28 protein-coding genes (1 of these 28 running past the window's edge) are annotated in these 57,671 nt (G+C 75.0%); 10 read left to right on the forward strand and 18 right to left on the reverse strand.

Annotated elements, in window-relative coordinates; genetic code table 11:
• Positions 1-69: 69 nt before the first annotated feature.
• Positions 70-723 (reverse strand): FMN-binding negative transcriptional regulator, encoded by a 654-nt coding sequence (locus tag AB0F71_RS20890; RefSeq protein WP_360236429.1) that lies wholly within the window; start codon positions 721-723, stop codon positions 70-72.
• A gap of 101 nt (positions 724-824) precedes the next feature.
• Positions 825-2,102 carry a SidA/IucD/PvdA family monooxygenase gene (locus tag AB0F71_RS20895; protein WP_360236432.1) on the reverse strand — a complete coding sequence of 426 codons (1,278 nt, stop codon included), beginning with the start codon at positions 2,100-2,102 and terminating at the stop codon, positions 825-827.
• Positions 2,103-2,518: 416 nt separating this feature from the next.
• On the opposite strand from AB0F71_RS20895, the gene AB0F71_RS20900 reads away from it, so the two are divergent.
• From AB0F71_RS20900 to AB0F71_RS20910, 3 genes are read left to right on the forward strand one after another with little or no spacing between them, the layout of a single operon-like run.
• Positions 2,519-4,450, forward strand: a complete 1,932-nt coding sequence (locus tag AB0F71_RS20900; RefSeq protein ID WP_360236435.1) for a non-ribosomal peptide synthetase — start codon at positions 2,519-2,521, stop codon at positions 4,448-4,450.
• Entirely contained in the window at positions 4,447-5,730 is a 1,284-nt protein-coding gene (locus AB0F71_RS20905; protein ID WP_360236438.1) for a cytochrome P450, read from the forward strand. The genes AB0F71_RS20900 and AB0F71_RS20905 overlap by 4 nt, the downstream gene beginning before the upstream one ends.
• 49 nt (positions 5,731-5,779) lie before the next feature.
• Positions 5,780-6,820 (forward strand): GntG family PLP-dependent aldolase, encoded by a 1,041-nt coding sequence (locus AB0F71_RS20910; RefSeq protein WP_360236655.1) that lies wholly within the window; start codon positions 5,780-5,782, stop codon positions 6,818-6,820.
• 68 nt (positions 6,821-6,888) lie between these two features.
• Here AB0F71_RS20910 and AB0F71_RS20915 read toward each other — a convergent pair whose 3' ends face one another.
• A complete protein-coding gene (locus AB0F71_RS20915; RefSeq protein WP_350503176.1) occupies positions 6,889-7,389 on the reverse strand; it encodes an FBP domain-containing protein in 501 nt (166 codons plus the stop codon).
• 81 nt (positions 7,390-7,470) lie between these two features.
• On the opposite strand from AB0F71_RS20915, the gene ddaH reads away from it, so the two are divergent.
• Positions 7,471-8,313 (forward strand): dimethylargininase, encoded by an 843-nt coding sequence (ddaH, locus tag AB0F71_RS20920; RefSeq protein WP_360236658.1) that lies wholly within the window; start codon positions 7,471-7,473, stop codon positions 8,311-8,313.
• An 84-nt stretch (positions 8,314-8,397) separates the two neighbouring features.
• Here ddaH and AB0F71_RS20925 read toward each other — a convergent pair whose 3' ends face one another.
• The 5 genes from AB0F71_RS20925 to AB0F71_RS20945 are packed head-to-tail and all read right to left on the reverse strand — an operon-like array spanning position 8,398 to position 20,131.
• Positions 8,398-9,093 carry a formyltransferase family protein gene (locus tag AB0F71_RS20925; RefSeq protein WP_360236442.1) on the reverse strand — a complete coding sequence of 232 codons (696 nt, stop codon included), beginning with the start codon at positions 9,091-9,093 and terminating at the stop codon, positions 8,398-8,400.
• A gap of 48 nt (positions 9,094-9,141) precedes the next feature.
• Positions 9,142-10,428, reverse strand: coding sequence for a cytochrome P450 (locus AB0F71_RS20930; RefSeq protein WP_360236661.1), 1,287 nt, complete (start codon positions 10,426-10,428; stop codon positions 9,142-9,144).
• Between the two features lie 2 nt (positions 10,429-10,430).
• Positions 10,431-12,227, reverse strand: coding sequence for a type I polyketide synthase (locus tag AB0F71_RS20935; protein WP_360236445.1), 1,797 nt, complete (start codon positions 12,225-12,227; stop codon positions 10,431-10,433).
• 36 nt (positions 12,228-12,263) lie between these two features.
• Positions 12,264-14,105 carry a non-ribosomal peptide synthetase gene (locus tag AB0F71_RS20940; protein ID WP_360236448.1) on the reverse strand — a complete coding sequence of 614 codons (1,842 nt, stop codon included), beginning with the start codon at positions 14,103-14,105 and terminating at the stop codon, positions 12,264-12,266.
• On the reverse strand, positions 14,102-20,131 hold the full coding sequence (locus AB0F71_RS20945; RefSeq protein ID WP_360236451.1) for an acyltransferase domain-containing protein: 6,030 nt from the start codon (positions 20,129-20,131) through the stop codon (positions 14,102-14,104). Before AB0F71_RS20945 ends, AB0F71_RS20940 begins: the two co-directional genes overlap by 4 nt.
• 793 nt (positions 20,132-20,924) lie before the next feature.
• Between AB0F71_RS20945 and AB0F71_RS20950 the strand changes: the two genes are divergently transcribed.
• Both AB0F71_RS20950 and AB0F71_RS20955 read left to right on the forward strand, forming a co-directional pair.
• Positions 20,925-22,271, forward strand: coding sequence for an MFS transporter (locus tag AB0F71_RS20950; RefSeq protein WP_360236454.1), 1,347 nt, complete (start codon positions 20,925-20,927; stop codon positions 22,269-22,271).
• A 94-nt stretch (positions 22,272-22,365) separates the two neighbouring features.
• A complete protein-coding gene (locus AB0F71_RS20955; RefSeq protein WP_360236457.1) occupies positions 22,366-24,216 on the forward strand; it encodes an acyl-CoA dehydrogenase in 1,851 nt (616 codons plus the stop codon).
• Positions 24,217-24,281: 65 nt separating this feature from the next.
• Here the strand turns inward: AB0F71_RS20955 and AB0F71_RS20960 are convergent, their stop codons facing one another.
• From AB0F71_RS20960 to AB0F71_RS20975, 4 genes are all read right to left on the reverse strand, one after another.
• Positions 24,282-25,589, reverse strand: a complete 1,308-nt coding sequence (locus AB0F71_RS20960; RefSeq protein ID WP_360236459.1) for an MFS transporter — start codon at positions 25,587-25,589, stop codon at positions 24,282-24,284.
• A complete protein-coding gene (locus AB0F71_RS20965; protein WP_360236462.1) occupies positions 25,586-26,803 on the reverse strand; it encodes a cytochrome P450 in 1,218 nt (405 codons plus the stop codon). The genes AB0F71_RS20960 and AB0F71_RS20965 overlap by 4 nt, the downstream gene beginning before the upstream one ends.
• Positions 26,800-27,600, reverse strand: coding sequence for a class I SAM-dependent methyltransferase (locus AB0F71_RS20970; RefSeq protein WP_360236465.1), 801 nt, complete (start codon positions 27,598-27,600; stop codon positions 26,800-26,802). Before AB0F71_RS20970 ends, AB0F71_RS20965 begins: the two co-directional genes overlap by 4 nt.
• Before the next feature lie 289 nt (positions 27,601-27,889).
• Positions 27,890-28,948: a hypothetical protein gene (locus AB0F71_RS20975; protein ID WP_360236468.1), complete on the reverse strand. Its 1,059-nt coding sequence runs from the start codon at positions 28,946-28,948 to the stop codon at positions 27,890-27,892.
• Between the two features lie 454 nt (positions 28,949-29,402).
• On the opposite strand from AB0F71_RS20975, the gene AB0F71_RS20980 reads away from it, so the two are divergent.
• Complete coding sequence (locus AB0F71_RS20980; protein WP_360236471.1) at positions 29,403-30,494, forward strand: LuxR C-terminal-related transcriptional regulator; 1,092 nt, start codon at positions 29,403-29,405, stop codon at positions 30,492-30,494.
• Between the two features lie 57 nt (positions 30,495-30,551).
• Here AB0F71_RS20980 and ssuE read toward each other — a convergent pair whose 3' ends face one another.
• The 3 genes from ssuE to AB0F71_RS20995 all read right to left on the reverse strand — a co-directional run bounded on the left by ssuE (position 30,552) and on the right by AB0F71_RS20995 (position 33,333).
• Positions 30,552-31,091, reverse strand: a complete 540-nt coding sequence (gene ssuE / locus AB0F71_RS20985; RefSeq protein WP_360236474.1) for an NADPH-dependent FMN reductase — start codon at positions 31,089-31,091, stop codon at positions 30,552-30,554.
• A gap of 107 nt (positions 31,092-31,198) precedes the next feature.
• Positions 31,199-31,432: a phosphopantetheine-binding protein gene (locus AB0F71_RS20990; protein ID WP_360236477.1), complete on the reverse strand. Its 234-nt coding sequence runs from the start codon at positions 31,430-31,432 to the stop codon at positions 31,199-31,201.
• The gene (locus AB0F71_RS20995) at positions 31,429-33,333 is read right to left on the reverse strand and encodes an HAD-IIIC family phosphatase (protein WP_360236480.1); all 1,905 of its coding nucleotides are present in this window, start codon (positions 33,331-33,333) and stop codon (positions 31,429-31,431) included. The genes AB0F71_RS20990 and AB0F71_RS20995 overlap by 4 nt, the downstream gene beginning before the upstream one ends.
• A gap of 268 nt (positions 33,334-33,601) precedes the next feature.
• Between AB0F71_RS20995 and AB0F71_RS21000 the strand changes: the two genes are divergently transcribed.
• Together AB0F71_RS21000 and AB0F71_RS21005 are read left to right on the forward strand one after the other, a co-directional pair.
• Positions 33,602-33,805 (forward strand): DUF6059 family protein, encoded by a 204-nt coding sequence (locus AB0F71_RS21000; protein ID WP_360236483.1) that lies wholly within the window; start codon positions 33,602-33,604, stop codon positions 33,803-33,805.
• Between the two features lie 338 nt (positions 33,806-34,143).
• Positions 34,144-53,583, forward strand: coding sequence for an SDR family NAD(P)-dependent oxidoreductase (locus AB0F71_RS21005; RefSeq protein WP_360236486.1), 19,440 nt, complete (start codon positions 34,144-34,146; stop codon positions 53,581-53,583).
• Between the two features lie 130 nt (positions 53,584-53,713).
• On the opposite strand, the gene AB0F71_RS21010 is transcribed toward AB0F71_RS21005, so the two are convergent.
• Positions 53,714-54,481, reverse strand: coding sequence for a hypothetical protein (locus AB0F71_RS21010; protein ID WP_360236665.1), 768 nt, complete (start codon positions 54,479-54,481; stop codon positions 53,714-53,716).
• Positions 54,482-54,932: 451 nt separating this feature from the next.
• On the opposite strand from AB0F71_RS21010, the gene AB0F71_RS21015 reads away from it, so the two are divergent.
• Positions 54,933-55,919, forward strand: coding sequence for a hypothetical protein (locus tag AB0F71_RS21015; protein WP_360236489.1), 987 nt, complete (start codon positions 54,933-54,935; stop codon positions 55,917-55,919).
• Positions 55,920-56,070: 151 nt separating this feature from the next.
• On the opposite strand, the gene AB0F71_RS21020 is transcribed toward AB0F71_RS21015, so the two are convergent.
• Positions 56,071-56,877, reverse strand: coding sequence for an alpha/beta fold hydrolase (locus tag AB0F71_RS21020; protein WP_360236492.1), 807 nt, complete (start codon positions 56,875-56,877; stop codon positions 56,071-56,073).
• Positions 56,874-57,671 carry the 3' portion of an AfsR/SARP family transcriptional regulator gene (locus AB0F71_RS21025; RefSeq protein ID WP_360236495.1) on the reverse strand. The gene runs 78 nt beyond the window's last position, so the window shows 798 of its 876 coding nt (coding positions 79-876); its start codon lies beyond the right edge, outside the window; it ends in the stop codon at positions 56,874-56,876. The genes AB0F71_RS21020 and AB0F71_RS21025 overlap by 4 nt, the downstream gene beginning before the upstream one ends.

The following is a 57,671-nucleotide window of genomic DNA, read 5'->3' on the forward strand; positions in this document are numbered from 1 at the left end:
GCCCCCCCCGCCCCCCGGGGGGGGGCCCCCCCCCCCCCCGGGCCTCCGGCGTTCCCGCACCCTGGCGGGTCAGCGCTCGTCGGCGCCCAGCCGCAGCGCCCGCATGGTGTCGGCCACCTCGCGGTGCAGGCCGGAGTCGCTGCCGGCGAAGCGGTCGAGCACCCGCTGCTGGACCTCCGGGTCCTTCTCCTGGCTCAGCTTGAACATCACCTCGACCTTGGTCACGGTGAAGTGGATGCCGCCGACCGCGCCGACGATCTGCCGGTGGTACTCCAGCGAGGGGGCGAGCGGCATGCCGTCCCCGAACCGGTCCTCCAGCGTCTGGGCGGTGGTGTGGACGATCGTCAGGGTCTCGTCGTCCTGGGCCAGTTCGACCGTGCCCTCCAGGTGGACGGCCACGTAGTTCCAGGTCGGCGCGACCATCGGGGCCGAGTAGAGGGTCGGGGTGACGTAGCCGTTGGGCCCGTGGAAGACGAGCTTCGCCGGGCCGCCGCCGTCGGCGACGAGCTGCTGCCAGTGCGGGTTCACCCGGGTCATGTGGGTCCACAGGCGCATGCCCTGCAGCGGGGCGCCCGGGGCGGTGTCGGGCGGCACGATCACCGGTACGTGGGTGGCGTTGGGCGTCGGGTTCCCGTTGCCGGTCAGCACGGCGAGCGGGTGCCGCTCGATGACCCGCAGCGGCCAGTCGTCCCCGTCCACCTGGTAGAGCTTCGGCGTGAACACTCGTACTCCTCGGTCTCAGTGTTGCGGCGTTGCCCGGTCCGTCCCGTCCCGGCCGGTTGATCGGCCGACTGACCGACCGGCCCAGCCGTTCGGTGCGCGGGTCAGCCGGACAGCGCCTTGACCAGCATGTCGCCGATCTCCCCGGCGCGGACGGCGGACAGCGACAGCAGGGTCTCGGAGAGCCCGTGGCTGTGCTCGCCGAAGCCCTGGACGTAGATCCCGCACCGCACGCTCTCGTCGGTCACCACCCGGTGCTCCCGGTCGAGCCGCAGTCGGCCCTGGTCGTCCAGCCCGCAGTGCGGCAGCAGGCCGTCCAGGAAGACCGCCGGGTCGGTGCGGGTGTAGCCGGTGGCGCACACCAGCGCCTCGGCCTCGATGATGGTGCTGGTGCCGGAGGACAGCGATTCCACGTCGATCCGCAGGCCGTCCGGAGTTTCCGTCACTTCGCGTACCCGGGAGACGTTGTGGAAATTCAGCCGGGGATTTCCGGCCACCTTTTCCAGGTACGCCTGCTGGAACAGCGACCGCAGCAGATCGGCGTCCACCACCGAGTAGTTGGTGCCGGCGTGATAATCGATGAGGCGCTGCCGGACGTCGTCCGGGGCGGTGTGGAAACGGTCCACCGCCTCGGGGTTGAACACCTGGTTGGCGAACGGGCTGTCGTCGGCGACGCTGAACCCGTACCGGGAGTGCACCGAGTGCACCTGCGCCCGCGGGAAGCGCGCGTGCAGGTGCTCGATCGCCTCCGCCGCGCTCTGGCCCGAGCCCAGCACCACGAAGCAGCGCGGGTCCTGCGGTGCGATCCGCTCCACCTCCGGCAGGAACCGGGAGGTGTGCCAGATCCGCGGGGAGTGCGGCAGGTCGGCGGGCAGCTTGGGCTCGATCCCGGCGGCGATCACCAGGTTGCGGGCGCGCTGCACCTGCCGGGTGCCGTCGGCCGCGACGAAGACCACGTCCAGGAACTCGACGCCCTGCTCGCCGGCGACCGGCTGGACCGCCACCACCCGCGAACCGTAGGAGACGAGGTCCGCGAAGCTCTCCGCGACCCACTCCAGGTAGTCGTGGAACTCCACCCGCAGCGGGTAGAAGGACTTGGTGTTGATGAAGTCCGCCAGCCGGTCCTTGGCCTGCAGGTAGCACAGGAACGAGTACGGACTGGTCGGATTGCGCATGGTCACGAGGTCCTTGAGGTACGAGACCTGCATGGTGGCGCCCTCGATCAGCATGCCCCGGTGCCAGCCGAAGCGCGGCTGCGCCTCGAAGAAGCGCGCGCTGACCGGGGCCCCGTCGGCGATCTCCGAAATGGCGGCCGCGAGGGCCAGATTCGAGGGGCCGAAGCCGATTCCGGCCACGTCGACGATGTCGGTTCCGGCGACCACGCCGGAACGTTGCCGCTCACCCACGGACTTCCCTGCTCTCTCCCTTTTGGGGATGGCCTGTCTGGGTCGACGTCGAGTCCGGTCGACCGATGACGGTGCTCAGGGCAGCACGCTGCCGCGACTCCTGATCACTCCATGACAGTAGGAGCTGGCCCGTGTGCTGTGCAAGCAAAAGGGGAAAATCCCGATCACCCGTGGTGAGTTGGCGTTGCGGGGACGGAGAGATCCGGTCCGCTCTTGACGGCGCATCGTCACGCTGAATAGCATCCGAAGCGTTCGAGGTGGGGGCATAGCCGTACCCCAAGTCCACGACTCGACAAAAGAGTTCGTCACTCGCTATCCGAACTCCATTCACTGACTTCTCGTCAAGAACTGACAGGGCAAGGGTTTCGCGCGAAGGGATCCGCGACCGCACCATGTTGGAATCACCGAGCACGACCGAGTCAGTTCCCCGGCAGGGGTGGACCCTTGCGAGCCGCTTCGCCGCCGTCGCGGCCGCCGCGCCGACCGCCACCGCGGTCCGCGGCGAGACCGGCGACCTCGACTACGGCGCCCTCGACGCCGCCGCCGGCGCCCTCGCCGCCCGGCTGCGCGGCCGGGGCGTGCGCCGCGGCGACCGGGTCGGCGTCCTGCTGGAGCGCTCGCCCGGGCTGGTCGTCGCCCTGCTCGGCATCCTCAAGGCGGGCGCCGCCTACGTCGCCGTCGACCCGGGGGACCCGCCCGCCCGGCTGCACACCATCCTGGGCGACGCCGAGGTGTCGCTGGTGGTCACCGACGAGCTCCGACGGGCGAAGCTCGACGGCGCGTTCGACCACCTCGACGTGGCCGACGGCCCCGCCGCCGGGGAGGCCCCCGCCGCACCGGGCGGCCAGGCTGCCGAGGACCTGACCCCTGCGGACCTGACCCCCGAGGACCTCGCCTACGTCGCCTACACCTCCGGCTCCACCGGCCGCCCCAAGGGCGTCTGCGTGCCACACCGCGCCGTGCTGCGCCTGGTGCTGGAAGCCGGCTACCTCGACGCCCGGCCCGACGACGTCTTCCTCCAGCTCGCCCCGGTCGCCTTCGACGCCTCCACCCTGGAGATCTGGGGCCCGCTGCTGAACGGCGGCTGCCTGGCGCTCGCCCCGGCCGGCCGGCTCGGACCGGCGGAGGTGGTCAAGGCCGCCCGGGACACCGGCACCACCGTGCTGTTCCTCACCACCGCCCTGTTCCACCAGGCGGTCGAGGCGGGCCTGACCGACCTGCCCGCCCTGCGCCGGCTGTTCACCGGCGGCGAGGTGCTCTCCGCCGAACACGTCGACCGGGCCGTCGCCGCCCTGCCCGACACCCTCGTCTCGGCCGCCTACGGCCCCACCGAGAACACCACCTTCACCAGCACCCACCCGGTCCGCGAACCGCTCGGCGACCGCGGCGTCCCGATCGGCGGACCGATCGACGGCACCGGCATGGTCGTCCTCGACGAGCGGCTGGACCCGGTGCCCGACGGCACCGTCGGCCGGCTCTTCGTCAACGGCACCGGCCTCGCCCACGGCTACCTCGGACTGCCCGGCCTCACCGCCGACCGCTTCCTCCCCGACCCGTACGCGACCGTCCCCGGCGCCCGGATGTACGACACCGGCGACCTCGCCCGGCGCGGCCCCGACGGCGCCTACGAGTTCGCCGGGCGGGCCGACGGCCAGCTCAAGGTCAACGGCGTCCGGATCGAGTCCGACGACATCGAGGCCCGGCTGCGCCGCCACCCCGACGTCCAGGACGCCGCCGTCGTCCTCCAGGACCACGGCCCCGGCGACCGCCGGCTGGTCGGCTTCTACAGCGGTCCCTACGCCGTCTCCTCGGTGGAACTGCGCCGCGCCCTGGCCGAGGAGCTCCCGGCCGGCATGATCCCCACCGCCCTGGTCTGGGTGGACCGGCTGCCGCTCAAGCCCAACGGCAAGGTCGACCGGGACGCCCTGGCCGCCCGGCGCGGCCGGACCCGCCCGGACGGCGAGGTGCCCTACCGGGCGCCCGCCGACCCGGTCGAGCACCGCCTCACCGTGCTCTGGCAGGAGGTCCTCGACGTCGAACCGGTCGGCGTCGACGACGACTTCTTCGACCTCGGCGGGCACTCGCTGACCGCCAGCCGGATCACCCGGGAGATCACCGCCGAGTTCGAGGCGGTGATCCGGGCCCGGGCCTTCTACCTCAACCCCACCGTGGCCGGACTGGCGGAGCACATCAGGACCCAGCGGCCGGAACTCGCCTCCGATGCCCGGCTCGTTCCGGCCGCTGAACAGCCCGCCGGCCCGACCGCCGCCGCCGCGCAGTCGCCGTCCGCCGCCGCGCAGGGCCCGACCGGGGCCACCCGGTGAGGATCACCGGCCCCGGCGACGACGGGCGGCAGGACGGGGCGCCGGACCCGGAACTCGTCGACCTGAGCGACCCGCACTTCTACGCCACCGGCGACCCGCACGCGGTCTGGCGCCACTACCGCCACAAGGCCCCGGTCACCCGGCTCACCGTCCCGAGCGGCCGCAGCTACGTCTCCGTCACCACCCACGCCGAGACCAGCACCGTGCTGCGCGACCACGCGCTCTACACCTCGCGGCGCGGCAACATGCTCTCCGTCCTCGGCGAGCAGGACCCGGCCGCCGACCGGATGATGGTCGCCAGCGACCCGCCGATCCACGGCTACCTGCGCCGCCCCGTCGCCCAGGCGCTCTCCGCCCGCGAACTCGCCGCCCGCCGCGCGGCCATCCGCCGGATGGCGCGGCTGCTGCTGGCACCGCTGGCGAGCGGCGAACCCTGGGACCTGGCGGCCGCGATGACGGCCTTCCCGATGATGTTCACCGGCGCCCTGATGGGCCTGCCCGAGGCCGACTGGCCCGAACTGACCAGGCTCACCACCGTCGCGATCGCCCCCGCCGACCCGTCCTCCCGGGACGACTCCGGCGGCCACCAGCTGGTCTCCGCCCACCACGAACTCTTCGACTACTTCGCCGAGGTGGCCGCCGACCGCACCCCGCGCGAGGACCTGGTCGGACTGCTCCAGCAGCTGACCGTCGGCGACCGCACGATCCGGCTCGACGAGGTCATCTACAACTGCTACAACGTGCTGCTCGGCGCCAACGTCACCGCGCCGCACGTCATCGCGACCACCGTCAACGCCCTGCTGGAGCACCCGGACCAGTACCGGCGGCTGCTCGACGGCGGGGCCGGCGTCGCCTCCGCCGTCGAGGAGGGCCTGCGCTGGGCCTCCCCGGCCACCCACGCCATGCGCTACGCCACCGAGGACACCGTGCTCGGCGGCGTACCGGTGCGGGAGGGCGAGGCCGTGGTCGCCTGGCTGGGCTCGGCCAACCGCGACGAGACGGTCTTCGACGACCCGTACCGCTTCGACCTGGCCCGCACCCCCAACCGGCACGTCGCCTTCGGCTTCGGCCCGCACTACTGCGTCGGCGCCCCGCTCGCGCGGATCGCCCTCGGCGAGTTCTTCACCGAGGTCACCGAACTGGTCGAGCGCTTCGAACCGGCCGGCCCGGTCGAGCACCTGGCCTCCAACTTCATCGCCGGGATCAAGCACCTCCCGGTGACCGCCAGGCTGCGCCCCGGCGCCGCCCGGCAGCTCGCCGAGCCCGTCCCGGCGAGCTGATCCACCCCGCACCGTGCCGGAACGAGAGGACCTTCCCGCCGTGATCGAGATGCGCAGTGACACCTTCACACTGCCGACGCCCGAGATGCTCACCGCGATGACCGAGGCGGAGCTCGGCGACGACGTCTACGGCGAGGACCCGACGGTCAACGAGCTCGAACGCCGCACCGCCGAGCTGACCGGCAAGGAGGCCGCCTGCTTCTTCCCGAGCGGCACCATGGCCAACCTCGCCTCGATCATGGCCCACGCCCCGCGCGGCACCAAGGCCGTGGTCGGTGCCGAGAGCGACATCTGGCTGTACGAGGCGGGCGGCGCCGCGGTCTGCGGCGGGGTCGTCTACGAGCCGGTGCCCAACCAGGCCGACGGCACCATCGCGCTGGCCGACCTGGCCGCGGCCTTCCCGAAGGACCCGGACGACCCGCAGTTCGCGCTGCCCTCGCTGATCTGCCTGGAGAACACCCACAACCGCTGCGGCGGCGTGGTGCTGCCGCTCGACTACCTGGCCGAGGTGCGCCGCTTCGCGGACGAGCGCGGCGTCGCCGTGCACCTGGACGGCGCCCGGGTGGTCAACGCGGCGATCGCCGCCGGGGTGGAGGTCGCGGACATCACCGCGCACGTCGACTCGGTGCAGTTCTGCCTCTCCAAGGGCCTGGGCGCGCCGGTCGGTTCGATGGTGGCCGGGAGCGCGGAGTTCGTGGCCAAGGTCCGCCGGCTGCGCAAGATGCTCGGCGGCGGGATGCGCCAGGTCGGGCTGCTGGCGGCCGCCGCGCTGGTGGCGCTGGACACCCGGGCCCGGCTGGCCGAGGACCACGCCAACGCCCGGCGGCTGGCCGAGGGCCTGGCGCTGCTGCCCGGCGTGGAGCTGGACGTCGACACCGTCGAGACCAACATCGTGATCTTCAAGGTCACCGACGAGCGCTTCGACTGGCGCAGCTTCGTCACCTCGGTGGCCCGGCACGGCCTGGCGGTCACCGAGTTCGGCCACGGCCGGATCCGCGCGGTCGTCCACAACGGGGTGAGCGCCGAGGAGGTCACGGCCGCCGTCGCCATCGTGGCCCGGGTCCTCAAGGAGGGCCCGACCGCGGACTGAGAGCGGCCCGGCTCCGCGCAGCCCCGCCCGGCCCCGCGCACCCGCGGGGCCGGCGCGCCGGCCGCCGGTCAGGCCGTCCGCAGCACCTGGGCCACGAACGCGTCCAGGTTGGCGACCGTGCGCGCGACCTGCTCCTCCAGCGTCAGCGACTCCTCGGGCCGGCTCACCGAGGCCGAGCGGCGCTTGCCGCGCACGTACAGCGAACAGCCCAGGTCCGCGCAGATGTAGGTGCCGACGGTGTTCCCCTCGCGTCCGGCGGCGCCGGCCCGCCGGGCGGAGAGCAGGGCCACCCCGCTCCCGCCGTGGATGGTGATGCAGAGCGAGCACACATTGGTCTTGGTCAGGCTGCGCCGGACGTTCGGCGCGCGGAGCGTGACCCCCACCAGCCCCTCGCCCCGGAGGGCGACCAGATAGCCGCGGTCGGGTGCGCCCGGATCCCGCCAGCCGAGGAAGTCCAGGTCGTCCCAGGGGAGTTCGGCCAGGTTGCGGGGAATGCTGAGCCTGCGCGCCTCTCCCTTCGAACAGTTGACGAAGGATTCACGAATCTCGTTCTCGGCAAGTGGACGCATTCATCAGAGCCTAGTTGACTGCCGGGCGGGTGACCCCCGTCCTCCCCGAAATCCACCAACGCAGAGGAGACCCCTGTGTCCATCGGCGGTACTCAGCCCGAACCGATACGGCCGACGGCCCGAACGGCCGCTCCGCGCCGGCTTCTGATGTGCCGGCCGCAGCATTTCGACGTGACGTATTCCATCAACCCGTGGATGCATCCGGAGAAGCCGGTCGACCGCGAGCTGGCGCTGCTGCAGTGGGAGCGGCTGCGCGAGGTGTACCTCTCGCTCGGCCACACCGTCGAGGTGATCGACCCGGTGCCCGGCCTGCCCGACATGGTGTTCGCCGCCAACGGTGCGACGGTGGTGGACGGCAAGGTCCTCGGGGCCCGGTTCCGGCACCTCGAGCGCACCGCCGAGGGGCCGGCCTACCTCGCCTGGTTCGTCCGGCAGGGCTTCCGGGACGTGCTCTGGCCCGAGTTCATCAACGAGGGCGAGGGCGACTACCTCCCGGTCGGGCGCCGCATCCTGGCCGGTACCGGCTTCCGCACCGACCAGCGCTCGCACTACGAGGCGCAGGAGTTCTTCGGCCTGCCGGTCACCTCGCTGACCCTGGTCAACCCCGAGCACTACCACCTGGACACCGCGCTCGGGGTGCTCTCCGACACCGAGGTGATGTACTTCCCGGAGGCCTTCACCCCGGGCAGCCGCTCCGTGCTGGAAGAGCTCTTCCCGGACGCGCTCCGCGCCTGCGCCCAGGACGCCGCGGTGTTCGGCCTCAACGCCTTCTCGGACGGCCGCAACGTGGTGCTGCCGCAGGCCGCGACGGGCCTGATCGAGCAGCTGCGGGAGCGGGGCTTCAACCCGATCGGCGTGGACACCACCGAACTCCTCAAGGCCGGCGGGGCGGTCAAGTGCTGCACCCTCGAACTGCGGCCCTGACGCCACGCAGCCGCCCGCGGCCCCGCACCCCTCGCCGGAACTCCGGGGAGGGGTGCGGGGCCGACGGCTCTTCGGCGCGCGGGCTCAGTGCTCGTGCAGCGCCCACTTGCTGCTGTCGACCCGGGCCGTGCCGGGCAGCGCGATCAGCTCGGGCTTGAACAGCGGCGGCGCGCCCATCGCGGGCTCCCAGGTCGCCAGGGACTCGTCCTGGGGGACCTCGATCCGCCGGTCGGCGGCCAGGTCGGCGACCACCTTGAGCAGCAGCCGCACGCCGAGCGGCGCCAGGTGGTCGCGCCACAGGCTCTGCGCGGTCGAGCCCGGCGGCACGAACAGGTGCTGCTGGGCGGCGATCGGACCGGCGTCGGTGCGCTCGGTCAGGTGGTAGACGCTCCCGCCGGTGACCTTGTCGCCGTCCCGGATGGTCCACCGGATCGCGTCCCGGCCGCGGTGCAGCGGCAGCAGGCTGGGGTGGTAGCCGATGGTGGCGACGGCGGCCCGGGCACGGGTCTCCCGGCCGAGGAAGGCGTGCGAGTGCGCGGCGATGATGACGTCCACCCCGTCCGGGACGTGCCGCGCCCGCAGTTCGGCGGAGTCCGTCCAGGGGATGTCCCTGGGGTACGCCCAGGACCGCAGGCGGTCCCAGCACATCGCGTCGGCCTCGTCGGACTTCCCCTTGCGCAGCCGGGGCGCGGCCGCGCCGACGATCTTGTGTCCGCTGTCCAGCAGGGCCTCCGCGACCTGCACCGCGAACGCCCCTTGTCCCGATAGGTAGATGTTCATCCGTCCTCCTGCGCTCACTGGTCGGGTCTCGGTGTCGGCGTCGGCGCGTCAGTCGGCCCCTTCCAGCCCGGCTTCCAGCCCGGCGCGGTCGGGGTCGAAGCGCACAGGCAGGGTGGCGAACCCGGTGAGGAAGTTGGAGCGGATCGGCCGCGGCTCGGCGGTCTGCTCGAACCCGGTGGTGAAGTCCCGTAGCGCACTGAGCAGTTCGGCGATCTCCACCTTGGCCAGGTAGGAGCCCACGCAGAAGTGCGGGCCGTAGCCGAAGGCCAGGTGCTTGTTGGGGGTGCGGCCGAGGTCGAAGAGCTCGGGCCGGTCGAATACCCGCTCGTCCCGGTTGCCGGAGGCGTGCCAGAGCGTGACGATCTCGCCGGGCCGCAGCCGTACGCCGTGCACCTCGGTCTCCCGGACGACGCTGCGCCCGAAGTGCATGGTGGGCGAGGCCCAGCGCAGCACCTCGTCCACGGCCGTGCCGAGCTCGACCTCGCCCCGCTTGAGCCGCTGCCACTGGTCGGGCCGGGCCGCCAGGGTGCGGACGCAGTCGATCATCGTCAGCCGGCTGGTCTCGTCGCCGCCGATGATCAGGCTGTAGCAGTTGAGCACCACGTCCTCGTCGGTCAGCGGCACCCCGTCGACGGAGCTGGCGATCAGCATGCTGATCACGTCCTCGCCGGGTGCCTCGCGGCGCTCCTCGACGACGTCCATGAAGTACATCAGGATCTCGTTGCGGGCCATCTCGGAGTCGACCTCGTCGACGTCCTCGTCGTCCGCCGAGAGCGCCGCCCGGGTCAGGCCGAGCAGGTATTCGTGGTCCTGCTCGGGCACGCCGAGCAGGTTGCAGATGGTGGTCATCGGGATCCGGGCGGCGATCCGCTCGGCGAAGTCGCAGCCGCCGGACTCGACCGCCTCGCGGATCCACCGCCGGGTGTTGGCCCGCACGGTGGTGGCCACCTCGTCCAGCACCCGTGGGGAGAGCACCCGTTGGAGGATCTTGCGCAGCTCGTGGTGGCGGTGCCCGTCGGTGACGGCCAGCATCCGGCCGGCCCCGGCGTCGCCGCCCTCCAGCAGGGTGACCAGGACGTTGCCGCGTTCGGAGGTGAAGTGGGTGTCGTCCCGGTAGGTGGCCAGGATGTCCTCGTGCCGGGAGAGCACCCAGAACCCGCGGCGGCCGTCGACCGGGGGGTTCCAGTGCAGCGGCGCCTCGTCCCGCAGGGTGCGCCAGTAGCCGTCGAGGTCGAGGTCGGGGTCGGCGAAGGTGGCCGGGTCGCCCAGGTCCACGGCGGCCGGTGCGGGGGCTGGTGTCGGTGCCGGGCTCGGGGCCGGGGCCGGGGTGCGCACGGTCACCAGTCCGTGCGCCAGAACCGGCGCGGCTGGAACGGGTAGGTGGGCAGCGGCACCCGGTGGCTGGCCTCGCCGCGGTGCAGGGCGGCGAAGTCCACCTGCCGGCCGCCCACCCAGGCGGCGGCCAGCTCGGCCAGCGCCCCGGCGTCCCGGCCGGAGGGCACGATGCCGTCGTCGGTGCGGGCGAAGGCGTCGGGGTCGGAGGCCGGGACGGCGGCCGCAGCGGTGGCCGTCGAGGTGACGACGCCGCCCGTGGGCTCCCCGGCGAGCGCCGCGATCAGCTCCTCCCGGCTGCGCACCACGGCCGCCCACCGGCGGGGCAGCACCTTGCGGCCGAGGTTGAGGCTGTAGCAGACGTCGTCCAGCCGCAGCCCCGGGTCGGCCGCCAGCCGCTCCCGGAGCCGGGCGCGCTGACGGGCCAGCGCCTCGTCGTCCAGGGCGGACAGGGTGGCCAGCCGGGGCCGGCCCGCCTCCTCGGGCTCGCGCCGGGCCGGGGCCGGCGGCTCCTCCAGCAGCAGGTGGGCGTTGTAGCCGCCGCCGCCGATCGAGGTGATGCCCGCCCGGCGGATGCCGGACTCCGGCTCCCAGTCCGCCCCTTCGAGCTGGGGCACGAACGGTGTGCCGGGCAGGTCCAGGTCCGGGTTGACCTCGGTCAGGTTGATCGTCGCCGGGAGCTGCTTGTGGTACAGCGCCAGCGCGGCCTTGACCGCGCCGAACCCGCCGGAGACCACGCCGCCGTGGCCCACGTTGCCCTTGACCCCGCCGATCGAGGTGGTCGCGGTCTGCTTGCCGAACGCCATGGTGGCCGCGTGCACTTCGAGCTCGTCGGTCATCGGCAGGCCGAGCCCGTTGGCCTCGTACATGCCCACCGTCTCGGGGGCGACGCCGCCGACCTCCATGGCGCTCGCGATGCAGGCGCTCAGCCGCTCGGGCTGGGCCAGGCCGTAGGCCATCGCGCTGACCCCGTTGTTGTTCACGGCCGAGCCCTTGACCACGGCGTAGACGTGGTCGCGGTCGGCGACGGCGTGCCCCAGCGGCTTGAGCAGCACGGTGACCACGCCGCTGGACAGCGCGGTGCCGGTGCCGTTGGCGTCGAAGGGGCGGCAGTGGCCGTCCCGGGACAGGATCCGGTTCTCCTCCCACAGGTGGCCGCGCGGGTGCGGCAGCCGCACCATCGCGCCGCCCGCGACCGCCAGGTCGGTCTGGCCGAGCAGCAGCGACTGACAGGCCAGGTGCACCGCGTAGTGGAAGCCCGCGCAGACCGCGGCGACGGTGACGGCCTCACCGGTGAGCCCCAGGTAGTACAGGGCGTTGGAGGTCATGGTGTCCGGCGACCAGGCCAGGCTGGCCTCGATCGCCTCCGGGCCGACCGACACCCGGTCCGGCGGGGAGCTGTAGAGCGCGGCGGTCTGCGGGTTGTTGGCGCCGTACATCCCGATCTCGGCGTCCAGCCGGTCCGGGTCGTAGCCGCCGTCCTCCAGCGACTCCCAGGCGCTCTCCAGGAACAGCCGGTTCTCCGGGGTCATCGCGGCGGCCATCCGGTCGCTGATGCCGAACACCGAGGGGTCGAACCTGTCGTAGGTGTCCAGCACGCCGCAGGCGCGCACGTAGAACGGGCTGTGGATCAGGGTCTCGTCGACGTGGATGTCGTCCTTGGCCAGGAAGGAGATCGACTCCCGGCCGTGGACGAGGTTGTCCCAGAACTGCTCCTTGGTACGGGCGCCGGGGGCCCGTAACGACATGCCGATGACGGCCACGTCGCCGGGGTCGTAGTCCTGCTCGGGGCGGTCGGTCATGGAAGGCTCCTGCCTCGTGTCGGGTGGGGGAGTGGCTCAGCCGTCGGTTGCCGGGCGGTCGGTGGCCGGGCGGCCGCGCAGGGCCGCGCGGCGGGCGCCGGCCCGGCGGCGGGCCGACTGGACCACCTCGGGGGTGGCGCCCTCCTCCTCGTCGAGCCAGCGGGCGAGCGAGGCGATGTCGCGGAAGCTGAACAGGTCGGGCACCCGGACCCGCCGGTCGAAGCGACGGGTCATCAGCCGGGCCAGCCGGATCAGCAGCAGCGAGTCGCCGCCGAGGTCGTAGAAGGCGGCCTGCACGTCGATGCCGGACGGTTCGAGGTCGAGCAGCTGCCCCCAGATCTCGGACACGGCGATCTCGGTGGGCGTGCTCGGCGCGGTCGTCGGCCCGCCGGTGCCGGCGGCCGGCGGCTCGGGGAGCGCGGCGCGGTCCAGCTTGCCGCCCGGCCCGAGCGGCAGGGCGGGCAGCACCACCAGGGTGGCGGGCACCAGGTAGTCGGGCAGCTCGGCGGCCAGCCGGGCGGTGACGGCGCCCTGGAGCGCCGGGTCCAGCCGGGGCCCGTCCGGGGCGGGGCCCTCGCCCGCGGGCACCACGTAGCCGACCAGCCGGTTGCCGCGGACGGCGGCGGCCGCCTCCCGGACCTCGGGGCAGCCGGTCAGCCGGGCCTCGACCTCCTCCAGCTCGATCCGGTAGCCGCGCAGCTTGACCTGGTGGTCGGTGCGGCCGAGGAAGCGCAGCTCGCCGCCCTCGGTGAACTCGGCCAGGTCCCCGGTGCGGTACATCCGCCCGCCCGGGTGGAACGGGTCGGGCAGGAAGCGCTCGGCGGTGATCTCCGGCCGGTTGACGTAGCCGTGCGCGACCCCGGCGCCGCCGAGGTACAGCTCGCCGGGGGTACCGGTCGGGACCGGCCGCCGCTGCTCGTCCAGCACGTACACCAGGGCGCCCTCGGTCGGCGGGCCGATCGTCGGCTCCTCGGCCGACTCCTCGGGGACGAGGCCGAAGGAGCAGAACACGGTGCCCTCGGTGGGGCCGTAGGCGTTGAACACCCGGGTGGCGCCGGTCTCCCGGTACGTCCGGTCGACCAGCTTGCGGCGCAGTGCCTCGCCGCCGAACACCACGGTGCGCAGATTGGGCGGCAGCGCCCCGGCGTCCAGCAGGCCGTTCATCACCGACGGCACGGCGTTGAGGTGGGTGATCCGGTCGGCGTACCGGCTCTCCGGCAGGTGCACGGCGCTCTCGACCAGCACCACGGCGCCGCCCCGGCACAGCGCGTTGAAGATCTCCATCACGGACATGTCGAAGCAGACCGAGCTGGCCGCCGCGACCCCGCTCAGGTCGCAGCCCTCCAGCACGCGGTCCATCGCGGCGAGCATCGCCACCGCGCCGCCGTGCCGCACCGCCACGCCCTTGGGCCGACCGGTGGAGCCCGAGGTGTAGATGACGTACGCGGTGTCCCCGGGCACGACCGGGACGGGCTTCGCGCCCGGCTCGGTGCTCACCGCGGCGCCGTCCAGCACCAGGACGGTCGGGCCGGGCGGGCAACTCGCCCGGGAGGCGGGGGTGGTGAGCAGCAGCCGGGTGCCGCTGTCCTGCACCATGAAGCCGAGCCGGTCGGCGGGGTAGTTCGGGTCCAGCGGCAGGTAGCAGGCGCCGCTGCGCAGCGCGGCCAGGATGCCGACCAGCAGCTCGGGGGTGCGCTCGACGCAGATCCCGACCGGGACGCCCGGGCCGGCCCCGGCGGCGGTCAGCCGTTCGGCCAACTCGGCCGAGCGGCGGTCGAGTTCGCCGTAGCTGAGGACGCCGGCCTCGGCGTAGACGGCGATCGCGTCGGGGTTCTTGGCGGCCAGTTCGACGAAGGCGGAGTGCAGGGTCTCGGTCACCGGTCCGTCTCCTCGGGCAGGCCGGCCGGGGCGACGGCGCCGAGGGCGAGGTCGGGCCGGGCGATCGAGTCGAAGAGCACGGTGCGGTACAGCGCGAGCAGTGCGGTCACGGTGTGCCTTTCCAGGTAGCTCGGTTTGAACTGGACGTGGCCGGCCACTTCGCCGTCGATGTCGGCCATCGAGATCTCCAGGTCGAACTTGGCGAGGTGCCGGCGGACCTGGAGCGGTTCGAGCGGCAGGGCGCCGCCCGGGGTGAGGGTGGAGCCGACGCCGTGGAAGAGCTTGACGGAGCGGGGGAAGGCGTCCGAGGACAGCCAGTTGACCACCACGTCGAACCACGGGGAGCGGCCCTCGGCGCGCGGCGGCCGGAGCCGGGAGGCGAGCAGGTCGAGGGGGTAGTTCATGTGCTCCAGCAGGCCGAGCGAGAAGTCGTGCACCTCGCGCAGCAGCTCGCGGAAGCTGCGGTCGGCGGCCGGGTTGGCCCGCACCAGCACGGTGTTGAGGTAGTAGCCGACGGCGGACTCCCAGCCGGGCTCGGCCCGTTGGGCGATCGCGGTGGCCAGCACCGCGTCCTCGGCGCCGACCGCGCGGTTGAGCGTGGCGAAGAACCCGGCCAGCACCACGGTGCTGATCGACACGCCCTCGCGCAGCGCGAACTCCCGCAGCAGCTGGCTCTCCTCGGCGCTCCAGCGGAACGCCAGGTCGCGGCCCTCGTAGGTGACGCCCGGCGGCCGCTCCTTGGCGGACAGGTCGAGGTGGGCGGGCGGGTCGGCCAGCTTCGCCGACCACCAGTCCAGCGCCGCCCCGGCGGCCGGCCCGGCCAGCCACTGCCGCTCCCACTCGACGAACTCGGTGTACGGGGCGGCCGGTGCGTCGGCGGCCGGGTCGGCGCCCTCGTAGTAGGCCTGGAGCTCGCGGATCATCACATCGGCGGAGGCCGCGTCCGAGGCGATGTGGTGGACCAGCACCAGCAGGTAGTGGTCGGCCGGGCCCCGGTTCAGCAGGACGACCCGCACCAGCGGCCCGTTGTCGAGGTCGAGCGGCCGGTGCCCCTGCCGGGCCAGCTCCTCGCGGGCCTGCTCGTCGTCCAGCGCGGAGCCGTCCAGCACCAGGAACTCGTACACCGGTTCGTCCAGGACGACCTGGTACGGCCGCCCGCCCGTCTCGACGAAGAGGGTGCGCAGCGCCGGGTGGCGGGTCGTCACGGCCCGGACGGCGCGCTCCAGGGCCTTCTCGTCGACCGCGCGGCGGATCCGGGCGGTCACCATGAAGTTGTAGGGCACGGCGTCCGGCGCGACCATCTGCATGAACCAGAGCGAGGACTGGCCGTGCGAGGCGGGCGCCAGGGCGAGGCCGAGGCCGTCGGCGCGCAGCTGCTCCAGGGCCGGCGCGTCGGTGGCGTCCAGCAGGCCGCGGGCGTCCAGTTCGTCCAGCAGTTCCTCGGCGTCCAGTTCGGAGAGCTCGTCGAGGAAGGCGTGGTCCGGGGCGGCGGGGGCGGTTACGGGGGCCGGTACGGGGGCGGGGGCGGTTACGGGGGCGGCCGGGGCCGGCGCGGGTGCACCGCCGTCGGTGAGCCCGACGAAGTGGCCGACCACCTCGGAGATCGGGCGGCCGTCCAGGAACACCACCGGCGACACCCGGTGCCCGAACAGCGCCTGCATCCGGTTGACCAGCCGGATCCCCAGCATCGAGTCGAGGCCGAAGTCGCGCAGACAGGCGCCGGTGTCGAGGCCGCTCACCGGCACGCCCAGCGCGTCGGCGAGTTCGTCGAGGACGACCTCCGCCACCGGCCGGGCCGCGGGCTCGGGCGCGGCCTGCACGACGGCCGCCGGCAAGGGCGAGGGCGCGGGTGCGGTGGCGACCGGCGGAGCCGCCGGAGAGGGCGCGCGGGCGGGCTGCGGCTCGGTGTCGATCCAGTAGCGCTCCTTCTGCCACTGCACCAGCGGGGTCTCCACCGGCTCGACGTCGTCGTCGAACAGCGGGTCGAAGGTCAGCGGCAGGCCCCGGACGTACAGCGAGGCGGCCGCGCCCAGCAGGCAGCGCAGGTCGCTCTCCTCGCGCCGCAGCGAGTTGACCGCGTGCACCCGCGCCCCGCGGGTGAGCGCGATCTCCTCGACGGCGCCGCGCAGCGTCTCGTGCGGGCCGATCTCGACGAAGGTGCCGACACCCCGGTCGACCAGCGCCCCGATGGTCTCGGCGAAGCGGACCTGGTTGCGCAGGTTGTGCACCCAGTAGTCCACGTCGGTGGGCGGGTTGACCGCCTCGGCCAGCGCGGTGGAGTGGAAGTCGATGACGGGCGGCAGCGCGCTGATGCCCTCGATGCCCTCGCGCAGCGGCTGGAGCAGCGGGTCCATGCCGGGGCTGTGCACCGGCCGTTCGACCCGGATCCGGCGCACCGACACCCCCTCCCGCCGCAGGTCGGCCTCCAGGGCGTCGACGGCCTCGGGCGAGCCGGAGACCGCCGCGCTGGTGGGGCTGTTGACCACCGCGACGGCCGCGTGCGCGGCGTACGGGGCGAGCCGGGGCAGCAGCTCCGCCTCCGGCAGGTCGACCGAGATCATCGCGCCCGCGGCCGCCTTGCGCTCCAGCAGGTGCGAGCGGGTGACCACGACCCGGGCGGCGTCCTCCAGCGACAGCGCCCCGGCCACGCAGGCGGCCGCGACCTCGCCCAGGCTGTGCCCGACCACGGCGGCCGGCTCGACGCCGAGCCCGAGCCAGACCTTCGCCAGCGACACCTGGAGGGCGAACAGCACCGGCTGCTGGACGTCCATCTCCTCGTACCGGGCCTGCTCGGCCGGGGCGGCCAGCTGCTCCAGCACCGAGCAGCCGCCGGCCGCGCGCACGGCGGCGTCGCAGGCCGTCATCCAGGCGCGGAACCCGGCGTGGGAGCGCAGCAGTTCACGGCCCATGCCGACCCACTGGGTGCCGCCGCCGGAGAACACCAGCGCCACCCGGCGGTCGACGTTCCCGGAGACCGCCCCGGTGAACACCTCCGGGTGGGGGCGGCCGGACGCGACCCGGGCGAGGCCGTCCAGGACGTCCTGCCGGCTGCGGGCGAACAGCGCGACCCGGTGGTTGTGGTGGGTGCGCCGGGCCGCGAGGGTGTACGCGAGGTCGGCGACCCGCAGGCCCGGGTCGCGTTCGACGTGGTTGGACAGTTCGCGGCAGGTGTCCGCCAGCGCGCCCGCCGTCCGGGCCGTGACGGGCACCAGGTGCAGCCGGCCCTCCGGGGCGGGGTCGGCCTGGCCGGGGGCGGTGTGCCGGCCCCGGTCACCGGCCAGGAACGGGTGCGCCGGGACGGCCAGTCCGGCGGCGTACAGCGCGCCGAGCGAGCCGAGCAGCGTGACGGCCTCGTCCTCGCCGCGCCGCAGCGAGGGCAGGGTGGCGGCGGGGAGCAGCTCCGACACCGACTTGAGCAGCAGCGGGTGCGGGCTGAGCTCGATCACCGCGTCGACGTGGTGATCGCGCAGGCCGGTCAGGGCGTCGACCACCCGGATCTCCCGGCGCAGGTTCTCCGCCCAGTAGTCCGGGCCGAGTTCGGCGCCGTCGACGGCCTCGCCGGTGACCGTGGAGATCATCGGGATCCGGGTGCTCCGGGGGCGGATGCCGTCGAGTTCGACCTTCAACGGGGCGAGCACGTGGTCGACCAGCGGGGAGTGCGGGGCGTGGCCCATCCGCACCCGGTGGTTGGTGACGCCCGCGTCGGTGAGCCGCCGGACCAGGCCGTCGATCTCCTGCGGGGTGCCGGTGACCAGGGTGGAGCGCAGGCCGTTGCGGCCGGACAGGGTGAGCCCGCCGGTCAGGTACGGCTCGACCTCGTCCGCGGCGGTCATCACCACGATGCCCTCGCCCCGCCCGACGGCCAACTGCTGGAGCAGCCGCCCGTGGTGGGCGGCCAGCCGGGAGGCGTCCTCGAAGTCGAGCGCGCCGGCCACATGGGCGGCCGCGAACTCGCCGACGCTCTGCCCGACCACGACGTCCGGCTCCACGCCCAGCGCGCGCCAGGTCTCGGCCAGCGCGACCTGGAGGGAGAACAGCAGTGGCTGGAAGACGTCCATGTCGTCCAGGCGGCCGTCCGGGGAGAGCAGCTGCTCGACCAGGGAGAAGCCCAGCAGCTCCCGCATCCGCCGGTCGGAGCGCATCATCGAGCGGCGGAACACCGGCATCCCGGCCAGCAGTTGGCGGCCCATGCCGACCCACTGGGAGCCGTTGCCGGAGAACAGGAACGCCACCCGCGGGCGGCCCCCGGCCGGCTCGCCGACGCTCAGCCCGGGCGCCGGTGCACCGGCGCCGAAGGCGTCCAGCTGGGTGCGGAGTTCGGCCAGGTCACGGGCGGCGGCCGCGAGCCGGAACGCCCCCTCGCCGGGTGCGCGGCGGCACAGTTCGCGCAGATCGGTGGCGTCGCGCAGGGCCCGGGCCCGTTCGGCCAGCGCCTCCCGGGAGTCGGCGGCCAGCAGCAGCAGGGAGCCCTCGGGGCGCGGCAGTTCCTCCACGGCGACGTGGCAGATCGCGCCGCCGAAGCCGAAGGAGCTGACCCCGCCCCGGCGGGCGTCGGAGCGCCGCGGCCAGGGCGTCAGCCGGTCCTGGACGGTCAGCCGGTACTCGTCGAAGAGGATCTGCGGGTTCGGCGTGCTGTAGTGCAGGCTCGGCGGCAGCACGCCGTTGCGCATCGACAGCGCCAGCTTGACCAGCCCGACGATGCCCGCGGCCGCCTCCAGGTGGCCGACGTTGGACTTCACGGAGCCCAGCCGCAGCGGCTCGGTGCGGTCGCCGCCCAGGACGGCGCCGATCGCATTGGCCTCGATCGGGTCGCCGAGCGGCGTCGCCGAGCCGTGGCACTCGATGTAGTCCACCAGGTGCGGGTCGATGCCGGCCCGCCGGTACGCGGTACGCAGCATCTTCTCCTGCGCCTGCGGGTTCGGCGCCGTCATCCCGTTGCTCAGGCCGTCGTTGTTGGAGGAGCTGCCCTTGATCAGGCAGTACACCGGGAGGTCGCGCTCCAGGGCCACGCTGAGCGGCGCGAGCACGACGACACCGGCGCCCTCGCCGCGGACGTAGCCGTCGGCCCGGGCGTCGAAGGACTTGCAGCGGCCGTCCGGGGCGAGCGCGCCCATCGCGTCCATCGCGGTGTAGTAGTCGGAGACGAAGCTCAGGTTGACGCCGCCGGCCAGCACCAGGACGCTCTCGCCGAGCTGGATCGACTGGCAGCCGACGTGCACCGAGACCAGGGAGCCCGCGCAGGCGGCGTCGATGGCCATGCTCGGGCCCTGCAGCCCCAGGACGTAGGAGACCCGGTTGGCGATGATGCCGTCGTGCATGCCGGTCGCCGTGTGCGGGGTGATCTGGGCGTCGGGCCCGCGGTAGTGCGCAAGGGCGGCGTAGTCGCCCCAACAGGAGGCCATGAACACCCCGGTGTCGCTGCCCAGCAGGGTGTGCGGGGCGATGCCCGCGTCCTCCAGCGCCTCCCAGCACAGTTCCAGGACGAGCCGCTGCTGCGGGTCCATCTGGACGGCCTCGCGCGGCGAGATGCCGAAGAACAGCGGGTCGAAGCGGTCGATGTCGTCGACGAAGCCGCCCCAGCGGACCGCGTCGTTCATCAGCGCACGGCGCGCGGCCGGGACCGGTCCGACGGCGTCACCGCCCTCCACCAGCAGCCGCCAGAACGCGGACGGGTCCGGGCCGCCGGGGAAGCGGCAGCCGATGCCGACGACCGCGACCGGCTCGTGGGTGCGGGTGCCGCGCTCGGCGCCCCGGGCGGGCTGCGCCTCGCGAGGGCCTTCGACCAGGGCCCGGGCCAGCTCGCCGACGGTCGGGTACTGCCAGAGCCAGGTGGCGGGGACGGCGCGCCCGAGGAATTCGGACAGTTCGGCGGCGAGCGCCACCGACCGTGCGGAGTCCAGCCCGTACCGGTGCAGCGGGGCCCGGGGGTCCAGGGTGTTCGCGGACACGTCCAACAGTTCGGATACGCGGGAGAGCAGGAAGTCCGTGACGGCGGACAGGTCCGGCACCGTGCGTTCTTGGGGCATGGCGACTCCCTGGGCAGGGCGGAAGGAAGGGGTGGGGGAAGGGGTGGGGAGGGGACTCTGGTGGGTCGGAACTGCCCGGCCGGACGGCTCGCGACAGCCTGGTTCAGCCGCGTGCGGACGTGCGGATCAGCGGCTCGAATCGCTCGGATCGGCTCGGGTGATCACGCGACAGCGGCCCACTGTGAAGTTCTCGCCGTCGGGGATTCCGCGGCGCTGGTGTCCCGGTCCGCCCTGGATGCGGAGGTCGATCGGAAGGGCCGATCGGAAGGTCGATCGGGTCTGGCGCAACGAGTGTGCGATCTATGCGAATCGATGTGCAGCGGATCACCGGGTGTTTACCGACCAGCGGGTACGAGAGTGCCACTTGGCGATTGGTGAGACAAGCGTCGTCTGCGAGCCGGTCCGGGCAGTGGCGGGATCCGATCGCCAAAGTGTCCGATTCGACCTGCTCGGTCGACTGTCCCCGGACGAACGATGAATGGCGGCTGAACCGCTTTAGGGCGGGCTTTCGTTCGCGCGCGTACAGCGAATGTTCGTGTGAGGCAAGGGAGTTGGGCGGCCTTCCGGTCGCCTCTCGGTTCGCGTGGGGTGGACAGCGGACGATCGACCCGGGCAAGCTGATCCCCATGCCAGTTGCGAGTCCTGAGACAGCGTCAGCCAGTGTCGACCGCTCCTTAGCCCCTCGGCGCCCTGGACGGCGCCGGGTGCCTGCGCCGCCCGGTGCAGTGCGCCACGCCGACCCCGCCGTCCGTGCCGGGCATGTCGCCCCCGCCTACCCCGTCGGCGGCCGGGCATGACCGACGTCGCGGTGCAGCCGCTGGCCCGACCGGGACTGGCCCTCGGAGTGCTGGCCGGGGCGCTCGCCCTGGACGTGAGCGGCCTCGGGGTGCTCAACGCCGCCCTGCCCTCGGTCGGCTCCCGCTTCGACCTCGCCGACACCACCCTCCAGTGGGTGATGACCGCCTACGCCGTCACCTTCGCCGGGTTCCTGCTGGTCGGCGGCCGACTGGCCGATGTGCTCGGCCGGCGGCGGGTGTTCGAGGTCGGCGTCGCCGTGTTCACCGCCTCCGCGCTGGTCGGGGCGGTGGCGCCGAACATCGGGGTGCTGCTGGGCGCGCGTGCCGTCCAGGGAATCGGCGCCGCGCTCTCGGGTCCGGCCGCGCTGGCGCTGCTCTCCGAGGCGTTCCCGGCCGGTCCGGCCCGCAACCGGGCGTTCAGCGTCTACGCGGCGGTCGGCGCCGCGAGTTTCAGCGGCGGGGTGATGCTGGGCGGCGTGCTGACCCAACTCCTCGGCTGGCGTTCGGTGCTGTGGTTCTCGGTGCTGCTGGGGGCCGGTGTGCTGGCCGTGACCAGGATCGGCCTGCCGGACGGCCCCGGGCACCGCGGCCGGCTGGACCTGCCGGGCGCCGTCGCCGGGACCCTCGGCCTCACCCTGCTGGTGGTCGGGGTGAGCAGCTCCGGCGCCACGGCCTGGACGGTGCTGGCCGCCGCCGCGCTCTGCCTGGTGCTGTTCGTGGTGCGGGAGCACCGCACCGCCGACCCGGTCCTCCCGCTCGGCCTGTTCCGGCTCGGCTCCGTCCGGGCGGCGAGCCTGGCGGCGTTCCTCCAGTACACGGGCTCGGTCGGGATGCTGTTCTTCGCGCCGCTGTACCTCCAGGGGATGCTGGACTACTCCCCGTTCGAGTCCGGCCTGGCGCTGGTGCCGATGTCCGCCGCGGTGTTCCTCACCGCCAACTTCGCCACCGGCCGACTGCTGGCCCGCTTCACCCCGCGCACCCTGATGTCCGTCGGCCTGGTCCTGATCGGGGTCGGCACCGGGCTCTGGCTGGTCACCCCGCACGACGGCTCCTACCTGGTGCACGTGCTGCCCGGCCTGGTGCTCAGCGGCATCGGCCAGGGGCTGAACTTCCCCTCGATGACCACCGCCGGGCTGGCCGGCGTCCCGGCCGAACAGCAGGGCGTCGCCGGGGCGGTCAACGTGGTGACCCAGCAGATCGGCGCGAGCGTCGGGGTGGCGCTGATGGTCCTGGTCGCCGGGACCAGGACGGACCAGCTCGACGGCTACCACCTCGCCTACGTCACCGCCGCCGTGGCCTGCCTGCTCGGCGCCGCGGTCGTCGCCGCGGGGCGCCGCACCTGACGGACCCCGCGCCCACCGTCCCGGCCCGGCCCTTCCCGGGCCCGGGCCGGGTGCTGGTGTCCGGCGACGGTTGACGCCTTCGGCCCGGTGGAGCATGCTGCTGACCAAGCCAAGCAAGCGCTTAGTCACTCGCGAAAGGCGCCACCCCGTGCCGTCCCTGCTGCTCTCCCGCCGCGACCTCGACTTCCTGCTGTACGAGTGGCTGGACGTTTCCTCGCTCACGGCCCGGCCCCGCTACGCCGACCACTCGCGGGAGACCTTCGACGCCGCCCTGGACCTCAGCGAGCAGGTCGCCACCCGGCACTTCGCGCCGCACAACAAGCGGAACGACGCCGAGGAGCCGCGCTTCGACGGCGAGCGGGTGCACATCATCCCGGAGGTCCGGGAGGCGCTGGCCGTCTTCGCGGACACCGGCCTGCTCGGCAGCGCCATGGACCACGAGGTCGGCGGCGCCCAGCTGCCCTCCGTGGTGGCCAGCGCCTGCTTCGCCTGGTTCCAGGCCGCCAACCCGGGGACCTCCGGCTACCCGTTCCTCACCGTGGGCAACGCCAACCTGCTGCTGGCGCACGGCAGCCGGGACCAGATCGACACCTACGTCCGGCCCATGGTCGAGGGGCGGTTCTTCGGCACCATGTGCCTGTCGGAGCCGCAGGCCGGCTCCTCGCTCGCCGACCTGCGCACCCGGGCGGAGCCGCGCGCCGACGGCAGCTACCGGCTGTTCGGCAACAAGATGTGGATCTCCGGCGGTGACCACGAGCTGTCCGAGAACATCGTCCACCTGGTGCTGGCCAGGATCCCCGGCGGGCCGGCCGGGGTGAAGGGCCTCTCGCTGTTCATCGTGCCCAAGGTGCTGGTCGGCGCCGACGGCGCGCTCGGCGAGCGCAACGACGTCGTGCTGGCCGGGCTGAACCACAAGATGGGCTTCCGGGGGACGACCAACACCCTGCTCAACTTCGGCGAGGGCGTGCACCGGCCGGGCGGCGAGCCCGGCGCCGTCGGTCACCTGGTCGGCGAGCCGCACCGCGGCCTCGCGTACATGTTCCACATGATGAACGAGGCCCGGATCGGTGTCGGCCTCGGCGCCACCGCCCTCGGCTACACCGGCTACCTGCACGCCCTCGACTACGCCCGCACCCGCCCCCAGGGCCGTCCGGTCGGGGCCAAGGACCCGGACGCGCCCCAGGTGCCGATCATCGCCCACGCCGACGTGCGGCGGATGCTGCTCGCCCAGAAGTCCTACGCGGAGGGCGCGTTGGCCCTGGTGCTGTACTGCGGCCGACTGCTCGACGAGGAGCGCACCGCCGCCTCCCCGGAGGACCGGGCCCGCGCCCACCTGCTGCTGGACGTCCTCACCCCGATCGCCAAGAGCTGGCCCTCCCAGTGGTGCCTGGAGGCCAACAGCCTCGCCATCCAGGTGCACGGCGGCTACGGCTACACCCGCGAGTACGACGTCGAGCAGTTCTACCGGGACAACCGGCTCAACCCCATCCACGAGGGCACCCACGGGATCCACGGCCTCGACCTGCTCGGCCGCAAGGTCGTCATGGACGGCGGCGCGGGCCTGCGGCTGCTCGCCGAGACGGTCTCGGCGACCACCGCCCGGGCCGGGAGCGCCGGCGGGGAGGCGGCCGAGTACGCGGGGCAGCTCGACGAGGCCGTCCGGCGCATCGTCTCGGTCACCCGGCGGCTGTGGGCGGCCGGGGAGCCGGAGACGGCGCTGGCCAATGCCACCGTCTACCTGGAGGCGGTCGGCCACACCGTCGTGGCCTGGCTGTGGCTGGAGCAGCTGCTCGCCGCCGACGGGGGCGGCGAGCCCGTGCACGAGGGGAAGCGGCACGCCTGCCGGTACTTCTTCCGGTATGAACTCCCAAAGACCGAGGCCCAGTTCCGGCTGCTGGAGAGTCTGGACCGGACTGCCGTCGAGATCCCGGACGACGCGTTCTGAGGGTGCTCCGGCCCCCGGACCGGTGGGGCTGGGGGCCGAGCTTCGCGGGGGCGGTCAGGGGGCGGTCAGGGGTCGGCGCCCTCCGGGAGCGCCGTGACGAGGGCGGGCAGCCGCCGGGCGAACAGCCCGGCGGTGGCCAGCACCAGGACTCCCATGACGGCGACGGAGCGACCGGTCGTCATCGCCTCGGCGATCAGCCCGGCCGCGACCGGGCTGAGGCCCTGGGCCGTCATCAGCCCGGTCGACTGCAGTCCGAAGGCCTGCCCCCGGGAGCGCTCCGGAACCGCTGCCAGGAACGGCCGTTGCAGGCCCAGGGAGTAGCAGAACCCCACGCCCACCGCGATCAGCAGCACCCCGCCGAGCGCCACCGGGAGGCCGGGGACCGCGAAGGCCAGCAGGGGTGCGCCGAGCACGGCGAGCAGCGGCAGCACCGAACGCTCCACCGTGCCGGTGCGGACGAACCGTCCCAGCACGGTGTTGCCCACCAGCATGCCGATCGGCAGGCAGGCGAGCAGTACCCCGCCGGTGCCGGTCGACAGCCCCCGGTCCCGCACGTACGGCAGGACCAGGCTCTCCGCCCCGGTGGCGAAGGCCGGCGGCAGCCAGCGCACCAGCAGCAGCAGCCGGACCCGCCGGTCCGCGAGCAGCCGTCCGTTCTCCGCCCAACTGCCGCCCACGGTCGAGCGCCTGCCGCCCACACCGGACCGTCGGCCGCCCACGCCGGAGCGCCGGCCGCCCGTCGGGCGGGGCACCGGGAGCGGCAGCGGGCCGAGCCGGGCCGCCCACAGCCCGGCCGCCAGGTGCGCGAGCGCGGTGACCAGCAGCGCCCGGCGCGCGCCCAGGGCCGCGACCGCGAGGCCGCCGCAGCCCAGCCCCAGCAACTGGGCGCCGGAGGACACCACGTTGAGCAGCGAGCGGCCGGGGACGTACGCGGCGCCCGGCAGCACCTCGGCCACCGCCCGGCCGGTGGCGCCCTGGCTCACCGGCGTGGTGGCGGCCACCGCCGCGACCAGGGCGAGCACGGCCCAGTAGGGCAGCGCGACCAGCACCAGGACGACGGCGGTGGCCCCCTCCAGCAGGTAGCCGAGGCCGATCAGCCGGGCCGGCTGCACCCGGTCCGCGACGTTGCCGAACAGTCCGGACCCGATCACCTGGGGGATGAAGGAGATCCCGTAGGCAAGCGCACCGAGGACGGTGGAGCCGGTGGCCGTCAGCACCAGCACGGAGAGGGCGACCGCGCGCAGGCTCTCGGCCACCGTGCCCAGCCCGTAGCCGCACAGCAGCACCCGGTACGGGGCCACGGCCAGCAGCTGCCGGTAGCCGACCCGCTCGGCGGCCGGTGCCGGTGGGGGCGCGCCTACGGCACGGGTCACGGCCGCGCCCCCGGCCTCCGACCGCCCGCAGGCTCCCGTTCGCCCGCCGGATCCCGGTCGGCGCCCGTCACCAGCAGCTGCTGGAGGCCGCGCAGGGTCGCGCTGGGCCGCCGCACCGGCTCCCCGACGATCCGCAGCTCCTCGTACCGGTCGCCGAGCGCGTGGAACAGTGCCTGCACGATCCGGACGGCCAGGTGGTTGCCCAGGCAGGCGTGCACGCCCCGGCCGAACCCCAGGTGCGGATTGGGGTCGCGTCCGAAGTCGGCCCGGCCGGGCTCGGGGAAGACGGCCGGGTCGTGGTCGGCCGCGCCGAACACCGCCAGCACCACCTCGCCGCGGCGCAGCCGTCGGCCGCCCAGGTCGACGTCGGTGTTGACGGCCCGGCCGCTCGCCTGCACCGGACCGTCCAGCCGGAGCAGCTCGTTGACGGTGGCGGAGTCGGCCTTGCTCAGGTTCGCTCCGCTGAGCGCGCCGTGCCGGTCCAGCCCGAGCAGGGCGTTCCCGATCAGGCTGGTGGTGGAGGTGTAGCCGGCGTGGAACAGCGCCCGGGCCGTGTTGACCAGGTGTTGGGCGGGCACCTCGCGCCGGGCGGCGGTGAGCCCGGCCATCATGCCGTCGGTGTACTCGGCCCGGAACCAGCCGTCGACGAGGTCGTTGAGCAGCACGCGGGCGGCCAGGCCCGGTTCGATCCGCTCCGGTGCGAGGCCCCCGTCCATGCCGAGGACCAGCGCGCGGGAGGCCGCGCGGAACTCGGCGTCCTGGACCGGCGGCGGGGCGCCGAACAGCAGGCAGGTGGCGGACAGCGACAGCGGCTCGGCGAGTTCGGTGATCACGTCCGCCGGTCGGTCGCCGAGCCCGGCGACCAACTCCTCGGCCGTGCGCCGGACCTGCTCGGTCCAGCGCTCCAGGTCGACCGTGCGCAGGGCGGCCAGCACCGGCTTGCGCAGCTCGGTGTGCTCGGGCGGGTCGAGGGTCTGCATGCTGAGCCGCTGCCAGGGGACGTCCCGGCCGGACTTGCGCAGGTCGGAGCCGAAGGTCCCGGTGTCCTTGACCACCCGGAGGCAGTCCTCGTGCCGGGTGAGCACCCACACGCCGAGCTGTTCGTGCCAGTGGACCGGGTCCTCGGCGCGCAGCCGGGCGTAGACCGGGCGCGGGTCGGCCAGCATGGCGGGGCTGAGCGGGGCGAAGAGTTCCCCGTCGGGCTCCCCGGTCACCGGGCCGCTCCCGTCGGCGGACGGTCGACGGCGCCCGGGCCGCCCGAGCGCCGGGCCAGCGCGAAGTCCTCCGGCACGCCGGGCGGCGGGTCGAGGAGCGCGAAGCCCGCCTCGGCGAGCTCCCGGTGGACGGCGGGTCGCGGCACCGTGAACAGCACTCGGGAGACGGTCTCCTGGTGGACGATCCGGCCGTCCAGGCTCGCCGTGTACTCGGCCCGGCGCCGCATGGTGGAGTCGCTGAGGGCCTCCGAGGAGGTGCGCAGCCGGTACTCCACCCCGGCCACCGTGGTCTCCGCGGCCGTCCGCAGCTCCCAGGTGCTCGGCCGGCCGTCGGTGAGCATGTCGAGGGCGAGCAGCCCGCCCGGCCGGACGGCGCCCGCCAGGTCCGCGAACAGCTTGCGCCGGTCCGGACCGTCGAGGCACTGCAGCACCCCGGCGCACAGCGCGTAGTCCACACCGCTGGGCAGGCCGGTCGCCCCGGCCGGGAGCAGCACCGTCCGCGTGGCGAGCTCGGGCCGGGCGGACAGCTTGGCGAGGTGGACCGCGCGCATCCCGCGCGAGGGCTCGAAGCAGTGCACGGTGCAGCCGAGTTCGGCCAGCCGCAGGGCCAGGGTGCCGGTGCCGGAGCCGAAGTCGAGCACCACGTCACCGGCGCGGGCCGGCCCGGCGAACGCGTCAGCGTTCGGCGAGGTCTGGTGGCCGGCGGCGTCGGCCCGGGCGAAGAGGTCGTAGTAGTAGGCCATGACGTCGTACGGATCCGGCGCGGCGAGCGCGTCGCCGCCGGTGGGCTCTTCCACTCTGGATCAGTTCCTTCTGGAATCGGGGCGGTGCGCAGGCCGGAAAAAGGTGTTGGCCGTCGGCTCATCAGCCGTCGGCCAACACCCGCGCTTTTCCTGTGGTCGTGCATTCAACGGGTCTCCGGGTTTCAGTGGTCGTAGCTCATGTCGAGCCCCCTTTCCGCTGACGACGCAGAAACTATCCATCGCGCCGAACCGTCCGACAACGCCGCGAATGCGGCAGCAAACTGCATGGCAGCTACTTCCGTCGATTCCGCCGCCCCGCCGGCGGGAGTTCGAGGACGGGCCGCTAAGCGAGCCAGACCGGCCCCCAGTAGAGCGGCTGGGCGCCCAGGATCGGGTCGTCGAGCACCCGGATGCCCAGCACCCGGAGCCGGCGGGCGGACAGGTAGCCCAGCACGTCCTCGGTCAGCCGGTGCAGCGACCCTTCGGACAGCGTCCCGAGCAGCTCGTCGGCGGACGGCCGCCCGACCCCGTCGAACGGCTGCGGGGCCGCCCAGGCCGACCGCTCCGCCCACGCCGACCGCTCCGCCCGGGTCGCCGCCTCGGCCCTCGCATGGCGCAGCGCCCCGCAGGCGTCGGCACCCCAGGCCGCCGTCGGCGGCGCCCCGGACGCCCGGTCGAGGAGGCGGACGATCCGCCATCCCCCGGGCAGGCCGGGGATCCGGCCGACCACCACGCCCCGCCCGCTCCCCGGCACCCCCGCCTCGACCACCCGCCGGACGGCCGCCCGTCGGGAGAGCAGGGCGAGGGCGCCGTCGAGCAGCCAGTGGCGCTCGCTCGGCCCCGCCGCGCCCACGCTGGGGCCGGGCGGGGCGGGCCCGCAGCCGGGGTAGGGCGCGGGGGCCAGCGACCGCAGGCCGTCCAGGACGTGGTGGAGGTGCGGGCGCCGGTCGAGCGGGCCCCGGCGGTCCAGCAGCCGGCGGGTCGTGACGAGCAGGCCGCTCCATGGTTCGAGCAGCGGGGCCGCGCTGCGCAGCAGGTCCTCGGGGTCGGCCCGGGTGTCCGTCAGCCGGTCGCCGAGCGTGCGGATCCCGCTCCACTGCGGGCGGCCCGGGCCCGCCAGGGTGACCCGGCTGACCGAGCCGCTCGCCCGGTGCACGACCGCGGCGCCGTCCTGCGGGGAGCGGGCGAGCAGCTCCCTGACGGTCTCGCGCAGCGCGGCCCCGGCGGTGCCCGGGCCGCTGCCCGGCCGCGCCGCCGGGCCCGGCGCTCCGTCGGCGCGGTGCCACAGCGCGACCCGTCTGACCAGTTCCTCGTGCCGCTCGCCCGGCCGGGCGCCGCCGGGGCCGAGGACGGCGAGGCCGGGCAGCACGGTGACCGGCATCGGCTGCTGCTTGTCGGGCATGCGGTGCGGGGCGTCCTTCATGAGGGGGCGGCGTGCGACCGGCCCCCGCCTCCGACGCTCCTGCGCCCCGCGGCACCGGACGGGGCGCCACGGGTACGGCTCCGGTCAAGCTTCGGCCCGGCCGCGCCGCGGCGTCCATCGAGGGGGTGCGGCAGGAACCTGCACGGCAGGCTTGCCCGCGCGGACCGCGCGGACCCGCGGGTGTCGGCGGGGGTCGGCGCGGGGTGTCCGCGGATGGGGCGAATTCCGGTACGGCCTGTGTGGAAATGCCGCTCGCGGGACCACCGAATCGTCAATTCCGGTGTCGGCATTCCGTTTCCGTCCGGGCCGGTCCGGAAACGGCCGGCCGATTTTCCATGCTCATGACGACAGGGCGGGTTAGGGTGTCCGGTGGAGCGTCGCTGTTGATCGACGGTGAGGCGTGTGGATTGTGGTGGAAATCTCCCAAAAGGATATGACGTACCTGGACGACACCAGCTCCGCGAAGACAAGTTCCGTGCAGCTGAGCCCGATCGCCGTATCGATCTACGGCTCGGCCCTGGAGCGCGGCCGGATCTCCGAGGCGGACCAGCCCGAGCTGCTCGAGGAGCTGCGCGCCACCCCCGCCGAGGTGGAGCTCGGGCTCGCCGTCCTCAGGGAGTTGAGGCTGCTCACCCCGGCCCCCGACGACCCCGGCGCACTGACCCCGGCCAGTCCCGACTCGGCGGCCGCCCAGCTGGTCACCCCCATCAAGCAGGAGATCGCCGGCCTGGAGCAGTTGGCGTCGGACCTCGAATCCCAGGTGCTGTCGCTCAAGTCGCTCTACTTCGAGAGCCGTCAGCGGCGCAACCGCCGGGAGGCGGTCGACGTCATCGACGGCGCGGGCCGGGTCCGCTCGCTGCTGGGCGAGGCCTTCCGCCGCTGCTCGGTCGAGGTCTTCGGTGCGCACCCCGGCGTCATCTCCGAGCAGGAGCTCGAGGGTGCACTGCCCGAGCAACTCGCGCTGCTGGCCCGCGGCGTCCGCCTGCGCCTGCTCTTCCAGCACCCGGTCAGGACCAGCGCCCGCCGGCGCGAACTGCTCGAACGGCTCACCCGGGCCGGCGGCCGGATCCGCACCTGCGAGGAGATCGCCGACCGCATCGTCGTCCTCGACCGCGAGACCGCGTTCATCCCCAGCTGCTCCGGGCCCGACGGCGCGGTCGTCCTGCGCGAGCCCTCCACCGTCGACTACCTCTACCGCTCTCTCGAACAGGCCTGGTCCGCCGCCCTGCCCTTCGAGCCCGACGGCCCCGGCAGCCCCGACGGCCCCGGCGCGCCCCGCTGCGGCATCGCGGGCGAGGAGATCAAGCGCGCGATCCTGCGGATGCTCGCCGCGGGCGCCAAGGACGACCTGATCTCCCGTCGGCTGAGCATCTCGGTCCGGACCTGCCGCCGCCACATCGCCGAGATGATGGACGAACTGGAGGTCTCCAGCCGCTTCCAGGCCGGGGTCAAGGCGATCGAAGCGGGCCTGATCCGCCGCTCGACGGCCCCGGGCGAGGGGGCGCCCCAGGAGGCGGCCTGCTGACCGGTGCTGCTCACCGGAACACGCCGACGGGGGAGGCGGTGAGCAGGCGGTGGCGGGTCAGCCCACGGGGGTCGGCAGGGCGTCGGCGAACCGGCCGACCACCTCGTCCAGGGCGGTGGTGGCGGCGGGGGAGAGTTCGGTGCTGCCGTCCGACGCGGTCAGGATGTCGCGGTCGAGGACGAACCAGCCCTGGGTGACGTGCGCGGCGCCCATGCTGGTGAGCACCGGCCGCAGGGCGTAGTCCACCGCCAGGACGTGGGCCGGCGAGCCGCCGGTGGCCAGCGGCAGCACCGTCCGGCCGGCGAGGGCGTACTGCGGCAGCAGGTCCAGCAGGCACTTGAGCAGGCCCGAGTAGGCGGCCTTGTAGACGGGCGTGCCCACCACGACGCCGTCGGACTGCCGCAGCAGCTCGGCGACCTCGAGGACGGTGGGGTGGGAGACGTCCGCGCCGGTGAGCACCTCCGCGGGCAGTCGGCGCACCTCCAGCGGGGTGACGTGGTGGCCGCGGGCTTCGAGGCGCTGGGCGGCCGCCCCGAGCAGGCGGGTGGTGCGGGAGACGGGGGACGGGCTGCCGGAGAGGGTCAGGATGCGGGCCATGGGAACCTCGATCGGGTGGTGCGGTGGGCGGGTGGGTCGTGAGGCGCCGTGCGGGTGGGTCGTCGTACGGTGCGCGGGTCGGTCGTCGTACGGCCTGCGGGCCGGTGTCAGACGGTGGCGATCCGGTGGATCTCGGCGAGGGTGCGGGCGTCCAGCAGGTCGGGCAGCGACAGCCGGCGGCCGGTGAGGCGTTCCAGGGCGGTGAGCAGGCTCAGCAGGTGGAGCGAGTCCCAGCCGGGGAGGTCGTCGAAGTCGACCTCGGCGTCCTCTGGCCCGAGCGGCAGGCCCAGTTCGGTGGCGGCCACGGTGATCAGTTCGGCGAGGCCGTCGGGGGCGGTCATACGGGGTGTCCTTCCAGGAGGCCGGTCAGCTCGGCGTCGAGCCGCAGGTGGCCGGGCGGGGGCAGTTCGGTGTCGAGGTCGTGGCGGAAGGCGAGGCCGCCGTCCGGCCCGGCCGAGCCCTCGGCGGGGACGAAGCCGTACCGGGGCAGCAGGTCCTTGACCGTGCCGTTGCGCGGGCCGGGCCGGTAGCGGCCGGTGACCGCGCGCAGGCCGGTGTCGGCGGCCAGGCCGAGGACGGCGGAGAGCACCGCCTGCTCGATGCCGCGGGAGAACACCCGGCAGCTCAGCAGGAAGTTGTCGATCCGCAGCTCCTCGCCCTCGCGGGCCAGGAAGACCGCGCCGACCAGGCCGTTGTCGCCGAAGCGGTCGGCGGAGCGCACGGTGAGCACCCCGGAGCCCTCGGCGGCCGCGAAGGCGGCCACCTCGGCGGGCTGGAGGCGGCGGGTGGTCAGGTTGAACTGGTTGGTCCGCAGGGTGAGTTGGGAGACCCGGGGGAGTTCCTCGGCGGCCAGCGGGCGCAGTCTGACCTCGACGCCCAGCTCGTTGAGGTAGTCGGTGAGCGAGTCGAAGCCCTGGAGGAAGTCGCTGCGGGCGACCTCGCCCCGGTAGAGCTCGGCGCGCTTGCGGTCCTCGCCGGTCAGCCGGCGGACGTCGAACCAGCCGTCGGACAGCAGCCGTTCGACGTGCAGCGCCGGTTCCTCGTCCAGCGCCACCACCGCGACCTCGGGCAACTCCCGTCTGACCAGGCCGCGTTCGTAGGACGAGTCGTCGACGAAGACGAAGCCGGAGGTGCCCAGGTTGAGCGCCTCGGCGAGGTCCGTGATCCCGGCCGGCTTGGGGCGCCAGTCGGCCGTCACCCGGACGAAGTCCGCCTCGCGCAGCGTCATCTCGGGGTGCTCCCGCAGGACCGTCAGGACCGGCTCGCGGTCGTTCTTGCTGACGGCGGCGAGCAGCACGCCCTGGGAGCCGAGCTGTTTGACCACCCGCTGGAACCCGCGGAACGCCTCGCCGCGCGGCGTCCCGCCCGCCTCGACGCCCTCCGGGCCGTCGTCCCCGAGGATGCCGCCCCACACCGTCTGGTCCAGGTCCAGGACGAGCACCTTGCGGGTCAGCCCGGCCAGGTGGCGGGCCAGGTGCCCGGCCTCGCGGGCGTAGGCGGCGAGCAGCGGCTCGGAGAGGTGGGCCTTCGCGTAGACGTCGAGCCGGGCATCGGTGACCGGGACGCCCTCGGCGAGCAGCGGGTCGAGGTCGAGGACCACCACCGAGGGGTTCTCCTCGCCCAGCCGCAGCAGCCGGGCGTTGGCCTCCCGCCAGAGCGCGCCGAGCCGTGCCCGGGACTGGTGGTCGACCAGCTGGTGGGTCCAACGCCTCGGCAGCGGAACGGTGTTGAGGACCAGGACGCCGCGTGCCGAGGCCGCGAAGCGGGCCGCCAGCGCGGTGATCAGCTCGACCTTGCCGTCCAGCACCCTGGCCGCGTCCTCCGGCCGCCAGGGCAGCGGGACCTCGTCGAAGACCACGGCCGGGTCGAGCAGGCAGAGCGTCAGGTCCGGATCGGCGGCGTAGAGCGCGCTGCCGGGGTCGGACAGCTCGAACACCCAGCTGTCGAAGTCGCCCCGGTACGGGCGCAACAGCAGTCCGTGCCGGGCGAGTTCACCGGTCAGCGGGGCGATCAGCGGGGCCACGGTGCCGTGCCCGAGGACGGCGACGGTGAGCACGGGGGTGCCCGGGTGGGCGGCCAGCACCTCCGTCGGGTCAAGCCCGGCCAGGATCCGGCCCGCGTGCGCCGTCCGGGCCGGGTCGGCCTCCGCGAGCAGGGCCCGGACGCCGGGGTACTCGGCGGCGAGGCGGCCCTGACGGCGGAGGTCGAGCAGGGCGTGGGCCGGGTCGGCGGTCGTTTCCATCGGGGGCTCTCCGATCGGTCTGCTCCGGGGCGTGGGGCCGTGGAGCGGTGCCGGGCCATCGTGGCCGGGCGGACTGAACCGGGCCTGAATCCCGGCCGGGCGCGGGCCGGTTCAGGGCCGGTTCAGGGCCCGTTTTCGCGGCACCCGGAGAGTGGGTGGCTCCCTCGACCCCGAGACCCCGGGAGGTACCGGGTTGGACGTACTGCATCCCCGGTCGGCGCGCCGGTACAGGGCCGCCGACTGGGCCCTGCGCCGGATCCTGCTGCCGATGAGGTGGTTCGCCGTCGGCTGGGCGCCGCTGCCGGGCTGCGACGGCTCGGCGTGGGCCGGCCTGCCGCCGCAGCCCCGTTCGCCGTTGTTTCCGTCGTCGCCGGGCGGCCCGCCGGCCGGGCACCCCGAGCGGCTGCTGGTCGGGGTGCCGCCCACGCCCGTCGAGCGGGAGCTGTGGGCGGGCCTGACCCGGCCGGGCTGAGCGGGCGACGTGCCGACGTTCAGGGGTGGTTTAGCCGCCCCGCCGAGCATGACCGCCGGGGCCGGCCGGTGCCGGCGCACCCCGGCAGCCACGGCGCTGCCGCCGCGACATCCGGCCGGCGCCCCCGTCTCCCCGGCGCCCCTGGCCCCTGGCCCCGGCGCCGGGCCGCCGGGCCGCCGCCCCGCCACCACTCCGTCACCACGCCACGCCTGCCCGGCGCCCTGACACCTGACGCCTGACGCCTGACGCCTGACGCCTGACGCCCCGACGCCCTGACGCCCCTGACCCCTGACGCCCCGACGCCCCGCACCGCCTCGACGAGGAGCACACACCCCGCGATGACCGCCAAGCCCGAGACCCCTGCCGCCGTTGCCGCCCGCACCGCCGCCCCCGCCGTCGAGGTGCCGCCCGGCGCCGTCGCCGTGGTCGGCCTGGCCTGCCGGCTCCCCGGTGCGCCCGACCCGGCGGCGTTCTGGGAGCTGCTGTGCGAGGGCCGGGACGCCGTCGGCGAGCCCCCCGTCGACCGCTGGCCGGCGGACACCCCCGGTGTGCCGCGCGCGGGTGCCTTCCTGGAGCGGATCGACACCTTCGACGCCGCCTTCTTCGGGATCTCGCCGCGCGAGGCCACCACGATGGACCCGCAGCAGCGGCTGGTGCTGGAACTCGGCTGGGAGGTGCTGGAGGACGCCGGCCGGCTGCCCGCCCAACTGCGCGACAGCCGTACCGGGGTGTTCGTCGGCGCCTTCCTGGACGACTACGCGGCACTGGTGCATCGGCAGGGCCCGGACGCGGTGGACCGGCACGTGCTGACCGGCCTCAACCGGGGCATGATCGCCAACCGGCTCTCCTACCAGCTGGGCCTGCGCGGTCCGAGCCTGACCGTGGACACCGCGCAGTCCTCCTCCCTGGCCGCCGTCCACCTGGCCGTCGAGAGCCTGCGCCGCGGCGAGTCCGACCTCGCCCTGGCCCTCGGGGTGAACCTGATCGCCGCGCCGGACAGCACACTCGGCGCGGCCCGCTTCGGCGGCCTCTCCCCGCACGGGCGCAGCCGTCCGCTCGACGCGGCCGCCGACGGCTACGCGCGCGGCGAGGGCGGCGTCGCGGTGCTGCTCAGGCCGCTGGCCGCGGCACTGGCGGACGGCGACCCGGTGTACGGCGTGCTGCTGGGCAGCGCCATCGGCAACGACGGGGCCACCGACGGCCTGACCGTGCCCGGCGCCGACGGCCAAGCCGCTGTCCTGGCGGCCGCCTACCGCCGGGCCGGGGTGGACCCGGCGGCCGTCCAGTACGTCGAGCTGCACGGCACCGGTACGGCCGTCGGCGACCCGGTGGAGGCCACCGCCCTCGGCCGGGTGCTGGGGGCCGGCCGGGCCGCGGACGCCCCGCTGCTGGTCGGTTCGGCCAAGAGCAACGTCGGCCACCTGGAAGGGGCGGCCGGCCTGGTCGGCCTGGTGAAGACGGTGCTCGCGCTGCACCACGGCGAGCTGCCGCCGACCCTGCACCACCGCACCCCCAACCCGGCCGTCGACCTGACGGAGCTGCGGCTGCGGGTCGCCACCGAGCGCACCCCCTGGCCCGGCGGCGGGACGGCGGCCCGGCTGGCCGGGGTCAGCTCCTTCGGCATGGGCGGTACGGACGTCCACGTCGTGCTGACCGGCGCCCCGCCGGCGCCCGCGCCCGCGCCCGTCCTGACCGACCTCCCAGCGCCCGTGCTGCTCTCCGGCCGCGGCCGCCCGGCACTGCGCGGGCAGGCCGCCGCCCTGCGCGCGCACCTGGCCGCGCACCCCGAACTCGGCCCGGCCGAACTCGCGGGCCCGCTCGCCGTCGCCCGGACCGCCTTCGAGGACCGCGCCGTCCTGGTGGCCGAGGACCGGGCCGGGCTGCTCGCCGCACTCGACGCGCTGGCCGCCGGCCAGGAGGCGCCCGGTGCGGTCACCGGCACGGCCGGCACCGTCGGCGGCACCGCCTTCCTGTTCCCCGGCCAGGGCAGCCAGCGCCCCGGCGCCGGACGCGGACTGTACGAGCGCTTCCCGGTGTTCGCGGCCGCCCTGGACGAGGCCCTGGCCGCCCTCGACCCGCACCTCGACCGGCCGCTCGGCAGCCTCCTGTTCGCCGAACCGGGAAGCCCCGAGAGCGAGTTGCTGGACCGCACCGAGTACACCCAGCCGGCCCTGTTCGCGCTCGGCAGCGCCCTGTACGCCCTGCTGCGCTCCTGGGGCATGACCCCGGACGCCGTGGCCGGGCACTCCATCGGCGAGATCGCCGCCGCCCACGCCGCCGGGGTGCTCACCCTGGCCGACGCCGCCGTCCTGATCACCGCCCGGGGCCGGCTGATGGCCGAACTGCCCTCGGGCGGAGCGATGGTGGCGGTGGAGGCCGCCGAGGAGGAGGTGCTGGGCCGACTGGCCGGCCGGGAGGGCGAGGTCGGCATCGCCGCCGTCAACGGCCCGCGCGCCGTCGTGCTGTCCGGAGCCGAACCGGCCGTCCTGGCGGTGGCCGCCGAACTCGCCGCGCTCGGGCGGCGCACCCGCCGGCTGCGGGTCAGCCACGCCTTCCACTCCCCGCTGATGGACCCGGCGCTGGAGCGCTTCCGCGCGGTCGCCGCCCGGCTGACGTACGCGCCGCCCCGGCTGCCCCTGGTCTCCACCCTCACCGGGCGGCCGGCCGCGGCGGACACCCTGGCCGACCCCGAGCACTGGGTGCGGCACGCCCGCGAGGCCGTCCGCTTCGCCGACGGGGTGCGCGCCCTGCACGGCCTCGGCGTGCGCACCCACCTCGAACTCGGTCCGGACGCGGTGCTCACCGCGCTCGCCCGGGACACGGCGGCGGCCGACGGGCTGGGCGCCGAGGTCGCGGGGGCCGCGCTGCTGCGGCGGGGGCGGCCGGAGCTGGCGAGCCTGCTCGGCGCGGTCGGGCTGCTGCACGCCCGGGGCGGCGAGGTCGACTGGGCCCGGTACTTCGGGTCGGGCGCGGGCGCGGGTGCTCCGGCGGCGGCCCGGGCGGTTGGGCTGCCGACGTACGCGTTCCAGCGGGAGCGGTACTGGCTGGAGGGCGCGGACGCCCTCCCGGGTGGACCGGCCCCGGCTGCCGAGCCCGTTGGCGGCGCCGAGCTCGTTGGCGCGGCCGGGCCCGTTGGTGCCGCCGGGCCCGTTGGTGCAGCCGAGCCCGAGCCCGTTCCGGCGGTGCCGGTGCGGCGGCCGGACGGCGAGCTGCTGGACCTCGTCCGGGCCCAGGCCGCCGTGGTGCTGGGGCACCCGACCCCGCACACCCTGGACGGCCGACGGACCTTCAAGGACCTCGGCCTGGACTCGCTGGGCGCCGCCGAACTGGCCGACCGCCTGGCCGCCGCCACCGGGCTCGGCCTGTCCGCGTCCGCCGTCTACGACCACCCGACCCCGGAGGCCCTGGCCCGGCACCTGCGCGGTGACGAGCGGGAGGCGTCGGTGGTGCGGGCGGTGCTGGTGGACGAGCCGGTGGCGATCGTGGGGATGGCGTGCCGGTACCCGGGTGGGGTGGGGTCGCCGGAGGAGTTGTGGCGGCTGGTGGTGGAGGGGCGGGACGCCATTTCGCCGTTCCCTTCGGACCGGGGCTGGGACCTCGACGCGCTCTACGACCCGGACCCCGACCGCCCGGGCACCAGCTACGCCCGGCACGGTGGATTCCTCACCGGCGCGGGCGGGTTCGACGCGGAGTTCTTCGGGATCTCGCCGCGTGAGGCGGCAGCAATGGATCCGCAGCAGCGGCTGGTCCTGGAGTCGTCCTGGGAGGCGCTGGAGTCGGCCGGGATCGACCCGGCCGGACTGCGAGGCAGCCGGACCGGCGTCTACGTCGGCGCGACCGCGATGGAGTACGGTCCGCGCCTCTCCGAGGGCTCCGACGGCGCGGACGGCTTCGTGCTCACCGGCAGCACGACCAGCGTGATCTCGGGCCGGGTCGCGTACACCTTCGGGCTGGAGGGCCCGGCGGTGACGGTGGACACGGCCTGCTCCTCCTCCCTGGTCGCGCTGCACCAGGCCGCCGCCGCGCTGCGCACCGGGGACTGCGACCTGGCCCTGGCCGGTGGGGTGACGGTGATGTCGAGCCCCGGCATGTTCGTGGAGTTCAGTCGGCAGCGGGGGTTGTCGGTGGACGGTCGGTGCCGGTCGTTCGCGGCGGGTGCGGATGGGACGGGGTGGAGTGAGGGGGTGGGGGTGCTGGTGGTGGAGCGTCTGTCGGATGCGCTTCGCCGTGGGCATCGGGTGTTGGCGGTGGTGCGGGGTTCGGCGGTGAACCAGGACGGTGCGTCGAACGGTTTGACGGCGCCGAACGGGCCTTCGCAGGAGCGGGTGATCCGGGCGGCGTTGGCGGCGGCCGGGTTGGGTGCGGGTGATGTGGATGTGGTGGAGGCGCACGGGACGGGGACCCGGTTGGGGGATCCGATCGAGGCGCAGGCGCTGCTGGCGACCTATGGTCGGGATCGGTCGGCTGAACGTCCTTTGTGGTTGGGGTCGTTGAAGTCGAACATCGGGCATGCGCAGGCGGCTGCGGGTGTGGGTGGTGTGATCAAGATGGTGCGTGCGTTGGTGGAGGGGGTGTTGCCGGGGTCGTTGTACGCGGGGGAGCCGTCGCCGTTGGTGGACTGGGCCTCGGGTGGGGTGGAGTTGCTGGCTGAGGCTCGGGAGTGGCCGGAGGTGGGTCGTCCGCGTCGGGCGGGGGTGTCCTCGTTCGGGATCAGCGGGACGAACGCGCACGTGATCCTGGAGCAGGCGCCCGAGGCTGTGCTGCCGTCGGAGGAGGTCGCGCTGCCGTCGGAGGTGGTGGCCTGGCCGCTGTCCGCGCGCACCGACACGGCGCTGCGCGCCCAGGCCGTACGCCTGCTGGCCTACACCGAGCAGCACCCGGAGGTGGACCCGGGCACGCTGGGCCGGGCCCTGGTCTCCACCCGGTCCGCCTTCGAGCGGCGGGCGGTGGTGCTGGGCTCGGAGCGCGCCGAACTTCTGGACGGCCTCCGGGCGTTGGCGTCCGGCACGGATGCCGCCAGTTCCACCGGGCCGGTCACCGGCTCCGCCCGTGACGGTGGTCGTACGGCGTTCGTGTTCACGGGGCAGGGCAGTCAGTGGTTGAGCATGGGGCGTGGGTTGTACGGGGCGTTCCCGGTGTTCGCGGCGGCGTTCGACGAGGTGTGCGCGGCGTTCGATCCGTTGTTGGGGCGGTCGTTGCGTGAGGTGGTGTTCGAGGGCGGGGAGCTGTTGGACCGTACGGAGTTCACCCAGCCGGCGTTGTTCGCGGTGGAGGTGGCGCTGTACCGGTTGGTGGTGTCGGCGGGTGTGACGGCGGACGTGGTGGCCGGGCATTCGATCGGTGGGGTGGTGGCGGCGTTCGTCGCTGGCGCGTTCTCGTTGGCGGATGCGGCGGTTTTGGTGGCGGCCCGGGGTCGGTTGATGGGGTCGGCGCGTTCGGGTGGGGCGATGGTGGCGGTGGAGGCCACGGAGGAGGAGGTGCTGGCCGAACTGGCGGGCCTGGAGGGCTCGGTGTCGCTGGCGGCGGTGAACGGGCCGCGCTCGGTGGTGCTCTCCGGGGACGAGGACGTGGTGCTGGAGTTGGCCGGGCGTTGGCGCGAGCGTGGGCGCAGAGTAAAGCAGTTGACGGTCAGTCATGCCTTCCATTCGCCGCACATGGACGGTGTGCTGGAGGAGTTCACGAGGGTGGCGGGTGGGGTGGAGTTCGCGGAGCCGTTGCTGCCGGTGGTCTCCGACCTGACCGGCCGCGTCGCCACGGCGGAGGAGCTCGCTGAACCGGCCTACTGGGCGCGGCACATCCGTTCGGCGGTGCGCTTCCACGACGTCGTGCGCACCCTGCACGAGCAGGGTGTCACCCGCTACCTGGAACTCGGCCCCGACGCCGTCCTCACCCCGCTGGTCGAGGCAGCGCTCGGCGCGGACGCCGACCCCGTCGTCCTCCCGCTCGCCCGTCGCGGCCGCCCGGAGGTCCGCGCCCTGGCGGACGCGCTCGCCCGGCTGCACGCCGCCGGGGCTCCGGCCGAGGTGCTGCGGCCGCTGCTGCCCGGCCCGGCGGTCCGACTGGACCTGCCCACCTACCCCTTCCAGCACACCCACTACTGGTCGGCGCCCCGCCCGGTCACCGATGCCGCCGCCCTCGGGCTGGCCGAGGCCGGCCACCCCCTGCTGGCCGCCGCCGTCGGAACCGCGGAGGACGGCGGGCTGCTGCTCACCGGCCGGATCTCGTCGGCCGGGCAGGCCTGGCTCGCCGACCACGAGATCCTCGGCACCCCGCTACTGCCCGGCACCGCCTTCCTGGAACTGGCGCTGGCCGCCGCCGCCCGCATCGGTGCCGACGGCGTCGAGGAGCTGACCCTGCACACACCGCTGCCGCTGCCCGTCGGTGGTGCCGTCCAACTCCAGCTCGCGGTCGGCCCGTCGGACGGGAGCGGGCGCCGGACCCTGGCCGTCCACGCCCGCCCCCAGCGCCCCGGCCAGGAGGACACCGAGGACTGGACCAGGCACGCCGAGGGCCTGCTCATCGAGGGCCTGTCGGGGGCGGTTCCGGTGGCCGCGCCGCAGCTCGCCGCCTGGCCCCCGGCCGACGCCGAACCGCTGGACCCGGACGCCCTGTACGCGCGGCTGCTCGCCCGGGGCTACGCCTACGGCCCCGCCTTCCAGGGCGTGCGCGCGGCCTGGCGGCTCGGCCCGGAGCTGTTCGCCGAACTCGCGCTGGGTGACGAACAGGCGCTCTCCGCCGAGGCGTTCGGCATCCATCCGGCCTTGCTGGACGCCGCGCTGCACCCACTGGTGGACGCCGAGACCGCCGACCGGGACGCCGAGACTGCCGACCGGGAGGCCGGGGGCGGCCTGCCGCTGCCGTTCTCCTTCGGCGCCGTCCGGCTGCACGCCCAGGGAGCGGCCCTGCTGCGGGTCCGCTGGACACCGGGCGCCGCAGGAGCCGCCCTCGAGGCCTACGACGTCGAGGGCCGGCCCGTGCTGTCCGTCGGCTCGCTCGCCCTGCGCACCGCGACACCCGCCGCCGACACCGACCGGGCCGCCGAGCGCGGGGCCCTGCACCGCCTCGACTGGCGCCCGGTGCCGGTAGACGCCCGGCCCTCCCCCGGGCGGACCCTGCTGCTCGGGCCCGCACCGCAGGGCCTGTCCGCGCTGCCCGCCCTCCCGGACCCGGCCGCGCTTCGTGCCGCGCTCGACGCGGGGCAGCCCGCGCCCGGGACCGTCCTCGCCGTCCTGCCGGACACCGGCGCCGACCGGCCCGCCGCGGCGCGTGAGCTCACCCGCGAGGCGCTGCGGCTCGCCCAGGACTGGCTGGCCGACGAGCGGCTGGCGGACACCGTCCTCGCCGTCCTCACCCGGCACGCGGTCGCCGCCACGGTGGACGGGCCCGCGCCCGACCCGGCCGCGGCCGCCGTCTGGGGGCTGCTGCGCAGCGCCCAGAGCGAGCAGCCCGACCGTTTCCGGCTCGTCGATCTGGACGACGACCCGGCCTCGGCCGCCGCGCTACCGGCGGCCCTGGCCACCGGCCTGCCCCAACTCGCCCTGCGCGCGGGCGCGGTGCTCCAGCCCGTGCTCAAGCACGTGCCGCCAGCCGTCCCGGCCCGACCGGCCGACGGCGCCGCGCCGGACCTGACCGGTGGCACCGTCCTGATCACCGGCGGCACCGGCGGCCTGGGCGTCCTGCTCGCCCGCCACCTGGTGGAGCGGCACGGCGTCCGACGGCTGTTGCTGGTCAGCCGCCGTGGCCCGGCGGCCCCCGGAGCGGCCGAGGCCGCCGCCGAACTGACCGCCCGGGGCGCGGAGGTGGTCCTCGCCGCCGCCGACACCGGAGACCGGGCCGCGCTGGCCGCCCTCCTCGCCGAGCTGCCGGCCGACCGTCCGCTGCGCGCGGTCCTCCACCTCGCCGGAATCGTGGACGACGCCACCCTCACCGGACTCGACGCCGACCGGATCGCCCGGGTGCTGCGGCCCAAGGCGGACGCCGCCTGGCACCTGCACGAGCTCACCGCCGACCTCGACCTGGCCGCCTTCGTCCTGTTCTCCTCCGTCTCCGGCATCACCGGCACCGCCGGCCAGGGCGGTTACGCGGCGGCCAACAGCTTCCTGGACGCGCTCGCCCAGCACCGCCGGGCGCTTGGCCTGCCCGCTCTCTCGCTGGCCTGGTCGCTCTGGGCCGACCAGGACGGCATGGCCGGCGCCCTGGACGCCGAGGCCCTCCGCCGCTGGAGTCGCAGTGGTCTGCCGCCGCTGGAGACCACGGCCGGACTGGAGCTGTTCGACGCGGCGCTCGCCGGATCCGCTGCGCCCGCCGGATCCACTCCGTTCGCCGGGTCCGCCCCGCTTGCCGGATCCGACCCGCTGCTGGTGCCGGCCAGGATCGACCGGGCTGCCCTGCGGGCCCGCGCCGCCGAGGGGCCGCTGCCGGCCCCGCTGCGCGGCCTGGTCCGCACGCCGCTGCGCCGCAGTGCCGCCGCGCGCGCCGGCGGACCGGCGGGCGGCACCGGCTGGGCCGAGCGCACCGCTGCCCTGCCCGAGGCCGAACGCGCCCGGGCGGCCGAGGAGTTGGTGCGCGGTGCGGTGGCCGCCGTGCTCGGGCACGACGGCGCGGACACCGTCGACCCGGACCGCGCCTTCAAGGACCTCGGCCTGGACTCGCTGACCGCCGTGGAACTGCGCAACCGCCTGAACACCGCGACCGGCCTGCGACTGCCCGCCACCGTCGTCTTCGACCAGCCCTCGCCGGCCGCGCTGGCCCGGCGCCTGCTCGCCGAGCTGGACGGCACCCGGGCGGTGGGCCGGGAGGCGTCGGTGGTGCGGGCGGTGGCGGCGGACGAGCCGGTGGCGATCGTGGGGATGGCGTGCCGGTACCCGGGTGGGGTGGGGTCGCCGGAGGAGTTGTGGCGGTTGGTGGTGGAGGGGCGGGACGCGATCTCGCCGTTCCCCTCGGACCGGGGCTGGGACCTCGACGCGCTCTACCACCCCGACCCCGACCACCACGGCACCTCCTACGCCCGCGAGGGCGGCTTCCTGCACCACGCCGCCGACTTCGACGCGGAGTTCTTCGGGATCTCGCCGCGTGAGGCGGCGGCGATGGACCCGCAGCAGCGGCTGCTGCTGGAGTCGTCCTGGGAGGCGCTGGAGTCGGCCGGGATCGACCCGGCCGGACTGCGCGGCAGCCGGACCGGCGTCTTCGCCGGGGTGATGTACAACGACTACGGCTCCCGGCTCCAGCGCGCCCCCGAGGGCTACGAGGGGTACCTGCTGACCGGCAACACCTCCAGCGTGATCTCGGGCCGGATCGCCTACACCTTCGGGCTGGAGGGCCCGGCGGTGACGGTGGACACGGCCTGCTCCTCCTCCCTGGTCGCGCTCCACCTGGCCGCACAGGCCCTGCGCAGCGGCGAGGCGGACCTCGCGCTGGCCGGCGGCGTCACCGTGATGGCCCGGCCGGACACCTTCGTGGAGTTCAGTCGGCAGCGGGGGTTGTCGGTGGACGGTCGGTGCCGGTCGTTCGCGGCGGGTGCGGATGGGACGGGGTGGAGTGAGGGGGTGGGGGTGCTGGTGGTGGAGCGTCTGTCGGATGCGCTTCGTCGTGGGCACCGGGTGTTGGCGGTGGTGCGGGGTACTGCCGTCAATCAGGACGGTGCGTCGAACGGTTTGACGGCGCCGAACGGGCCTTCGCAGGAGCGGGTGATCCGGGCGGCGTTGTCGGCGGCCGGGTTGGGCACGGCGGACGTTGATGTGGTGGAGGCGCACGGGACGGGGACCCGGTTGGGGGATCCGATCGAGGCGCAGGCGCTGCTCGCCACGTACGGGAAGGACCGTTCTGCTGAACGTCCTTTGTGGTTGGGGTCGTTGAAGTCGAACATCGGGCATGCGCAGGCGGCTGCGGGTGTGGGTGGTGTGATCAAGATGGTGCGTGCGTTGGCGGAGGGGGTGTTGCCGGGGTCGTTGTACGCGGGGGAGCCGTCGCCGTTGGTGGACTGGGCCTCGGGTGGGGTGGAGTTGCTCGCCGAGGCGCGGGAGTGGCCGGAGGTGGGTCGTCCGCGTCGGGCGGGGGTGTCCTCGTTCGGGATCAGTGGGACGAACGCGCACGTGATCCTGGAGCAGGCGCCGGAGGTCGCGCAGCCGTCGGAGGAGGTCGCGCTGCCGTCGGAGGTGGTGGCCTGGCCGCTGTCCGCGCGCACCGACACGGCGCTGCGCTCCCAGGCCGTACGCCTGCTGGCCTTCGCCCAGGACCGACCGGAACTGCACCCGGCCCGCCTCGGCCTCGCGCTCGCCCGGACGCGCGGTGCGCTGGAGCGCCGGGCCGTCCTGATCGGCTCGGACCGTGCCGAACTCCTCGACGCACTGCGGCAGTTCGCCTCGGGCGAGGAGAGCCCGGCCGTGCTGCACGGCCGGGTCGCACCCGGTGGTCGTACGGCGTTCGTGTTCACGGGGCAGGGCAGTCAGTGGTTGGGCATGGGGCGTGGGCTGTACGGGGCGTTCCCGGTGTTCGCGGCGGCGTTCGACGAGGTGTGCGCGGCGTTCGATCCGTTGTTGGGGCGGTCGTTGCGGGAGGTGGTGTTCGAGGGCGGGGAGGTGCTGGACCGTACGGAGTTCACCCAGCCGGCGTTGTTCGCGGTGGAGGTGGCGCTGTACCGGTTGGTGGTGTCGGCGGGTGTGACGGCGGATGTGGTGGCCGGGCACTCGATCGGCGGGGTGGTGGCGGCGTTCGTCGCTGGCGCGTTCTCGCTGGCGGATGCGGCGGTGCTGGTGGCGGCCCGGGGGCGGCTGATGGGGTCGGCGCGTTCGGGTGGGGCGATGGTGGCGGTGGAGGCCACGGAGGAGGAGGTGCTGGCCGAACTGGCGGGTCTGGAGGGGTCGGTGTCGCTGGCAGCGGTGAACGGGCCGCGTTCGGTGGTGCTCTCCGGGGACGAGGACGCGGTGCTGGCGCTGGCCGGTCATTGGCGTGAACGTGGGCGCAGAGTGAAGCAGTTGACGGTCAGTCATGCCTTCCATTCGCCGCACATGGATGGTGTGCTAACGGAGTTCACGCGGGTGGCGGGCGGGGTGGAGTTCGCCGAGCCGTTGCTGCCGGTGGTCTCCGACCTGACCGGCCGCGTCGCCACGGCGGAGGAGCTCGCCGAACCGGCGTACTGGGCGCGGCACATCCGTTCGGCGGTGCGCTTCCACGATGTCGTGCGCACCCTGCACGAGCAGGGTGTCACCCGCTATCTGGAACTCGGCCCCGACGCCGTCCTCACCCCGCTGGTCGAGGCGGCGCTCGGCGCGGACGCGCCCGTGGCCGCAGCGGCCACCCTGCGCCGGGGCCGCCCCGAAGCGCAGGCCGTGGCGACCGCCCTGGCCCGGCTGGCCGTCACCGGGACGGCCGTCGACTGGCCGGCCCTGACCGGAGTGACCGGCCGCATCGCCGACGCGCCGGAACTGCCCGGCTATCCGTTCGAGCACCGGCGCTACTGGCTCGACGCCGACGCCATCCCGGCGGACCCGCGTGAGGTGGGCCTCGACCAGGCCGACCACCCGCTGCTCGGCGCGGAACTGCAACTCCCCGACAGCGGCGGCCTGGTGCTCGCCGGCCGGTTGTCCCCGGCCGCGCTGCCCTGGCTCGCCGACCACGAGATCCTGGGCACCCCGCTGCTGCCCGGAGCCGCCCTGGTCGAGCTCGCACTCCGGGCGGGTCAGCGCGTCGGCGCCCCGCACCTGGTCGAGCTGACCCTGGAGTCCCCGCTGCCGCTGCCCGCCGAGGGCGCCCTGCAGCTCCAGCTCGCGGTCGGCCCGTCGGACCCGTCCGACTCCTCCGACTCGAAGGGCCTGCGCGCCCTGGCGGTGCACACCCGGCCGGCCGGGGACGGCGACGCCCCCTGGACCCGGCACGCCACCGGAACCCTCGCCCCGGAAGCCCAGGCGGCCCCGGAAGCCGTCGATGCTGCGGGCCCAGCCGACTTCGCCGCAGTGCAGGTTTGGCCCCCGGCCGGCGCCGCGCCGCTGGACACCGACGCGCTGTACCCGGAACTCGCAGCCGACGGCTACCGCTACGGCCCCGCCTTCCAGGGCCTGCGCTCCGCCTGGCGGGCCGCGGACGGCACGCTCTACGCGGAGGTCGAGCTGCCCGAGGGCCCGGCGGCCGAGGCCGGCGCGTACGGGCTGCACCCGGCGCTGCTGGACGCCGCCCTCCACCTACTCGCCCGGTACGGCCGCGCCGCGGACGCGGAGTCCGCACTGCTGCTGCCCTTCGCCTGGCACGGCGTCTCCGTGCACGCCACGGGCGCCACGGCGGCCCGGGTCGCGCTCCGGCCGACCGAGGGCGGCTACCGGCTGGTCCTGGCCGACGCCCAGGGCGGGCCGCTGGCCGAGGTCGCCCGGCTCGACCTGCGCCCGGTCACCCGGGAGGTGCTGGCCCGCAGCCTGCGGACCGTCGCCGACCGCTCGCTGTACGCGCTCTCCTGGGAGCCCGTGCCCGTGTCACCGTCCGTACCGCCTGTGCCCGCGTCACCGTCCGTACCGCCCGCGCCGCCGACGGACCCCGCCGCCGCTGCGGTCGCCGTCCTCGTCCCGGCCGGGCAGCAGCCGGACCTCGACCTGCTCCCGTACGCCACCCCGGTGGCCGCGCTCGCCGAGCTCCCGGAGCCGGTGCCGTCGACCGTCCTGCTCCCGTACGCCACCCCGGCCGAGGCCGGGGATCCGGCGGAGGCCGCCCACGCCGCCGTCCGGCTCCTGCTGCCGGTGCTCCAGGAGTGGCTGGCCGAGCCGCGTACCGCCGGCTCCCGGCTGGTCCTGCTCACCCGGGGCGCCGTCACGACCGGCGCCGACGACCCGGTGCGCGACCTCGCCGCCGCCTCCGTGCGGGGCCTGTTCCGCTCGGCGGCCGCCGAACACCCTGGCCGGGTGGTCCTGTTGGACGCCGGGGAGGGCGAGCGGGTGACGCCTGACCTCCTCCGCTTCGATGAGGAAGCAGAATTGACGATTCGTCAAGGACGACTCCTCCGCCCCCGGCTGACCAGGGCCGACAAGTCCGAGGACTCCGATCGGCGGCCGGACCTCAGCGCCGGAACCGTCCTGCTCACCGGGGCCTCCGGGGCACTCGGCGCGTCGGTGGCCCGCCATCTGGTGCACGCCCACGGTGTCCGGGGCCTGCTCCTGCTCAGCCGCCGTGGCAGCGTGGAGCCGGGCCTGGTCGAGGAGTTGACGGCGGCCGGGGCCGCCGTGGCGACCGTGGCCGCCGACGTCGCCGACCCCCGGGCCGTACGGGCCGCGCTGGACCGGGCGCCCGCCGGGCTGCCGGTGACCGCCGTGCTGCACGCGGCCGGCGTGGTGGACGACGGTGTGACCGAGGGGCTCACCGCCGAGCGGGTCGCCGCCGTGCTGCGGCCCAAGGCCGACGGCGCCTGGGCGCTGCACGAGGCGACCAGGGAACTGCCGCTGCGCGCCTTCGTGCTCTTCTCCTCGGTCGCCGGACTGCTCGGCACCGCAGGCCAGGGCCCGTACGCGGCCGCCAACTCCTTCCTGGACGCGCTCGCCGCCCACCGGCGTCAACTCGGCCTGCCCGGGCTCTCCTTGGCCTGGGGGCTGTGGGACGGCGAGGGCATGGGGAGCCGGCTGTCCGCCGCCGACCTGGCGCGGCTGGCCCGTACCGGCATCGCCCCGCTGCCCCCGGCCGAGGCGCTCGCCCTGCTGGACGACTCGCTCGGCTCGCCGCTCCCGCTGCTCGCGCCGGTCCGGCTGGACCTCGCCACGGCCACGGCGAGCGGCACCGCCCTGCCCGCGCCGCTGCGCGGCCTGGCCCGCCCGGCCCCGCGCCGTGCGGCGCAGGCCCCAGCGGCGGCGGGGCCCGGCGCGACCCCGCTCGCGGACCGGCTCGCGGCCCTGCCCGAGTCCGAACGCGCCCTGCTGCTGGTCGAGTTGGTCCGCACGGCTACCGCCGCCGTGCTCGGGCACGGCGGGCCGCAGGCCGTCGAGCAGGACCGCTCCTTCACCGAGCAGGGCTTCGACTCGCTGGCCGCCGTCGACCTGCGCAACCGGCTGAACGCGACCACCGGCCTGGCGCTCCCCAGCACCCTGGTCTTCGACCACCCGAGCCCGGCGGCGCTGGCCGCCCACCTGGGCGAGGCGCTGCTGCCGTCGGTCCCCGGCGTGGGCGGGGCCCGACCGGAGGACCAGCGCACGGACCAGCGGGCGGACGAGCGCACGGACCAGCGCGCGGACCGGTCGGCGGAGCCGCCGGTCGAGGTCGCCGACGACCCGATCGCCATCGTCGGCATCGGCTGCCGCTACCCCGGCGGGGTGCGCTCCGCCGAGGAGCTGTGGCAGCTGGTCGCCGACCGGGTCGACGCGGTCGGCCCGTTCCCCGAGGACCGGGGCTGGCGCCTGGACCGGCTCTTCCACCCGGACCCGGAGCGGCCCGGCACGTCCGCCGCCCGCGAGGGCGGATTCCTCTACGACGCCGCCGACTTCGACCCCGCCTTCTTCGGCATGAGCCCGCGCGAGGCGCTGGCCACCGACCCGCAGCAGCGGATCCTGCTGGAGACGGCCTGGGAGGCCGTCGAGCGGGCCGGCATCGACCCGGGGACGCTGCGCGGCAGCCGGACCGGCGTCTTCGTCGGCGTGATGTACGACGACTACGGCTCCCGGCTCAGCCAGGCACCCGAGGCGCCGGAGGGCTACGAGGGCTACCTGGTCAGCGGCAGCGCCGGCAGCGTCGCCTCCGGGCGGGTCTCCTACGCGCTCGGACTGGAGGGCCCGGCCGTCACCGTGGACACCGCCTGCTCCTCCTCGCTGGTCGCGCTGCACCTGGCCGCACAGGCGCTGCGCAGCGGCGAGGCCACCCTCGCCCTGGCCGGTGGCGTCACCGTGATGGCCACCCCCGCCACCTTCGTGGAGTTCAGCCGGCAGCGCGGGCTGGCCCCGGACGGGCGCTGCAAGCCCTTCGCGGCCGGTGCCGACGGCACCGGCTGGGGGGAGGGCGCGGGCGTGCTGGTCCTGGAGCGGCTCTCCGACGCCCGGCGAAACGGGCATCCGGTGCTGGCCCTGGTGCGCGGCACCGCCGTCAACCAGGACGGTGCCTCGAACGGCCTGACGGCGCCGAACGGCCCCGCCCAGCAGCGGGTGATCCGGGCCGCGCTGGCCGCCGCCCGGCTGACGGCGGACGGCGTGGACGCGGTCGAGGCGCACGGGACGGGCACCCGCCTCGGCGACCCGATCGAGGCCCAGGCCCTGCTGGCGACGTACGGGCAGGGGCGTCCGGCCGGGCGCCCGCTGTGGCTGGGCTCGATCAAGTCGAACATCGGCCACAGCCAGGCGGCGGCGGGCGTGGCGGGCGTGATCAAGATGGTCGAGGCCCTCCGGCGCGGCCGGCTGCCGGCGACCCTGCACCTGGACGCGCCCTCGCCGCACGTGGACTGGACGGCCGGCGCGGTGGAGCTGCTCGCCGAGGCGCGGGAGTGGCCGGAGCTGGACCGGCCGCGCCGGGCGGGCGTGTCCTCCTTCGGGATCAGCGGCACCAATGCGCACGTGATCCTGGAGCAGGCGCCGGACGTCGCCGAGCCGGCGCCTGCTTCCGCCGAGCCGGACGCCCCGGCGCCCGCCGTGACCGAGCTCGCCGCGCCGGCTCCGGCCGCGCCCGTGGTCTGGCCGGTCTCGGCGCGCACCGAAGCCGCGCTGCGGGAGCAGGCGCAGCGGCTGCTCGCCTTCGCCGCCGACCTGCCCGAGGAGCGACTCGCCGGTGCGGGAGCCGCCCTGGCCACCACCCGGACGGCCTTCGAGCAGCGCGCGGCGGTGCTCGGCGGCTCGCGCGCCGAACTGCTCGACGGGCTACGGGCGCTGGCCGCCGGAACGGACTCCCCGCAGCTGCTGCGCGGCGCCGCCCGGAGCGGCCGGACGGCCTTCGTCTTCACCGGCCAGGGCAGTCAGCGCGTCGGCATGGCCAGGGAACTGTCCGAGACCCACCCGGAGTTCGCGGCCGCCCTGGACGAGGTGTGCGCGGCCTTCGACCCGTACCTGGAACGGCCGCTGCGCGAGGTCCTGTTCGAGGACACCGGCCTGCTGGACCGCACCGCCTACACCCAACCCGCGCTGTTCGCCGTGGAGTTCGCCCTGGTGCGGTTGCTCGCCCACTGGGGGGTGCGGCCGGACGCCGTGCTCGGGCACTCGATCGGAGCCGTCGCCGCGGCGCACACCGCGGGGGTGCTCACCCTGGCGGACGCCGTCGCCCTGGTCGCGGCACGCAGCCGGCTGATGGACGCGCTGCCCGCCGAGGGCGTCATGCTCTCCTTCCGGGCGTCCGAGCCGGAGGTCCTCGCCGCCCTGGAGGGGCACACCGACCGGGCCTCGGTGGCCGCCGTCAACGGTCCGCGGGCCACCGTCGTCTCCGGCGAGGAGGACGCCGTGCTCGCGGTCGCCGCCCGGCTCGCCGCCACGGGCGCCAAGGCCCGTCGGCTGACCGTCAGCCACGCCTTCCACTCCCCGCTGATGGACCCGATGCTGGACGACTTCCGCGCCGCCCTCGGCGGTCTCGCCTTCGGCCGTCCGACCATCCCGTTCGTCTCCGACCTGACCGGCCGCCCGGCCGGTCCGGAGGACACCGCCTCGCCCGACTACTGGGCCCGCCACGTGCGCGGGACCGTCCGCTTCGCCGACGGCGTCCGGGCCCTGCGCGAGCTCGGCACCGTGCGCTACCTGGAGATCGGGCCGGACACCCTGCTGACCACCCTGGTCGAGGACGTGCTGGCCGAAGGGCCGCAGGACCCGCAGGTCGCCCAGGTTGCCCAGGGCCCGCAGGACCCGCCCGCCGTCACGGCGGCGGTGCTGCGGCGCGAACGCGGCGAGGCGGCTACCCTGCTGCGGGCCGTCGCCACCGTGCACACGGCGGGCGGCAGCGTCGACTGGCCCGCCGTGCTGGGCGCGGCCGGGGCCCCGTACCCCGGGCTGCCGACCTACCCCTTCCAGCGCACCCGGCACTGGCTCGACGCCCCGGCCACCGTGGGCGACGTGCGGGCCGCCGGGCTCAGCACCGCCGGCCACCCCTTCCTCGGCGCCGCCGTCGACCTCGCCGACGGCGCCGGGACGGTCCTCACCGGCCGCCTGGACCGGCGCGAGCACCCCTGGCTCGCCGGGCACACCGTGGCCGGCACGGCCGTGCTGCCCGCGACCGCCCTGCTCGACCTCGCCCTGCACGCGGGCCGCACCGCCGGGCTGCCCGTGGTCGCCGCCCTCGACCTGGAGGCCCCGCTGCTGATCCCGGCCGACGGAGCGCTGCGGCTCCAGGTCGCGCTGGACCGGGCGGACGCCGCCGGCGAACGGGCCGTACGGATCCACGCCCGGCCCGACGGCGCCACCGAGGAGCCCTGGACCAGGTACGCCACCGGCGTGCTCGCGCCCGCCCCGACGGCGCCCGCCCCGACGGCGCCCGCCCCGACGGCGCCCGCCCCGACGGCGGCGGCCCCGTCCCCGAGCGACCGGCCCCTGCCGGGCACCTCGCCCCTGCCGGGCACCTCGCCCTTGCCGGGCACCTGGCCGCCGTCCGGCGCCCGCCCGGTCGGCGCCGAGGAGCTGTACGCCGCCCTCGACGCCCACGGCCTCGGGTACGGCGGCGCCTTCCGCACCGTCACCGCCGCCTGGCAGCAGCCCGACGGCACCCTGTGGGCCGACCTGGCGGGCCCCGCCGAAGGGGCCCGGGACGGCGACCGGCGCTTCGCCGTGCCGCCCGCCGCCCTGGACGCCGCCCTCCACCCCTGGGCCCACGCCGGACTGCCGTCCGACGGCCGCACCACCCTGCGGCTGCCCGCCGCCTGGCGCGAGGTCCGTACGTACGGGTCGGTCCCCGCCGGACCGCTGCGGGCCCGGATCGCGCCGGACGGCGAGCACCGCGCCGCCGTGACCCTCTACGACGCCGACGGCGCCCCGCTGCTGCACGCGGCCGCCCTCGAACTCGCCGAGGTACCGGCCGGGCGGTTCAGCGCGGCCCGCCCCGCCGACCCGCTGCTCCTCCCCGGCACCCGCCCGCTGGCCCTCCCGGCCGCCCCGCGCCCGGCCGCCCCGGTGGAGAGCCTGGCCGGGCTGACCGCTCCGGTGCCGCCGGTGGTCCTACTGCCCCTGCCGCCGCTCCCGGCGGACCGTCCCGTCCCCGAGCAGGTGGCCCACGCGACCGGCTGGGCCCTGACCGCCCTGCGGACCTGGCTGACCGAGCGCCGGTACGAGACCTCCCGCCTCGTCGTCGTGCTGCCCGCCACGGCCGAGGGCGGCCCGGCGGCGCTCGCCGCGGCGGCGGCCGGCGGGCTGGTCCGCTCCGCCGCCGCCGAACACCCGGGCCGTGTCCTGCTGTTGGACACCGACCTCCCGGCGGACCGGCTCGCGGAGCTCCCCGCCGTGGCCTGGCCGGACGACGAACCGCACCTCCTGGTGCGGTCCGGGCGGGTGCTCGCCCCGCGCCTGACGGCGGCCGTTGCCGCAGGGGGCGGTGCGACCGGGGCGTTCGGCCCCGGGAGCGTCCTGGTGACCGGCGCGTCCGGGGCGCTGGCGGCGGTGCTGGTGCGGCACCTGGTGGAGGCGCACGGGGTGCGCGGGCTGGTGCTGATGAGCCGGAGCGGGCGGGTGGCGCCCGGGCTGGCGGAGGAGCTGGCGGCCCTGGGGGCCGTGACGGTGCCGGTCGCGGGCGACGTGGCCGATCCGCAGGCCGTGCGGGCCGCGCTGGCCCAGGCGCCGGACGGCCTCCCGGTCACCGGGGTGGTGCACGCCGCCGGCGTCCTGGACGACGGGCTGGTCGAGGGCCTGACGGCGGAGCGGATCGCCGCCGTGCTGCGGCCGAAGGTCGACGGCGCCTGGGCGCTGCACGAGGCGACCGCGGAACTGCCGCTGCACGCCTTCGTCCTCTTCTCCTCGGTCGCCGGGGTGCTCGGGACGGCGGGGCAGGGCTCGTACGCGGCCGCCAACTCCTTCCTGGACGCCCTCGCCGGGCACCGCCACGCACTCGGCCTGCCCGCGCTGTCCCTCCCGTGGGGACTGTGGGAGGGCGAGGGCATGGGGGAGGGCCTGAGCGCGGCCGACCGGGCCCGGATCGCCCGGATTGGGATCGCCCCGCTGCCCGCCGGGAGCGCCCTCGCACTGCTGGACGAGGCGCTGGCGGCCGGCCGTCCGGTGGCGGTCGCCGCCCGGCTGGCGGCGCCCGGGGCCGGCGGGCCCGGCACCGGGCCGGCGGCCGCCCTGCGCGGACTGCTCGGCTCCCGTACGGCGGGCACCGCCCCGGCGGCCCCCGCCCCGCCGGAGCAGCGGGAGGCGCTCGCCGGGCTCGACCAGCAGGAACGCGGCCGGGCCGTCCTGGACCTGGTGCGCCGTTCGGTCGGCGAGGTCCTCGGCCACGCCGACCCGGGCGCCGTACCGGTGGACCGGGGGCTGCTGGACCTGGGCCTGGACTCGCTGACGGCGGTGGAACTGCGCGGCCGCCTGGGCACCCTGCTCGGGCTGCGGCTGCCCAGCACCCTGCTGTTCGACCACCCCACCGCCGCGGCCCTGGCCCGCCACCTCACCACCCTGGTGACCCCGGCGGAGGACCACCCGGGCCCGGCCGACCTCGCCCAGTTCGAGGCAGTACTGGCCGGACTGACACCCGGGGCAGCCGGGACAGCCGACCCGGCCGAGCTGGACCAGCTGGCCGCCCGCCTCCAGACAGCCCTGGACCAAGTCCGCGCCGCGCGCGCCGCAGAGCCGGACACCGGCTTCGCCGACCAGCTGGAGGAGGCCGACGGCGACGACCTCTTCGACCTGATCGACCGCCAACTCGGCCTGTAACCCCAAGGCGAAGGGCCCGGCACCGGGCCCTTCCCCACCCCTCCACCCCGTACCAAGCCTCCACCGCGCCGCCCCCATCCACCCGTGCCTCCCCGGCCCACCGGAGTAGGAAGTCGGCGGGGCCGACTTCCTACTCCGGTGGGGCACAGGGCAGCGGGTGCGGGGGTGCCCCCGACTCCTGGTCCAGCCGCGGATAGCCGATCTCGGAGATGTCCTGGGCCAGGTCTGCCAAGCTGACCTCAGGGTTCAGCGACGAGACGAGTTCCTGGTTCAGCGGCTGCAAGGCATGAACCCGGCTCACCGCTGCCAGGTCGATGGACACCTCGTAGTAGTCCTCGGCGAAACGCTGGAACGCTTCCGGAGAACGGTCGACCAGGAGGCTGAACAGGCTCGTCGCGCCGTCAGGATCGACGGCGCCCTCGGGGAAGTCGATCGTCCCGTGGTGCCACCGCTCGTCCGTCGGCCCCCGCCACAGGCAGGCCGTCACCAATGGCACACCGTCCTGATCGGTGAACGCCGGCTCCTCGACGAAGGGCTTGAAGACCTCGGGGACCTCGTCGACCACTCCCGGCCAGGGCTCGCCATCGTTGCCGAAGGGGCTCATCGGCGATTCGTGATCGAAGCCGCGCACATAGGCCCCGGCCGCCGAGAACACGATCGAGTACTCGTCTCCCGACCCGTTGCGCATCGACGCCATCTCCTCGCCGTCGGCCCAACCGGCGTTGAAGGAGTGGTACCGGTCCTCCCAGTCGGGGCTCAGGATCGCATCGAGCATCGCCAGTGAACGGCACAGGTCCCGCAGGTCGGCGATGGCGGGGAGCCGGCGGGCTACGTCATGGACAGTCACCTGCTCATCCAACCCGATGCCACCGACACCCAGGCCCGCGAGGGGTGTCATGACCGCCAGTTCCACCAGGCGTGGCCAGGTTCCAACCGTCGTGTCTCGGCTAAGCGGCTCGCCCGGCCCCGGGACCACCGCTCCAAACTACGGCTCGCATTCGCAATCCATCGATCGGGGTCACACTTCCTGCCTCCGGCTGCGATGCGAGCCCCGATGCTGCGGCCGGTCCGAGAGGAAACACCCATGTGCCGCTGCGCGTTGGCCCGAGTCGGGGCCACGGTGGGAGCCGGAGTGGGAAGTCGGCGGGGCTGACTTCCCACTCCGGCAGTGCGCGATGCGCGGGACGGCATCGGGCCGTTCGGCGTTCCTGGCGGGTCAGGGCTTCGGGCCGGCGACCGGCCGCGTCCACAGTCCGCTGCTGCGGCGAGGATCCCGGGGAGCTGTGGCTGACGGTGGTGGCGGCTAGGGTCCGCTCGTCTGTCTCCTACTCTGCTGAAGGACGGTCTCAATGGCCCGTACCACGCCGCCGCGCCGCGTGAACATCGCAGCGGTCTTCCCGGAACTGGCGCGACTGGCGCGGCAAACGGTACGCCTGCACCCTCGTCTGGGCGCGCCGTCTGCCCACGAAAGTTCGGTCGGTGGCCCGCTGCTGTGGCCAGCCGGTGAGCCGTGGCCGGTCTGTGAGGGCCCGCACCCGGAGGTCGACCCGCCGGTGTCGCTGACGGACGTCCGGCGTCGTCGCGAGCTTCACAGGGCGGTCTGGGCGGGCGGGAGCCCTACCGCGCAGGAGCAGGCGGCGCTCGATGCGACGTACGTGGGGCATCCGTGGAGCGAGGAGCCGAATGCCCTGCTGCCGGTGGCTCAGCTCTACGCGCGAGACATCCCCGGGTTGCCGTGCCCCGCGGGTTCGGACCTGCTGCAGGTGCTGTGGTGTCCGCTGGAGCACGATCCGAGCTGGATGCCGGCTGCCCGGGTGGTGTGGCGCGCCTCTGCCGCGGTGGGCGCACTGGCGGCCGAACCGCCGCAGCCCGCGGACGTGTCGAGGCACGGCGACTACCTGCCCGAGCCGTGCGTGCTGCACCCCGAGGTGGTGACCGAGTACCCGGCTCTGCTGGAGCTGGAACCGGACCTCGCGGAGCGTATCGCGGATTGGTGCGAACAGGAGTTCACCGGCACTGACCCGAGGTACCTGTACGAAGAGGAGTTCCGGGCCTACTACCAGTACGAGCTGTCCGTCGCCCCGGGGTGGAAGGTGGGCGGCTGGGGCCCATGGAGTTTCCGCGATCCGTGGGTCATGCGGTGCACGACCTGCGAGTGCGTCATGAGGCCTCTGCTGACGATCAGTTCAGGTGCTCTGGACGGCAGCGGCTGGGATCCCGTCGAGGACCGGCACGCCGAGGAGGACATCGGCATCATGATCGGACGAAGCTACGACATGCAGCTCTACTACTGCCCCGCCTCTTTCGAGCACCCGCACCTGGAAGTCATGCAGTAGACAGCTGGCGCGTTGCACGGGGGTTGTGGCGCTCCTCCGCAGGAGGCGCCCGTAGGCCGGGGCCACCGTGGGAGCCGGAGTGGGAAGTCGGCGGGGGCGACTTCCCACTCCGGGGGTGTGCGGGGTGCCCTGGGCGGGTGTTGTGGGGTGGTCAGCGGCGGGCTGTGGCGAGGTGGGCGTCGAGCAGGGCGAGCAGTTCCTGCTGGCGTCCGTCGAGGTAGAAGTGGCCGCCGCGGTGGATGCTGAGCTCGAAGCCGGCCGTGGTGTGGCGCTGCCAGGCGGCGGCCTCGGCGGGGGTGACCCAGGGGTCGGCGTCGCCGATCAGGGCGAGGAGCGGCGTTCCCACGGTGACCTCCGGGCCGGCGAAGTAGCCGCCCACGGCGGTCAGGTCGGCGCGGACGGCCGGCAGGATCATCTGCAGGGCCTCCTCGTCCGCGAGCAGCCGCGGGTCGGTGCCGCTGAGGTCCCGCAGGTGGGCGGTGAGGGAGCGGTCGTCGGTGAGGTGGGCGTACTCGCCGTCGCGCCGGGTGGAGGGGGCGCGCCGGCCGGAGACGGTGAGCAACTCCGGGGCGCGGCCGTCGCGTTCCAGTCGACGGGTGAGTTCGAAGGCGAGCAGGGCGCCCATGCTGTGGCCGAACAGGGCGTAGCGGCCGTCGCCCACCGCGGCCCGGACGGCGGGCGCGGCCAGCTCGGCGAGCCGGGTGAGGTCCGCGACGGCGGGCTCCCGGTAGCGGTCCTGGCGGCCCGGGTACTGCAGGGCCAGCACTTCGACGTCCGGCCCGGCTGCGGCGGCCCAGGGCCGGAAGACCGAGGCCGAGCCGCCGGCGTGCGGCAGGCAGAGCAGGCGCAACGGCGGGTCGGCCGAGCCGGCCGGGTCGGGGTTGCGAGGCGCCCCGGGGGCGGCGAACCGGCGTACCCACAGGGAGCTGTCGACGGACGTGGCGCTCGCGGTGCTCATGCCGCCGCCTGCCGCTCGATCCGGTCCGAACGCTCGGCCCGGTCCGGCCGCTCCGCGCGCTCCGACCGGTCGGCCGGCTCGGCGGGCCCGGAGCGCTCGCCCCACTGCGGGCGGAGCAGGTCGAGCCGCCGGTCGGACAGCAGGATCGCCCGCTGCACCTCGCGCAGCGCCCGCCCGGGCTCGATGCCGAGTTCGGCGGTGATGGTGCGGTGCGCCGCGCGGTACACCCGCAGGGCGTCGGCCTGCCGCTCCGAGCGGTAGAGGGCGATCATCAGCTGCCGGTGGAAGGCCTCGTGCAGCGGGTGCTCGGCGACCAGCGAGTAGAGCCTGCCGATGAGTTCGCGGTGGCGCCCGGTGGCCAGGCCGGTCTCGACGTGCATGCCGAGGCACTCCAGCCGGGCCTCCTCGGCCCAGGTGGTGAAGCCCTCCAGGATCGGCCCGGAGCGCAGGTCGCCGAGCGCGGGGCCGCGCCACAGGGCGAGGGCCTCCTCGAAGGCGGCGGCGGCCTGCTCGGTGCGGCCGTCCCGGGCGGCGGCCCGTCCGGTCTGCATCAGTTGCTGGAACTCGTCGGAGTCCAGCCGGTCCTCCGGGCCGAGGCGCAGTACGTACCCGGGGGACTGGGTGACGATGGCGCTCTCCGGCCGGCCGTCCGCGAGCAGCTTGCGCAGCCGCGAGATGTAGACGTGGATCGCCGCCAGATGGCGTCGTGGCGGGGCGTCGCCCCAGATCTCGAAGCCGAGCTGCGGGACGGGCACCACCTCGTTGGCGCGGACCAGCAGGGTCGCCAGCAGCAC

The organism is Kitasatospora sp. NPDC028055, from assembly GCF_040637885.1.
Classification (GTDB): domain Bacteria; phylum Actinomycetota; class Actinomycetes; order Streptomycetales; family Streptomycetaceae; genus Kitasatospora.

Coding starts and splice junctions, on each gene's coding strand:
- AB0F71_RS20990 (WP_360236477.1), bottom strand. CDS start 31,432: ATGACCGCCCCCGACGGCCTCGCCGAACTGATCACCGTGGCCGCCACC.
- AB0F71_RS20975 (WP_360236468.1), bottom strand. CDS start 28,948: ATGCCCGACAAGCAGCAGCCGATGCCGGTCACCGTGCTGCCCGGCCTC.
- AB0F71_RS21000 (WP_360236483.1), top strand. CDS start 33,602: ATGAGGTGGTTCGCCGTCGGCTGGGCGCCGCTGCCGGGCTGCGACGGC.
- AB0F71_RS20900 (WP_360236435.1), top strand. CDS start 2,519: ATGTTGGAATCACCGAGCACGACCGAGTCAGTTCCCCGGCAGGGGTGG.
- AB0F71_RS20945 (WP_360236451.1), bottom strand. CDS start 20,131: ATGCCCCAAGAACGCACGGTGCCGGACCTGTCCGCCGTCACGGACTTC.
- AB0F71_RS20995 (WP_360236480.1), bottom strand. CDS start 33,333: ATGGAAACGACCGCCGACCCGGCCCACGCCCTGCTCGACCTCCGCCGT.
- AB0F71_RS21010 (WP_360236665.1), bottom strand. CDS start 54,481: ATGACACCCCTCGCGGGCCTGGGTGTCGGTGGCATCGGGTTGGATGAG.
- AB0F71_RS20950 (WP_360236454.1), top strand. CDS start 20,925: ATGACCGACGTCGCGGTGCAGCCGCTGGCCCGACCGGGACTGGCCCTC.
- AB0F71_RS21020 (WP_360236492.1), bottom strand. CDS start 56,877: ATGAGCACCGCGAGCGCCACGTCCGTCGACAGCTCCCTGTGGGTACGC.
- AB0F71_RS20980 (WP_360236471.1), top strand. CDS start 29,403: ATGACGTACCTGGACGACACCAGCTCCGCGAAGACAAGTTCCGTGCAG.
- AB0F71_RS20935 (WP_360236445.1), bottom strand. CDS start 12,227: ATGACCGACCGCCCCGAGCAGGACTACGACCCCGGCGACGTGGCCGTC.
- ssuE (WP_360236474.1), bottom strand. CDS start 31,091: ATGGCCCGCATCCTGACCCTCTCCGGCAGCCCGTCCCCCGTCTCCCGC.
- AB0F71_RS20910 (WP_360236655.1), top strand. CDS start 5,780: ATGCGCAGTGACACCTTCACACTGCCGACGCCCGAGATGCTCACCGCG.
- AB0F71_RS20925 (WP_360236442.1), bottom strand. CDS start 9,093: ATGAACATCTACCTATCGGGACAAGGGGCGTTCGCGGTGCAGGTCGCG.
- AB0F71_RS20915 (WP_350503176.1), bottom strand. CDS start 7,389: ATGCGTCCACTTGCCGAGAACGAGATTCGTGAATCCTTCGTCAACTGT.
- AB0F71_RS21005 (WP_360236486.1), top strand. CDS start 34,144: ATGACCGCCAAGCCCGAGACCCCTGCCGCCGTTGCCGCCCGCACCGCC.
- AB0F71_RS21015 (WP_360236489.1), top strand. CDS start 54,933: ATGGCCCGTACCACGCCGCCGCGCCGCGTGAACATCGCAGCGGTCTTC.
- AB0F71_RS20955 (WP_360236457.1), top strand. CDS start 22,366: ATGCTGCTGACCAAGCCAAGCAAGCGCTTAGTCACTCGCGAAAGGCGC.